Consider the following 57433-nt stretch of genomic DNA (forward strand, 5'->3'; position numbering starts at 1 on the left):
CGCGTGCCCTTGGGCATTTTATCGGCCACGAACAGCAGAAAGCCCGTGAGGATGAGCATGAGGCCGATGAAGAAGGTGTGGTAGTACAGCTGCTCGACCAGATCGTTGACCGGCAGGATCAAAAACAGCGGCAGCGTCGCCAGGATGATCATGAGCACCATGCGCGCGGCGGGAAGCTGCTGCCGGCGCTGCTCGGCCGGCAGCCGTGCGCTGCGGAAAAACGCGATCGTCTCGCGCACCATGGCCACGATGTCCCGCCAGTAGACGATGCAGATGGAAATGAGCGTGCCCAAATGCAGCAGAACATCGAAAAACAGATGGCCGTTTTCCGCCGTCGACATATGAAACAGGTTTTGCAGGATCGACAGATGGCCGGAGCTGGAGATCGGCAGAAACTCTGCGATGCCCTGCACCAGACCGAGCAGGATCGCGTTCCAGATGGTCACGGATGCACCTCCCAATACGCAGATAGGAATGTTGATTATACCACGGTTTTCTTTGCGTCACAAGGGAAAACGGTCACTGTCCCCGTTTTCCCCTGCCGCATCCGGTCACGCCTGCGTGTCGCAGTAGGCAGCCAGCACGCCGCGGTACGTCATCCAGCAGTCGAACTTTGCCACGAGCTCAAACGGTGCGTGCATGCTCAGCACCGGCACGCCGGCGTCAATGGTGTCAATATTCCGGTCGGCCATGAACTTGGCGATCGTGCCGCCGCCGCCCTGATCGACCTTGCCCATCTCGGACAGCTGCCAGACGACGCCGTTGTCGGCAAACAGACGGCGCAGATAGGCCACGAGCTCGGCCGAGGCATCGCTCGTGCCGGACTTGCCGCGTGCACCCGTGAACTTGCAGATGCCCATGCCGTAATTGAGCTTGGCCTCCGTGCGCTTGGCGCTCACCTCGGGGAAGCTGGGGTCAAAGGCCGCGCAGACGTCCGCCGAGAGGCAAAAGCTCCTGGCAAAGCAGTGGCGCAGCGCGACGTCCTGCTGCTCGCAGAGGTCGGCCATGAAGGCCTCGAACGCCTGCGACTGCATGCCGGACACGCCGTCGGAGCCGATCTCCTCCTTGTCGGCGAGGATGCACACGGCCGTGCGCTCCGGCGCGCCGTCGAGGTCAAGGATGGCGCGCAGCTCGGCATAGGCGCACACGCGGTCGTCCTGACCGTAGGCGCCGATCATGCTGCGGTCAAAGCCGATGTCGCGCGCCGGGAACGCCGGCACGGCGGCCAGCTCCGCCGACAGGAAGTCCTCTTCCGTGATGCCGTATTCATCATAGAGCAGCGACAGCACGGCGAGCTTCACGCGGTCGCGCCCCTCGCCGGCATACGGCATGCTGCCGATGACGATGTTGAGCGCCTCGCCCGTGATGCCCTCTTCCATGGTCTTGCGCATCTGATCCTTGCCGAGATGCGGCAGCAGATCGGTGATGACAAACTGCGGCTCATCCGGCTCGCGGCCAATGGCTATATCGACCGTGCTGCCGTCTTTGAGCGCGACCGTGCCGTGCAGCTCCAGCGGGATCGTGACCCACTGGTACTTCTTGATGCCGCCGTAATAGTGCGTCTTGAAATACGCCAGCTCCGAGTCCTCATACATCGGCGTCTGCTTGAGATCGAGACGCGGGGAGTCGATGTGCGCGCCCGCGATCACGCAGCCGTGGTCAAGCGGCTGCTGCCCGAGCACGGCCAGCATGAGCGCCTTGCCGCGGTTGTTGACATACACCTTCGAGCCCGGCTGCAGCTCCATGCCGAACGTATACGGCACAAAGCCCTCGGCCTCCGCCATGCGGATGGCCTCCTTGACGGCCTCGCGCTCTGTGCGCGCGGCGTCGAGAAACTGCTTATATCCCTCGGCGTAGGCAAAGATCTCCCCGGCCTGCTCGGCGTCGATCCGATCATAGCCGTTTTTCGGCTGATAAAACAGCTTTTCCTTCCACTGCTTGAGTTCCTTATCTTCGCTCATGAGAGCACCTCCTGTATCAGTTGATGGCAGCGGCGCTGAAAATCGGCGAGCGTGCCGCCGTTATCCAGCACGTAGCTGCAATGTTGGGCAAACCATTCGTTGGGCTTCTGCGCGTCGATGCGCGCCTCGGCATAATCGCGCGTCACGCCCTCGCGCGCGATGAGCCGCTCGATGCGCACCTCACGCGGCGCCGTCACGCCGATGGTGACAGTGCACAGCTCCGCCAGCCCGCTCTCGATGAGCGCGATGGCGTCGATCGCCGCGACCGTGCCGCCCCGCCGCGCCCACGCGCGCAGGCGAGCGCGCACCTCGGCACGGACATACCGGTGCGTGATGGCGTTGAGGTCGTCGAGCGCCGCCGCGTCCGCGAACACGACCGCGCCGAGCCGCTTTCGCTGCAGCGTCCCATTTTCTATTGTACCCGGAAAACGGGCATTGATCTCCGCGAGCATGGCGGTATTGGACGCCAGCAGCTCGTGATACACCGCGTCGCAGTCGATGACGAGCGCGCCCTGACGCTCCAGCTCCATGAGCGCGGTCGTTTTCCCGCAGCCCGTGCCGCCCGTGATGCCGACAATGTGCATTTTCCGCACGAGCGCGTCCCAGACGGCATCGTCCGGCACGGCGGCGGAGCGCAGAATGCGGTACGGCGTGTGCGAGAGATCGACGAGCGTGGACTCCCGGCCGATGCCGCAGGGCCCGCCGTCGATGACGGCCGCGATCTGCCCATTGAAATACGCCAGCACATCGTCTGCCGTTTTCGGGCTCGGCGCGCCGGAGGGATTGGCCGACGGCGCGGCCAGCGGCAGCTGCGCGGCCTCGATGAGCGCCAGCGTGGCCGGGTGATCCGGGCAGCGCAGGCCGACGGTCTGCCCACCCGCGCGCACGATCTCGGGCACGCAGTCCTGTGCCCGCAGCACGATCGTGAGCGGGCCGGGCCAGAACGCCTCGGCCAGCGTGTATGCCGCCGGCGGCACATCGGCGCAGTAGCGCGCCATGGCGGATGCGTCGTGCACCATCAGCGACAGCGGCTTGACGCTCGGTCGGCCTTTGACTTCATAGATCTGCGCGACGGCGGCGGGATCCAGTCCGTTGCCGGCAAGGCCGTAGACCGTCTCCGTCGGGACGGCGACGAGCTGCCCGGCGCGGATGGCATCCGCTGCCTGCGCGATCTCGGTTGTGATTCGTTTCGTGTTCATGTTTCCTCCGCGGATGCGCGCAGCTTTTCGGCCTGATCGGCCAGTGTGAGCGCATCAATGATCTCATCCAGATCGCCGTCGAGCACCTGATCGAGCTTATAGAGCGTCAGCCCGATGCGGTGATCCGTCACCCGCCCCTGCGGGAAGTTGTAGGTGCGGATGCGCTCGTTGCGCATCCCTGTGCCGACCTGGCTGCGCCGCTCGGCCGAGCGCGCGGCATTCTGCCGGGCACTTTCCGCGGCATACAGGCGTGAGGCCAGGATCTTCATCGCGCGATCCTTGTTTTTATACTGGCTGCGCTCATCCTGACACTCGACGACCGTGCCGGTCGGCAGGTGCGTGATGCGGATGGCGCTCTCGGTCTTGTTGACGTGCTGGCCGCCGGCGCCGGAGCTGCGGTAGGTGTCGATCTGCAGATCCTTCGGGTCGATGTGCACCTCCACGGCGTCCATCTCCGGCAGCACGGCCACGGTGGCGGTGCTGGTGTGGATGCGGCCGCCGGTCTCCGTCTCCGGCACGCGCTGGACGCGGTGCACCCCGCTTTCAAACTTCAGGCGGGAGTACGCCCCCTGTCCGCTGATGAGCAGACTCGCCTCGCGCACGCCGCCGAGCTCCGTCTCGTTGAGGTTGGCGATCTCGGTCTTCCACCCGTGCGCGTCGGCGTACATATTGTACATTCGATAAAGACTATGCGCAAAGAGCGCCGATTCTTCCCCGCCGACGCCGGTGCGGATCTCCAGAATGACGTTGCGGTCATCGTTCGGGTCGCGCGGCAGCAGCAGCACACGCAGCTGCTGCTCGAGCTCCGCGCAGCGGGCACGGCCGAGATCGATCTCCTCGCGCGCGATCTCGTGCAGCTCGGGGTCGCTCAGCAGCGCCTCCGCCTGCGCGATCTGCGCCTGACAGGCGGTATACGCCCGGTAGGTCTCCACGACCGGCTGCAGCTCGCGCTGCTCGCGGCAGAGCTTTGTGAACACCGCGGGGTCGGAATAATACGCGGGGTCGGCCAGCTTGCTCTCCAGCTCGCTGTACCGGTTTTCAATTTGTCGCAGCTTTTCGAGCACGGTGCCGCCTCCCTTGTTGCGATATTCGCTCAATGTATCAGTTTACCACAGCGGCGCAAAAATGTAAACAGGCGGTGCGTCTGCGCGCACCGCCTGTCAGAAGATCTTCGGTTGTTTACCCGCGCGGGATGATCGCCTGCGCCACATTCTCAAGCGTGCCCAGGTCGAGCACGTTCACCTGATCGGAACCGACGACATAGAAGTAGTCGCCGATATACAGGCCGCGGTTGTTCTCGTCCCACTGCGAGACGGGGATCTCCTTACGCAGCGTGAAGCCGTCGTCCGCCGAATAGCCGTAGACGAGGTAGCTGTTCTCGGCCGGGAAAGCGATCAGGTCCTTGTCGCTGTCCACCAGAATTGCCTTGTGATTATTCAGTGCCTCGCTATAGTCGGCATCAAGGGTCTGCGTGTGCAGATCGTGCAGCTTGGCAGGATCGGACGTGTCGATCATGACGAGCTTCATGCCGTCCACGGTCGCGCCGCCATCCACGGCCGTCGTCTCCATGCCGAGGCCGAAGAGCATCCCGTCTGACCAGACGTGCAGATAGTCGGAATAGCCGCTGAGCTTGAGCTCACCGACGACCTTCGGATCGGTCGGGGCGGTCAGATCGACGGCAAAGACCGGATCCGTCTGGCGGTAGGTGCACAGATAGCCGTAATCCCCGTCGAAGCGCGCGGAGAACACCGTCTCCCCTTCGGCGATCCCGGCCACGCTGCCGACGGTGTTCAGGTCACGGTCGAGCACGTACACATCATTGCTCGTCTGCGTGGCGTCGTCATTGGTTTTCGTGTTTTCAAAGTCATGCTTTTCATCGCGGTAGACGCTGTAGGAATACGTCTGCTCGGTCGTGGCCAGGCGCAGATAGCCGTCGCGCTCGTCGAGCGAGAACTGGTTGTTGAGCGCACCGGGAACAGTGCCATTGGCGGCAAAGGTGAGCTTGCCGTCGGCGATCGCAAAGCGGTTGACCGCCGTGTTGACGCTGGAGGTATAGTCCGTGACCGTGTAGCTGCCGTCCTTATGGGTCTTGCCCGCGCCGTCGTCATAGACGCTCGCGCACAGGTAGAGATTCTCCGCCGTCATGTACACCGTTTCCCCGCCGCCGAGCACGGACTGGCTGGAGAGCCGCGTGCCGGCCGCAATGTCATACGACGCCGCGACCGCGTAGGTCATGGAGTTGTTGTACGGCATGAGGCCGATGCTGTCGCACGGCACGACCGACGCCGTGTCCCCGTCATACAGCCGGGGAGCAAACGTAGTCTCGTCGCCCTTTTCCGGCGCGCCGGGATAATACGACGTGCACAGGTAAAGCACGCCGCCGACCATGCGCGAGGCAATCTCGTAGCCGTCCTGCCCGAACGACTGGACCAGCGTCGGGTCTGCCGGGTCGGAGACGTCATAAATATCGACTGTGACATAATTATTGCCGCTGCCGGAAAGCTCATCCGAGGACGTGTCGCTGCCCGTCCAGTCGGTATACGACGAGAGGACGACCGCGCGGCCGTCGGCCAGATACAGCTCCAGCGGCAGTTTTTCCTGCGTGTGGGTCTGACCGTCCTCGGTCGTCGTCTGCTCCCAATCCTGACCGACAAAGACATTGGACACGTCCGTGACGTCCGCGCCGTCCGCCTGCATGACGATCAGTTCGCTGCCGCGCAGGATGTAGATATACGTGCCGTCGGTCTTGACGATATCGCCCTCGTCGACGCCCGCGACCTGCACGTTCGTGCCGGAGTAGAATGTGCCCTCGCCTTCACCGTCGCCTTTGCCGCCGGACTCCGGGTCGTCGGAAGCGCCGTCGGTCATATTGAGGGACTTGTCGCGGTCCGCAATCGCTTTCTGCGCATCGGTCAGCGCGGAGTAGACCTCGCTATAGCTCTTGGCAAAGGTCAGGCCGCCGGCCGCCACCGTCTTGCCAGTCTGCCCATCCTTTCCGCAGGCGGTCAGCAGTGCGAGCGACAGGCACAGCACCAGAAATCCTGAAAAAAACTTTTTCATAGCACACCTCTATGGTTCGATGGTTTTCAACTGCATTGTACAGGATTGGACGCGCGCGGTCAAGAAATGTTCCGAAAAAAACGGAAGGGCGCCTGCGGGCGTCCTTCCGTCTGGGTCATCCATACCGTTATGCGCCGAGGTACGCCGCGCGCACCGCGTCGTTCGTCAGCAGTTCCTCACCGCTGCCGGTGAGCGTGATGCGGCCGGTCTCGAGCACGTAGCCGATATCGGCGATCTTGAGGGCCATGTTTGCGTTCTGCTCAATGAGCAGGATCGTCACGCCCTGCTTGTTGATCTCCTGAATGATGGAGAAGATATCGCGCACGACCAGCGGCGCGAGACCGAGCGACGGCTCGTCCATCATGAGCAGCTTCGGGCGGCTCATGAGCGCGCGGCCGACCGCAAGCATCTGCTGCTCGCCGCCGGAGAGCGTGCCGCCGGCCTGCCAGCTGCGCTCTTTCAGGCGCGGGAACAGGCTGTAGACCCACTCGAGGTCCTCTGACAGATCGTCCTTGCGCAGGTAAGCGCCGATCTTCAGGTTTTCCAGCACGGTCATGTCCGGGAAAATGCGGCGTCCCTCCGGCACGAGCGTCACGCCCTGCGTGACGATCTGGGTCGGGTCCTTGCCGGTGATGTCTTCCCCCTGGAAGGTGATCTTGCCGCCGCTCGGCTTGACAAGACCAGAGATCGTGCGCAGCGTGGAGCTCTTGCCCGCGCCGTTGGAGCCGATCAGCGTAACGATCTGCCCCTGCTGCACATCGAATGAAATGCCCTTGACAGCCTCAATGCCGCCATAGCGCACCTGCAGATCTTCAATTTTCAGAATCGTTTCACTCATCTTCCACAACCCCCAGATAGGCGTCAATGACGTGCTGATTGTTCTGGACTTCCTGCGGGATGCCCTCGGCGATCTTGCTGCCGAAGTCAATGACATAAATGTAATCGGAGATCCGCATGACCAGATCCATATGGTGCTCGATCAGGAAGATCGTCAGGCCGTATTTCTCGCGTAGCTCGTGGATGAACGCCGCGAGCTCGAGCGTCTCCTGCGGGTTCATGCCGGCCGCCGGCTCGTCGAGCAGCAGCAGCTTCGGATCCGTCGCCAGCGCGCGGGCGATCTCCAGCCGGCGCTGAATGCCGTAGGGCAGACTCGTCGCAATGTCGTCGCTGTATTTCTCCAGCCCCTGCTCGACGAGCAGAGCCATGGTCTCGTCGCGCATGCGCTTTTCTTCCTTGGCGTTGCCGCGGAAGGTCGCGGAAAACACGTTCTGCCTGGCGCGCATATGCTTCGCCACGAGCACGTTTTCAAACACCGTCATGCTCTTCCACAAGCGGATGTTCTGGAACGTGCGGGCAATACCGAGCTTCGTGATCCTGTCCGGCGTCGGCGAGACGATCTTGCCCGTCCCGGCCAGCGGGTCGCGCGCGAGCATCTGCTCTTTCGTCTCATCCTCCGGATGATACTCCGCCGTGTAGAGCAGTGGATTTTCGCCCTTGTAGAGCTTTTTCATCTTGCCGGTCGGATGGTTGCGGACCATCGGCTCGTCGAGGAATTTGACGAGGCCGTTCGTCGGCTCATACACGCCGGTGATGCAGTTGAAGGCCGTGGTCTTGCCGGCGCCGTTCGGGCCGATGAGCGCCACGATCTGCCCCTCGGGGATGTGCAGCGACAGGTTGTTGACTGCCACGACGCCGCCGAACTGCATCGTGATATTTTCCACGCTGAGGATGTCTTTACTCATCTGCTTTGCCCTCCTCAACTACGTTCTTCTTTGCCTTTTTCGGGCGCTTACGGAACAGATCCGGCAGCTCGCGCTCGCCCATGATACCCTTGCGGAAGAAGAGCACGACGATCATGATGATGATCGAGAACACGACCATACGGAAACCGTTGCGCAGCAGCGGCACCTTGAACGAGCCGATGTACGCCTCGTTGTCGAGGAAGCGCAGCCACCACTCGGAGCACGCGATGTACAGGAAGGAGGCGATGCAGCTGCCGGAAACGGAGCCGATGCCGCCGATGACAACGATGAGCAGGATCTCATAGGTCATGGCCGAGGTGAACACCTTGGCCTGCACGGTCGTGGCAAACATGGCAAAGAGCGCGCCCGACACGCCCGCGAAAAACGAGCTGATGACAAACGACAGGCTCTTGTGCTTGGCGAGGTTCACGCCCATGGCCTCCGCCGCGATCTCATCGTCGCGGATGGCCTTGAAGGCGCGGCCGTAGGACGAATTGATGAGCAGGACAATAAGGAAAATGCAGATACCGGCAAGCAAAATCGGCACGACCGCACTCAGGCGGAAGAGTACCTTGCCAGAAGCATTCGTGATGTTGAAATCCGCAAACGTCGGATAGCCCTTGAGGATGTTGGCGCCGTTGGTAACCTTGCCGAGCGTCTGCCACTGGAAAATGGCACGCAGGATCTCAGCAAAGCCGAGCGTGGCAATGGCCAGATAGTCGCTCTTGAGGCGCAGGACCGGCAGGCCGATCAGATACGCGAAGAACGCGGCGATCAGGCCCGCGAAAATGATGGCCACGAGCACGCCGAGCACCAGACTCACGCCGCCGCCGAAGCCGGTGGCGCCGAACAGGTGCTGGAACATCTCCTGGAAGGAGAAGTGGATGCTCGAACCCTCGAAGAGGTAATACACGCCATCGCGCGCGGCGTCCGGGATCATGAAGATCGCGTAGGCATACGCGCCGAGGAGCATGAAGCCCGCCTGACCGAGCGAGAACAGGCCGGTAAAGCCGTTGAGCAGGTTCATGGACACGGCGACGAGCGAGTACACCGCACCCTTTTTGATGACCGTAAAGAGCAGGGAGCCGGGAGACATCACATTCTCCAGTACCATCGTCACGAGCGTGAGCGCGAGCACGATGGCAAAGGTGATCAGGTTGCCGCGGCGTGCTTCTTTGTCTTTCGCTTTCAGCACAGTGATCCCCCCCCTCTCAGACTTTGTCCGTGGCCTTTTCACCGAACAGGCCGGTGGGCTTGACCACGAGGACGACGATCAGCAGCGCGAACGTGAACGCATCGGAGAACACCGTCATGCTGGTGCCCTTGATGAGTGTCTCGCAGATGCCGATGATGAACGCGCCGATGACGGCGCCGGGGATCGAACCGATGCCGCCGAACACCGCCGCGACGAACGCCTTCAGGCCGGGCATGGCGCCGGAGGTCGGAATGACGGTCGGGTAGTTCGTAAAGTACAGCAGCGAGCCGACGGCCGCCAGGAACGAGCCGATGATAAACGTCACGGAGATGACCTTGTTGATCTTGATGCCCATGAGCTGGCTGGTCTCGAAGTCCTTCGCAACCGCGCGCATGGCCATGCCGATCTTCGTGTGGTTGATGAGCCACTGCAGCAGCAGCACGAGCACGATCACGAGCACGGGCGTAATGACCGTGACCCAGTGCGTGGACGCGCCGAGGATCGTGACCGTGCCGGACACGAACGGCAGCGACGGATACGTCTGTGGCTGGCCGCCGGTGGCATACAGCGCCACGTTCTGCAGCAGATAGCTCACGCCGATGGCCGAGATCATGACGGACATACGCGGTGCGCTGCGCAGGGGCTTATAGGCCGCGCGCTCGATGATGAAGCCGAGCAGGACCGTCAGCACGAGCATGAGCGGAATGGATACGTACACCGGCAGGGACGCACACATGAAGACCATCATGAGGCCTGCACACATGAACACGTCGCCGTGGGCGAAGTTAATGAGACGCAGGATGCCGTAGACCATCGTATAACCGATGGCGATCAGGGCATACTGGCCGCCCAGCGAAACGCCGGATAAAATTTGTGCGACTAGAAATTCCATCTGTTTCCCTCTCTATCGTTTACGAATGCGGACATTCAGCCGCCGCGAAAACCGCGGAGCTTCCGCAGCTTTCGCAGCGGCTCAAAATCCCAAAGGGGGAGCCGAAGCTCCCCCCGGATTTTTGGATCTCAGACCGAGGCAGAAGCTCAGGAAGCCTTCTGCTGCGTCACGAACTTCCAGACGTTGGCGGCCGTGTCGATGGTCTTGATATAAGCGGTGTCGCGGATCGCGTCGCCGGTCTCGTCAAAGGCGATGTGGCCGGACACGCCGTCATAGGTCACGCCGGGCAGCGCTTCCATGACCTTGGCCGGATCGGTGGAACCGGCAGCCTTCAGCGCCTCGAGCGCAACATAATAAACGTCATAGCCCATGGCCGTCACTGCGGAGATGGTATCGTCGCCGCCGTTGGTGGTCTTGGCGTCGGCATTGCCGTTGATATAGGCCTTGATGCCGTCGTCGAAGGTCTTGTTGCCGCCTTCTGCGTAGAAGGTGGAAACGAACACCTGAACGTTGATGCCCTTGGCAGCCTGCAGGACCATGTTGTCATCCCACGTATCGGAGCCGAGGAACGGGATGCCGATGTTCAGGGAAGCCGCTTGGGAAACGAGCTGCGTGGAATACGCGATCGACACGGGTGCAAAGAACACGTCGCAGCCCTGATCCTTCGCCTTGTTCAGGTAGGAGCTGAAGTCGGAGTTGTCCTTCGGGAAGGAGTCAGTGACGACGGTGCCGCCGGCCTTCTCAAATGCCTGCTTGAAGAAGGTGACCAGGCCCTGGTCATACTCGTTGCCGTTCTCGCCGAGGCAGTAGGCCTTCTTGGCCTTGAGCTCGGAAGAAGCATAATTGGCAAGGACAGTGCCCTGGAACGGATCCAGGAAGCAGATGCGGAAGTAGTGGCTGTTGCCGGCCGTAACGTTCGGGTTCGTGCACGTCACGCCGATGGCCGGGATGCCGGCCTGCTTGAACGTGTCGGACGCGGCGATGGACACGCCGGAGCCGTAGGAACCGAGCACGAGGGAAACCTTCTCATTGACGAGCTTGGAAGCCGCCGAGACAGCCTTCGCAGAATCGGAACCGTTGTCGGAGTAGACGAGCTCGACCTTGTAGGTCTCGCCGCCGATCTCGACGGTCGGGGTCTCCTGGTTGGCATACTGCATGCCGAGCATTTCCTTCTTGCCGCCGGCGCCGGAGTCGCCGCTGGCGGGCTCGAACACGCCGATCTTAACGACCTTCTCGCCGTTGTCGGCCGTGCCCTTGTCGCCGCCGCCGCAAGCGCACAGCGCGAACACCATGACCAGAGCGAGCAGCAGAGCAATCGCTTTTTTCATTGTATTTCCTCCAATCATTTCTTCTCCGGGCGCTGTCCGCAGCGCGCGGACAAATGTCCTTCAAATGAATATGACGGCATTATACTATCTTTTTGCAAGAAATGCAATATCAATTTCACAAAATATTCATATCAAAATTTCGAATACTTTGCGCACTCTGCCGGTCACAGCACGAACGGGCTCGCACGCCAGTCGCCGCCGCAGCGGCGCTCCTCTCTGGCAGGGCAGCCGAGCACGTAGAGATCGTGCGCATCCGCCGTCAGGGCAAATATTTCTCCGGCTGCGCCCGGCAGGTTCCGTCCGGCGGCCGGCTTCGTGATGACCGGCGCCGCCGTGCGCGCGTCGATCGCGCGCAGCAGCTCCCTGCCCTGCGCGCCGATGGCCAGTACACGCGCATACGGCGGCGTGCCGGCGTCCATGCCGGCAGTGACGCCGAGGGCCGCGCACATCGTCATGCGCCGGATGCGCGAGAGCGCGTAGCGCTTGGACTTTGCAGCCGCGAGCACGCCGTCGAGCGTCGGCTCCTCGTGCGCGGCGCGGTACAGACCGTTGCCCAGCCCCTCGGACGCGCCGGGCAGCGCGTTGTAAGCCGTCTGCGGCAGCATCCGCAGGCGCGAGAGGATTGCGCTCTCCAGCGCCTCCGGCAGCACCGGCCCGCGACCGAGCGTCTTTTCCCGGGCACTGATCTCCGCCGCCGCCCTCGGCAGAAAGGCGGACACGTTCTCCCCTGCGCCGATGCGCGTGCGCAGCTCGCTCGCCGAGCGCACATTGCCCTCCGCCGGACGGTCATGCTGCGCGCCGGTGCGCAGGATCGTCAGCGGATGCAGATCAAGCCGCTGGTCAAAGATCGCCTTGAGATACTCCACGGCGAGGATGTTGTTCGGCGCCTGCAGCAGCTCTGCCAGCGCGCCCACGCGCCGCGCGACCGCCTGCTGCCGCGCCGCCGCAAACGGGATGCCGGCCTGCAGCTCGGCGCGCAGGTCTTCGCCCAGCAGCGGATCGAGCAGCGCCTCGGCCACCCGCTGCAGCGGCTCCAGCTCGCCGCACTCGCTGCCGAAGCCCAGATGCGTCACCACGCCGAGACTGCCCAGCAGCCCCACGGCGCCGCGGGCAAAGCCCTCCGCCGACGACAGCGCCCACGGCAGCGGCAGCTCCAGCACCAGATCCGCCCCGCAGCGGGCAGCGGCCTCCGCGCGCGCAAACTTCGCATACACCGCCGGGCTGCCGCGCTGCACAAAGTCGCCCGACATGACGCACACGACCGGGCAGTCCGCGCCCAGACGCGCGCGCGTCTGCTCGATGAGCCGTGCATGGCCGTTGTGAAACGGGTTATACTCCGCAACGATGCCGATGACATTTCCCATTTTTGCACCTTCTTTCGAAAAATACTTGCGTTTTCCACTGAAATGATTACAATAAGAGTGTTATGGCATCATAATACTGTGGTTTTGCGAAAATTACAATATTTCATATGAGAAAGGAATCTGACTATGAAAATTCTTGTCATCAATGCCGGCAGTTCTTCCCTGAAGTATCAGCTGATCGACATGGAGACCGAACACGTCCTGGCCAAGGGCCTGTGCGAGCGCATCGGCCTCGACGGCCATCTGAAGCACACCCCGCTCGTCGGCGGCAAACCCGTCTTTGACGAGGATCTGCCGATGCCCACGCACTCCGAAGCCATCGCCGCGGTCATCGACAAGCTGACCAGCGCCGAGTATGGTGTGGTCGCCTCCATGAAGGAGATCGACGCCGTCGGCCACCGCGTCGTCCACGGCGGCGAGAAGTTCGCCTGCTCCGTCAAGATCGACGACGCCGTCATGGCTGCCCTCGAGGAGTGCACGCCGTTCGCCCCGCTGCACAACCCCGCCAACATCACCGGCATCAACGCCTGCCGCGCCGTCATGGGCGACGACGTGCCGATGGTCGCCGTGTTTGACACCGCGTTCCACCAGACCATGCCCGGCAAGGCCTATATGTACGCCATTCCTTATGAATACTACCAGAACGACGGCATCCGCCGCTACGGCTTCCACGGCACGAGCCACCGCTACGTGTCCGCCCGCTGCGCCGAGCTCATGGGCAAGCCCATCGAAGAGCTCAAGCTCATCTCCTGCCACATGGGCAACGGCAGCTCCATCTGCGCGATCGACGGCGGCAAGTGCGTTGACACGTCCATGGGCTTCACCCCGCTGGTCGGCCTGCCGATGGGCACCCGCTGCGGCGATCTCGACGCCGGCGTCATCCAGTTCATCATGAACAAGTATGGCATCAGCATCGACGAGATGCTCAACATCCTCAACAAGAAGTCCGGCGTGCTCGGCGTCTCCGGCGTCAGCTCCGACTTCCGCGATCTCGATGCCGCCGCTGCCGAGGGCAACGACCGCGCGCAGCTCGCGCTCGACATGTTCCACTACTGGGTCGCCAAGGTCGTCGGCTCCTATGTCGCGGCCATGAACGGCGTCGACGCCATCATCTTCACCGCCGGCGTCGGCGAGAACAGCAAGTCCTCCCGCGCCGCCATCGCCGAGTACTTCGGCTATCTGGGCGTGAAGATCGACCCGGTCGCCAACAGCAAGCGCGGCGAAGACATCATGATCTCCACCCCCGACTCCAAGGTCAAGGTGTTCGTCATCCCGACGAACGAGGAGCTCGTCATCGCCCGCGACACGAAGGCCATCTGCGGCTGAGTTTCCCGGGACGCAAAACCACGGCGCTGATTTCAGCGCCGTGGTTTTTCTATCCATAGCAGGCCGCGCACATCGGGGGCCGGCGTCCAGGCGCGCAGCACCAGCACCAGCTCTTCCAGTGCGGAAAGCCCGGCGGCGGCCGCCGCAAGCCACGCGGCCGTTCCCTGCCCCAGCAGCACCGCAAGCACCGGATAGCCGACCAGCACGACGCCTGCTGCTCTATTTAATGTTGTATACAGGGACACAAACGTGCGGAATTTATAAAACCCGGCGGCATAGGTCACACTACGGATGAGCAGCACTGCGCCCGCCGCGTACAGCAGCCAGCACGCCAACTGCCGCGCGCGCAGCAGCGCCGCCGTGAGTGCGAGCAGGAACGCAATGTCCGCCGCGCTGTCGAGTCTTGCCCCGCCGTCGCTCTGCACCCCAAAGCGCCGCGCGAGCAGACCGTCCAGCACGTCACTGACCGCGCCGAGACCATACGCCGCCCAGAACCACGCCGAACCCGGCGCCGCAAGCACCAGAATGAGCGCAAATACAAAGCGCGTGCAGGTAATGGCATTGACCAGGCGCTTCATCGCACCGCCCTCTCTCGCTGCCACTTTACCATATCCGCCGCAAAATTGCGATCCCCGCGAAAAACTTCGCCATGTCCCGGGAAAAACCGTTGACAAAACCTGTCCGGAATGATAAACTGTCAAGGCCGCATTGAGTGGGTACCAAGCGGAGGTGCGCCTCCCGCCCACAAGAGCGAGACTCTACAGAGAGGCAGGTGCAACGAGTTTGAAGCACGCTATCATCGTTACCGGCGGTAAGCAGTACCGCGTGGCTGAGGGCGACGTCATCTTCGTCGAGAAGCTGGATGTCGAGGCCGGCGAGACTGTGAAGTTTGACCGCGTTCTGGCTGTCATCGACGAGGACAAGGCTGTTTTCGGCACCCCCGTGGTGGAAAACGCCGTCGTTTCCGGCAATGTCGTCAAAAACGGCAAGAGCAAGAAGATCCGCGTCTACAAGATGAAGCCGAAAAAAGGCTATCGCAGAACACAGGGCCACAGACAGCCCTACACCAAGGTCGAGATCACGAAGATCGAGGCCTGATTTCCGCAACTGATTTTGACACATGGAGGTGTAATTCGAAATGGCACATAAAAAAGGCATGGGTTCCACCAAGAACGGCCGCGACAGTGAGTCGAAGCGCCTTGGCCCCAAGAGAGCCGACGGTCAGTTTGTTCTGGCCGGCAACATCCTCGTCAGACAGCGCGGAACGAAGATCCACCCCGGCATCAACGTCGGCAAGGGTAAGGACGACACGCTCTTCGCCCTCGTGGACGGCGTCGTGAAGTTCGAGCGCAAGGACAAGGATCGCAAGCAGGTCTCTGTTTACGAGGAGATCGCACAGTAATCGCAAACGGGGTGGGCATCGCGCCCGCCCCGTTTTTCTATCCCCCGCCGGGCTGCCCGGCAACGAAAGTGAGGAATGACCATGGCTTCGCCATTTGTTGATAAAGTGACCATCACCGTGCGCGCGGGCGACGGCGGCAACGGCGCAGTGACCTTCCACCGCGAGAAATATGTGGCCGCCGGCGGCCCGGACGGCGGCGACGGCGGGCGCGGCGGCGACATCATCTTTGAAGTGGACGACAACATGTCCACGCTCATGGACTTTCGCTACAAGCGCAAATATGTGGCCGCCAACGGTGCCGACGGTCAGGGCAAGCGCTGCTCCGGCCGCGTGGGCCAGAGTCTGCACATCCGCGTGCCGCGCGGCACCCTGCTGCGCGACGCGGACAGCGGCGCGATCATGCACGACATGTCCTCGGGCGAGCCGTTCGTGGCCGCGCGCGGCGGGCGCGGCGGCTGGGGCAACCAGCACTTTGCCACCCCGACGCGGCAGGTGCCGCGCTTTGCCAAACCCGGCCTACCGGGCGAGAGCCACACGATCCTGCTCGAGCTGAAGCTGCTGGCGGACGTGGGCCTCGTCGGCTTCCCGAATGTGGGCAAGAGCACGCTGCTGTCCGTGGTGTCGAAGGCGCACCCGAAGATCGCAAACTACCACTTCACGACCCTCTTCCCCAAACTGGGCGTCGTGTACGTGTCGGAGGGTTCGTCGTTCGTCATGGCGGACATTCCGGGCATCATCGAGGGCGCGAGCGACGGTGCCGGCCTCGGCCACGACTTCCTGCGCCACATCGACCGCTGCCGCCTGCTCGTGCATCTGGTGGACGTCTCCGGCAGCGAGGGGCGCGACCCGGTCGAGGACTTTGAGGCCATCAACGCCGAGCTGCGCGCCTACAGCGACGTGCTGGCCTCGCGCACGCAGATCGTCGCCGCCAACAAATGCGACCTGCTCGGCGACGACCGCACGAACATCGACCGCCTGCGCGCACACGTCGAGGCGCAGGGCTACGAATTCTTTGAGATGAGCGCTGCCGCCCACACCGGCACGCGCGAGCTCATTCAGGCATGCGCGGCCAAGCTCGCCGAGATCCCGCCGATGCCGCCGTACGAGGCCGACTACGTCCCGCCCGAGCCGGAGGTCGGCACGAGCGACGAGCTGCAGATCCGCCACTTTGACGATCTCTGGGTCGTCGAAGGGCCGTGGCTGCAGCGGCTCATGAGCTCGATCAACTTCGGCGACTACGAATCGCGCATGTACTTTGACCGCGTGCTGCGCCAGTCCGGCCTGTTCGACCGGCTCGAGGCCATGGGCATCGAGGAAGGCGACACGGTGAGCATCTACGATCTCGATTTTGAGTTCCGCTTCTGACCCAAACAAGCAATCCCCGCCGGACGCAGGCTGCGTCCGGCGGGGATTGCTTTTATTTTGTCGCTTCCGGCTTTTGCTCCGGTTCGCGCTCCGCCTTCGGCTCCTCCGGCAGGACCACCGGCACGAACTGCTTGGCGATCTTGTTGTTGCCGGACTTGGCGCTGAAGTAGCCGATAACGCTGAACGTGAGCGCACCGACAAAGTTGACAAACAGGTCCTGCATCGTATCATACAGGCCCACATCCAGATAGCCGCCAAGACCGAGCGATTTGCCATTGATGGCCACGTCCGTGATGTTGTCCACCAGGATGGGAATATTGCTGTTCGTCGGGTCGAGCGTCACGGAGGCGAAGGAGTGGATGATCATGTCCTTCTGCATGTCCATGTGGAACAGGTAGTCCATCGAAAACTCGAAAAACTCCCACAGCACGCCGACCGTCATGGAAAAGCAGAACGCCACCAGCGCCAGAAACACCGGCGAGAGCTTGAAGTGCTGCGGCTTGTTGCGGTTGAGCAGATCCACCATGGCAAAGCCGAACGCCGCGCTGATGAAGCCCGTCGTCGTGTGCAGCATGGAGTCCCAGTGCGGGTAGGTGATGAAATAGCTCTTGAGCTCGCCGAGGATCTCTGCCGCGAAAATGAAGACCAGGATAATGATCTCCAGCGTGCTCGGCAGCTCGATGCGGAAGTTGCGCTCCACGAACCTCGGCAGCATGAACAAAATCAGCACCAGCACGCACACGAACGTGCTCTCATAGTTCTTATGGATGATCGTCATGACCATGACGCCGATAACGATCAGACGCAGGATCCAGTAGACGGCCACGACTGCCGGCTTCGGTTTGTATTTCTGGTTTTCCTGCTCCATCTTTTTCAGGATCTTCGGGTCACTCATATTTCTCCTCTTTATCCTCGTCTATCTGTTTCTCTGTTTGGTTTCTCTCAGGCTGTGGCCGTCGGCTGACGCCGGTCCACGATCCGGCGCGCCGCGACATAGATGATCAGGTACAGCACCAGCGACAGCGCGAGCGCCGCAAACACGTCCAGAATGGAGTGCTGCTTGACAAACACCGTCGCCGCGCAGATCGCAGCGGCGATGATGACCGCCGGGATGCGCACCTTTTTTAAATACTTACTGTCGAACGTCACGGCCAGCACGGCCATACAGCCGACCACGTGCATACTCGGCAGGACGTTCGTCGGCGTGTCGGCCGAATAGATCGCATTGACCAGCCAGCCGCACAGCGTGCTCGTGTCCACCACGGACGGGCGCAGGAGCTGGCAGTTCGGCCAGATCATGCAGATCGTCAGCGAGATGGAAAAGCCCGCAATGATAAACGCCGCATAGCGGATGAACGCGCGGCGATCGTCTTTGAGCAGCGTCACAACGACCGGGACGATCAAAAACGGATACCAGAGCACATACGCCAGAATGAACCCCGGCAGAAAGGGGATCTTGTCGTCCAGCGGCAGATAGGATACAAAGCAGCCCTCCGTCGAAGGCACCATGCGCTCGACCAGCGCAAACCAGATCAGATAAATGGGCAAATACAGCACCAACAGAACATATTTATGTTCCTGAATATATTTCTTCATTAAACTGTCTCCTTATACATCCTGCATCGAAACACCCGCGCACACCGTTCAGGCGCTTGCCTCGATCTCCGTGATGCGCCCCAGCAGGCGGATCAGTTCGCGGGAATCCTGCTCACCCAGCTGCTCGAGAACGCGCTGCACGTGCGCACACAATGTCGTGTGCATCTGTTCCGCCGTCTGGCGGCCAAGCTCCGTCAGGTGCACAACGACGCGGCGCCGGTCATAGCTGTCGGCACAGCGGCGCAGCATCCCCTTTTCCTCCAGCGCGCGCAGCATGGCCGCCGTGCGCGGCGCGCTCACGCCCAGGACCTCCCGCAGCACGCCCGGCGTACTGCACCCGCCGTGCTCATCGAGGTAGCTCAGCAGGAAGTTTTCGCCCTTCAGGTGCTCCTGCACACTCTGCGGTATGCAGGACCGGTTCAAAGAAGTAACCGTCAGCAGCAATTCCTCAGTCAGTCGCTGCAATTGCATGAACCATCCTCCTTTTGTTAACCCCGTTAATCAGCATTTCGTAATGTTAACACTCCGCCCGGCGATTGTCAAACCTAATTTATGGGATTTCTGCGCTTTTGATCCGATGCTTTTTTTCACTCGCTGCACCACTGCCGGACACATGGCGCCGCTCTGTGAAAAAAATGCGCAAACGGGAAAAAATTTGGCACATTTGCAAAATGATGCAACATTTTCCGCGTCTCATGCATTATAGTTATTGACGAGCGTTTATCAATGTGCTATTTTATGAATAGACTGTAAACAATGCAATTTTCACCCACAGCAACCGTTCCCAACGCACTCCCTCGCGATCTCTTTTTATCGATCACCAGCTAATGTGAAAGGCGGATGTAATCAACATGAAAAAAGCAACTCATCGCAAGCAGGCACTCATGATTGCCATCTTCTTGCTGGCATTCACGCTGTCGCTGTTTTCGTTCGGCACGACCCCGGCGGCGGCCGGCGACGTGGCGGGCGTGAGCACGCACCTGTTTTTGACAGTCTTGCGCGACTATGACCACGATGCGTCCTTCTCCGTGACCTACACGGACGCGCTCGGCACGCACACGAAGCCCTATCATGCCGGCATGGAAGTGACGGCGTGGTCCCCCGTGACCATCACCTGCACCAACCACCATGTCCACGACTGGAGCATTGATGCGGATGTGCAGGAGGCCACCATCGTCGGCGTCGGCGGGATCACCTACCCCGGCGGCACGGGCATCCATGTCAAGGGCACGAATACCATCAAGGCGTTTGCCACGAACTTCGGTCTGCACTACATCAATATCGTTGTCATCCTCGGCGAGGGCAATGATAACGGCGGCGACAACGGCGGCGATAACGGCGGCGACAACGGCGGCGACAACGGCGGCAACAACGGCGGCGATAACGGCGGCAACAACGGCGGCGATAACGGCGGCGATAACGGCGGCGGCAACAACGGCGGCGATAACGGCGGCGATAACGGCGGCGGCGATAACGGCGGCGGCAACAACGGCGGCGGCGATAACGGCGGCGGCGATAACGGCAACGGCACCGACCCCAACAATCCGGACGGGAATGGCCCGGATGGCAACAATCCGGACGGCAACAATCCGGACGGCAATAATCCGGACGGCAACAATCCGGACGGCAATAATCCGGATGGCAGCAAGTCGAACACCCCCAAGACCGGCGACACACGTCTGATCTGGCTGGTCATTGCGCTGGCAGTGATCTTCGTGGCGACCTTCGCTGCGACCTACTACAACCGCAGGAAGAGCAAGCACCACGGCGCCTGATCTTCACTCTCATGCAGTTAAAATGGGCAGCGTCAAATGACACTGCCCATTTTCTTATCAGGAGTTTTGTATGAAAAAAACCGTTCTCATCGTGATCCGCGTCGTCTGCATTGTCGGATTCTTGGTCTGCGTTGGCGTGCTCGGCTGGTACTGGCACAGTGACCGCAGCGACCGCGCTGTCGCAGAGGCGCTCGCCGCCGCGCATGACGCAGCCAGTGCGGAGGCCATGGAGCAGGTGCGTGCAGTTGCCGCCGACAATGCGGATACGATCGGCTGGCTGCGGATCGACGGCACCAACATCAACAACGTCGTCATGTTTGCCCCCGACACGCCGGGCAAGTACCTGCACATGGACTTCTACGGCAAGTGGTCGTACCGCGGCACGCTGTATGTCGCCGAAAACTGCGATGTGCGCACGGCGGACAACATCCTCATCTACGGGCACCACATGAAAGACGGCAGCATGTTCGGCTCGCTGATCTCCTACAAGGATGCGGCATTTCGCGCTGCGCACCCGATCGTGCAGTTTGACACGCTCTACGCCTCCCATTCGTATGAGGTCGTGGCCGCGATCGAAACGGAAATCCCCGCTGAGGGCTCTGACGCCTTTCGATATTATGACTGCATCGGCACGGACCCGGAGCAGTTTGCACAGTACTGCACGTTTATCGAACAAAACCGGTGCTATGACACCGGCATCACGATCCAGCCCGGCGACCGGCTGCTCACGCTGTCCACCTGTGCCTACCACACGGCGAACGGCCGCTTTCTGGTCGTGGCGCGGCAGGTCGACTGAAGAACATACAAAAACCCCGCCATCCGGTCGGATGGCGGGGTTTTTAACTTAGAAACTCAGTTCAGGGCAGCCTTCGCCTGCTCGCACAGAGCGGTGAACGCAGCGGAGTCATGAATCGCAGTCTCGGAGAGCATCTTGCGGTTCATGTCGATGCCGGCCAGCTTCAGGCCGTGCATAAAGGTGGAGTAGTTCATGCCGTTGGCTTTGCAGCCGGCGCTGATACGGGTGATCCACAGCTGACGGAAGTCTCTCTTCTTCTGCTTGCGGCCGACGTAAGCGTAGCGGCCGGACTTCATCATCTGCTGGTTGGCCATCTTATAGTGGCGGGACTTGTTGCCCCAGTAGCCCTTGGCCAGGCCGAGGATCTTTTTTCTATGTTTGCGCGTCATCATCGCGCCCTTAACTCTTGCCATTGTTGTTTCCTCCTATTGTGCGGTCAATCCTTATTTATAAGGAATCATTTTTCTGATGGTCGCTTCGGTAGTCGCATCCGCATAAGTGGTGGAACGCAGACGACGGCAGCGCTTGGTATCCTTCTTGGTAAGAATGTGGCTCTTGAACGCATGGGCACGCTTGACCTTGCCGTTCTTGGTGAGATTGAATCTCTTCTTCGCGCCACTGTGAGATTTCAGTTTGGGCATTGTATTTTCTCCTTCCTTGGTTTGCTTACTTCTTATTATTGGTGTTCTGCGGCTTTGGCGACAGGAACATGGACATATTGCGTCCCTCCAGCTTGGGCTGCTTGTCGAGGTTGGCAATGTCCGCGCACTTGGCGGCAAAGTCACGCAGGAGCTGTTCACCGATATTGGTGTGCGCCATTTCACGGCCGCGGAAGCGGATCGTCACCTTCAGGCGGTCGCCGCCCTGCAGGAACTTCTGGCCGTTTTTCAGCTTGGTGTTGAAGTCGTTCTCGCCGATGCCGGGCGACATGCGGATCTCCTTGACTTCGATCACATGCTGATTTTTTCTGGCTTCCTTCTCGCGCTTGGCCTGCTCGAAACGGTACTTGCCGTAGTCCATGATCTTGCAGACCGGTGGGTTGGAACCCGGAGCGATCTTCACGAGGTCGAGGTCCTTCCCCTCGGCGATCTCCAGCGCAGCGGCCGAGGACATGATGCCCAGCTGAGCGCCGTCAGCGCCGATGACGCGGACTTCCTTATCGCGGATCTCTTCGTTGATCTGATAGTTTGCAGTTGCGATACGAACACACCTCCATTGGTTGCATCGGGAGCGATCGCTCCGAGAACAAAAAAGCACGGATGCAAGACACATCCGCGCGCATAAAACACACATATCTCCCGGACGGGAGCGGGTTTTATTGACCGCGGACCGCCTTTGCGGCCGGGTGAGGCTGCCCAGAGGGCGCCCACTTTGTTGTCAGCTTTTATACTATAGCAGTCCCGGCACGGTCTGTCAAGGGTTTTCTGCGCCGGGCGAGCAAAAAATGCGGACTGAATCCCACCTTCCGGGGACATACTCCTCCACGGAGGCGAAGCCATATGAAAGTACTCGAATACGGCGGTGTGTTCACCGCCGGCGGACTGGGCTACGGCGGGCTGGAGCTGCTTTGGCGCGGCCGGACGCACTGGTCGATGCTGCTGTGCGGCGGCGTGTGCGCCGTGCTGATCTATCTGATCGCGGGGCGCGAGCGCACCGTGCTCTGGCGGCGCTGGACGCTGTGCGCGGCCGCCGTCACGACGGTGGAGTATTTCACCGGCGTGCTGGTCAACCTGCGCCTTGGCTGGAACGTCTGGAACTACGCAGACCGGCCGCTCAACGTCCTCGGGCAGATCTGCCCGCTGTATACCCTGTTCTGGTTTGGACTTGCCATCCCCGGCGTGTGGCTGGGGCGAACCGTGCGGCAAAAACTCGCCGCCCGGCAGACTCAGTAAGTGGTGTCCTGCTGTTCCGGCGTCTCTGGCTGTGCAGCCGCTTCCGGCTGCTGCGGCGCGGCCGCTGCCTCGGCAGCCTGCTGCTCCTGCGCCATGGCGATCTTCACGATGCGGCTGGTGCCGAGCCGGTCCGCGCCGAGGCGGATAAACTCCTCCGCGTCGGCAAGGCTTGCGATGCCGCCGGCGGCTTTGACCTTCACGTGCGGCGGGCAGCAGGTGCGCAGCAGGCGCACATCGTCCGCCGTGGCGCCGCCGGTGGAAAAGCCGGTGGAGGTCTTGATATAGTCGGCTCCGCTGTCGGACACGATGCGGCAGAGCATGCGCTTTTCCTCCTCGGTCAGCAGGCAGCACTCAATGATGACCTTGAGGATGCGGCCGCGGCTGACCTCACGCACGGCGCGGATATCGGCCGCGACATCGTCCCAGCAGCCGTCCTTGACCATGGCCAGATTGATGACCATGTCCACCTCATCGGCGCCGTTGCGGATGGCTTCCGCCGCCTCGAACGCCTTGACGGCCGGGGTGTTGTACCCATTCGGGAAGCCGATGACCGTGCAGATGCGCAGGCGGTCGCCGACATATTTCTTCGCCCCGGCGACATGGCACGGCGGGATGCACACGCTGGCGCAACCATAACGCATGCCCTGATCGCAGAGGGCGCGGATCTCCGCCGCGGTGGCATCCACGCGCAGGAGCGTGTGGTCGCAGCGGGAAAGAATCTCTCGAAGTTCCATGATCGTTCGTCCTTTCTGATGAGACACGAAAAATAGGTATTCTTATTATACCGCGTCCGGCCGCATTGCACAAGACGCATATTTTCCGCCGCCGGCACATAGGCTGTGTTACCCAACAAGAGAGGTGCAGCACATGGACGAACTGGAACAAAACAACTATGCCGAGCTCTGCGGCACGCTGGCAGCGCCGCCCGTGCTGTCGCACGAAAACCGGCAGGAGCGCTTTTTCACCTTCCCGCTCGAGACGCAGCGGCTGTCCGGCACGATCGACCGCGTGAACGTCGTCGTGCGCGAGCGGCTGCTGGCCGAGATGCCGCTGGAGGAATCGGCAAGGCTGTGCGTGATCGGCGACGTACGCTCGTTCAACAACCGCCGCGGGCCGGGCGCGAAGCTGGTCATCACGGTGTTCGCGCGCGACATTTCGCTCAGCGACGAGCCGTATGACCGCAACCTGATCCTGCTCAGCGGCACGCTCTGCAAGCCGCCGAACCTGCGCACGACGCCGATGGGCCGCGACATCTGCGACCTGATGCTGGCCGTGAACCGGCACTACGGCCGCAGCGACTACCTGCCGTGCATCACCTGGGGTGCGCGCGCGTGCGAGACCGCGCTCTGGGACGTGGGCACGCGCGTGTCCCTCGAAGGGCGGCTGCAAAGCCGCAGCTACATCAAGGTGCTGGACACCGGCGCCGTCGAGCGTACGGCGTTCGAGGTGTCCGTACTCGACATCTGCCGGCTGTCGCCGCCGGACGACTAAGCGCACATACCGGCCAACAAAGCGCGCCCCGCAGATTTTTCTGTGGGGCGCCGGTCATTGTATAGCGAAAACCACTCGCTAGGCGAGTGGTTTTCGCTATACAAAAAAACACAGGAGACGTTTTCCGTCTCCTGCGTGGGGATTCACTTTTCCGGCACGATCTCGATCCAGTACCCGTCCGGGTCCTCGATGAAGTAGATGCCCATGCCGGGATTTTCAAAGCAGATGCAGCCCATGGCCGCGTGCTTCGCGTGCGCGGCGTCCATGTCCGGCACGGAAAACGCGAGGTGAAACTCCCCCTCCCCGAGGTCATACGGCTGCGTGCGGCCGCGCAGACCGGTCAGCTCGAGCTGAAACGGCGAGTGCCCGTCGCCCAGAAACACAAGTCGGAACGAACCGTCGGCCGCATCCTTCGTGCGCACGGGCTCCAGCCCGAGGGCGTCATGATAAAAGCGCACGCTGCGCTCGAGATCGAGGACATTGAAATTAAAGTGATTGAAAGTAAACATACCGTGCCTCCCAAATACATTCTATCTGTCCCAAGTATAGCGGCTGCGGCGCGCATTGTCAAAGCAAGTCCGCAAAAAACAGTTGGAATTTCATGCCGGGCACGGTATAATGATCGTGCTAGACTGGGATATTGGAGGCGCGCCATGGATAAGACAGGACGCGCGCCCGGCTCTGTCATGGAGCCGGAGCTGCAGGAATTTCATACCGGCGCGGCCGTGCACGCTTACCGCACGTTCGGCTGCCACGCGCTCCCCGGCGCGGCGGGGCACCGCTTCGCTGTCTGGGCGCCGCACGCGCAGCGCGTCGCGCTCGTGGGCGACTTCAACGGCTGGGACACGGCGGCAACGCCGATGGACCGGCTGCCGGACGGCACATGGGTGCAGACCGTAGCCGGTCTGCGCGACGGTGCGCTCTATAAATACGCCGTCACCGCCCCCGACGGGCAGACGGTGCTCAAGGCCGACCCCTTCGCCGCGCACTGCGAGACCGGGCCCGCGACCGCATCCAAGGTCTGGGCGCTCGAGGGCTACGTCTGGCACGACCGGAGCTATCTGCGCCGCCGCGCAGCGCGCGATGTGTACCGCGCGCCGATGAGCATTTACGAGGTGCACCTCGGCTCCTGGCGCCGGCCGGAGACCGGCCTGCCGTGGTACCGCTCGGTCGCAGACGAGCTGGCGGACTACTGCCGAGAGATGCACTACACGCACGTGGAGCTGCTGCCCGTGACGGAATACCCCTACGAGGGCTCCTGGGGCTATCAGGTGACCGGGTACTACGCCCCCACCAGCCGCTATGGTACGCCGCAGGACTTCATGTACTTTGTCGATACGCTCCACCGCGCCGGCATCGGCGTGCTCATGGACTGGGTCCCGGCGCACTTTCCGAAGGACGCGCACGGGCTCGCGCGCTTTGACGGCACGCGGCTCTACGAGTGCAAGGATGCGCGCATGGCCGAGCATCCGGAGTGGGGCACGCTCATTTTCGACTACGAAATGCCGGAGGTGCAGAGCTTTCTCATTTCGTCGGCCATGTCGTTTTTCGACCGCTATCACATCGACGGCATCCGCGTGGACGCAGTGTCCTCGATGCTGTATCTCAACTACGCCCGGCGCGACGGCGAATGGACGCCGAACCGCGACGGCGGCAACATCAACCTCGGCGCGGTCGCCTTTCTGCAAAAGCTCAACACGACCGTGCTCACGGCGTGGCCCGGCTGCGTGACGGTTGCGGAGGAGTCCTCCGCCTACCCCGGTGTGACGAAGCCGCCCTATGACGGCGGCCTCGGCTTCTGCTTCAAGTGGGATATGGGCTTCATGCACGATACGCTCGACTATCTGGAGCTCGACCCCTACTTCCGCAAATACCATCACGACAAGCTGACGTTCTCGATGATGTACGCCTTCTCCGAGAACTTCATCCTCGCGTTTTCGCACGACGAGGTCGTGCACGGCAAGAAGTCGATGCTCGACAAGATGTACGGCACCTATGAGCAGAAGTTTGCCACCCTGCGCGCGCTCTACGGCTATCAGTTCGCGCACCCGGGCAAGAAGCTCACGTTCATGGGTTCGGAATTCGGCCAGTTCATCGAGTGGAACTACAAGCAGGGACTTGACTGGCTGCTGCTCGACTACCCAATGCACAAGGCCATGCAGCGCTGGTGCAGCGCGCTCAACGCCTGCTACCGCAGCACCCGCGCACTCTGGGACATCGACGACGGCTGGGACGGCTTCACGTGGCTGAACGTGGACGACGCCGAGCGCAGCGCCATCGCCTTCCTGCGTACGGCGCGCAACGGCCGCCGGCTCGTGTGCGTGTGCAACTTCACGCCCGTGCGCTATGAAGATTTTGTCATCGGCCTGCCCAGGCGCGGCGTGCTGCGCGAGCTGCTGTCGAGCGACAGCGAGGAATTCGGCGGCTCCGGCGTGCACAACGCGCCCGAGATCCGCAGCGAGAACGTGCCGTTCGGCGCGCTCCCCTACTCCGCGCGCGTGACGCTGCCGGAGCTTGCCGCTGTATACTTCACCTTCACGACCCGGTAAAGGAGGGAACGCCATGAAACCTGAACTGCGCGCAGCGCTGGCCGAAAAGGGCCGCTGCGACCTGCCCGGCGTGCTGCTGGCGGCCGCCGAGTGCGCACCGCTGGCCAAGACCGGCGGCCTTGCAGACGTCGTCGGCACACTGCCGAAAAGTCTGGCCGCGCTCGGCTTTGACGCACGCATCATCACGCCGTACCACCGCGTGATCAAGGAAAAATACGCATCCCAGGTCACGCACCTGACAGATTTTTATATCGATCTCGGCTGGCGGCATCAGTACGTCGGCATCGAGCGGCTGCTGCTCGACGGCATCGTCATCTACCTCGTGGACAACGAGTTTTATTTCGGCGACCGCATTTACCTCGGCGGCGAGGCCGAGGGCGAGCAGTATGCGTTTTTCGCCCGCGCGATCCTGGAGGCGCTGCCCCGGCTGGACTTCACGCCCGAGATCCTGCACTGCAACGACTGGCACACGGCCGTGCTGCCCATGCTGATGAAAACACAGTACGCCGGCAGGATGCAGTCGCGCATGCAGACGCTGCTGACGATCCACAACATCGCCTATCAGGGCAAGTTCTCGTTCGAATTCGTGCAGGACCTGCTCGGCATCGACGCGCGCTATTACACGCCGGAATTCATGGAGCTCAACGGCTGCGCGAACCTGCTCAAGGCCGGCTGCGTCTTTGCCGACCACATCAACACCGTCAGCCCGAGCTACGCCGGTGAGATCCGCACGGCGGCCTACGGCGAGGGGCTCGAGGGCATTCTCAACGCCCGGCAGCACCAGCTGTCCGGCATCCTCAACGGCATCGACACCGCCGTCTTTGACCCCGCACACGACGGCGGCATCGCCGCGCCCTACTCCGCCGACGACCTGAGCGGCAAGGCCGCCTGCCGCGCCGCGCTGTGCCGGGAGCTCGGTCTCGAGATCGGCGCGCACACGCCCATCGTCGCCATGGTCACGCGCATGACGCCGCAAAAGGGCTTCGACCTGGTGCAGTGCGTGCTCGACGAGCTCATGGACAGCGAGGACATGGCGTTCGTGCTCCTCGGCACGGGCAACGCCGAATATGAGGACTTTATGCGCGGCGCCGAGTGGCGGCACAAGGGCCGCCTGTGCGCCTACATCGGCTACGACGAGGCGCTGTCGCACCGCGTGTACGCGGGCAGCGATTTTCTGCTCATGCCGTCGAGCTTCGAGCCATGCGGCCTGTCGCAGATGATCGCCATGCGTTACGGCACGCTGCCGATTGTGCGCGAGACCGGCGGCCTGCGCGACAGCGTGCAGCCGTATAACCGGTTCACCGGCGAGGGCACCGGCTTCTCGTTTGCCAACTTCAACGCCTACGAGCTGGCGGACACGATCCGCCGTGCGCTCGCGCTCTATCACGACGATCATGACGCCTACTGCCGCGTGCAGCGGCAGGCCATGTCGCAGGACTTCAGCTTCACGCGCTCGGCCGAGGACTACGCGCACCTGTATCTGCTCCTGCTGCCGGAGGACACCACGCCGAAGCACGACGCGGCCGACGAGGCCTTCCGCAGCCCGATCGGCGCGCTCGAGACCGGTGCGGCCGTGCGCCTCGCTTTCGCGGACACGGAGGCGCTCGTGTTCGACGCCGCCGTGGAACTCTACGGCGATGCGTACAGCGACACCGTCGCCATGACGCAGACGGCCGCCGGCTTTGAAGCGGCCGTGACCATGCCCGCCGCGCCGCAGGCGCTGCGCTACCGCTTCCGGCTCGCGTGCAACGACGGCGGCATCCGCTGGCTGTGCGCCGCGCCGGACGGCCGGCACGCCCGGCTGTGCGACGCACCGGGTGACGGCTGGCGTCTGACGGTCTATCGCGCCGGATTCACGACCCCGGCATGGTTTCGCACCGGCGTGATGTATCAGATCTTCCCCGACCGCTTCGCGCGCGACAGCTCTGCCACCGCGCAGCGCGGCATGGAGCACCACCGCCGCATGGGCCAGACCGTGCACTGCCACGCCGGCTGGGACGAACCCGTCGAGTGGCAGGCCAACACGCCGGAGGGCGAATACGCACCGGTGGATTTCTACGGCGGCACTCTGCGCGGCATCGCCGACCGGCTGCACTACCTGCAGAAGCTCGGCGTGACGGTGCTGTACCTCAACCCGATCTTCGAGAGCGCTTCCAACCACCGGTACGACACCGGCGATTACCGGAAGGTCGACCCCATCCTCGGCACGAACGCGGACTTCAAGAAGCTCTGCGCGGCCGCGGCGGACTGCGGCATCCGCATCGTGCTCGACGGCGTGTTCGCTCACACGGGCGCTGACAGCCGGTACTTCAACCGCTTCCGGCATTACCCCGGCTGCGGCGCGTACAACAGCCGCAGTTCCGTCTATGCGCGCTGGTACAGCTTCGCGCACTACCCCGACGACTACAAGTGCTGGTGGGATTTCAAAGACCTGCCCGCCGTCAATGCCGCCAATCCCGACTGGCGCAAATATATGATCACCGGCGAGCGCAGCATCGTCAAGACCTGGCTGCGCGACGGCGCGTCCGGCTGGCGGCTGGACGTGGCCGACGAACTGCCGGACGATGTGCTGCGCGGCATGCGCAGCGCTGCCAAAGAAACCGACCCCGACAGCGTGCTCCTCGGTGAGGTCTGGGAGGACGCCGTGACGAAGGTCAGCTACGGCGAGCGGCGGCAGTACGCGCTCGGCGACGCGCTCGACAGCGTCATGAACTATCCCCTGCGCGACGGACTGGTGACGTTCCTGACCGGGCGCAGCACGGCGCGCGCGCTTGCCGACCTGCTGCTGAGCCAGCGGCTGAACTATCCGCGGCCGCTGTACTACGCGCTCATGAACCTGACGGCAAGCCATGACGTGGCGCGCACGCGCTCGGCGCTGGCGCTGGACTTTGACCCCCGCAGCCGCACGCGCGCGGAGCTTGCGGCGCTCGAGATCACGGACGCCATGGCCGCACGCGGCGCGCAGCTGCAGGTTCTGGCGGCAGCCGTGCAGTTCTGGCTGCCGGGCATCCCGTCGATCTACTACGGCGACGAGGCCGGTATGCAGGGCCTGTGCGACCCGTTCAACCGCGCGCCGCTGCAGATGTGCGACACGCAGATGCTGCAGTGGTACGCACAGCTGACAGCCCTGCGCCATGCGCACCCGGCGCTCACGCGCGGCGAGGTCGCCGTGTTCGCCCCGGCGGGCGACGTGCTGTGTGTTCTGCGCGTCATCGCGGGCACGCGAGACGCCTTCGGCGAGGAAGCAGAGGACGAGGCGCTGCTGCTGATCGTCAACCGCGCGGCGCACCCGGTGCGCTGCCACGTGGAGCTCACCTGCCCCGGCGCCGGCCTGTGCGAAGAGACAAGGCTGGCCTTCGTGCGCAGCGAATACGACTGCGCCGCCGACTGCACCGACGATACCCACATTGCCATCCACGACGGCGTGGGCGCATTTGACCTGCCGCCCCATGCCGCAAAAATCTACAGATTGGAGAACCGACATGGAACTGAAACTGGATCGTAACAAAACCTATGGTCTGGCGCTTGAGGGCGGCGGCGCGAAGGGCGCTTACCAGATCGGCGCGTGGAAAGCCCTGCGCGAGGCGGGCATCCGCTTTTCCGCCGTGTCCGGCACGTCCGTCGGTGCGCTCAACGGCGCCATGATCGTCATGGACGACCTGGAAAAGGCCGAAAACGTCTGGAACAATATCCACTTTTCCCAGGTCATGGACGTGGACGACGAGGAAATGCGCCGGCTCATGAACCGCGACATCCCGCTCTCCGAGCTCAAGAGCACGCTGCGCAGCGTGGCCGACATCGTGCGCAACCGCGGCTTTGACGTGACGCCGCTGCGCAACTGGGTCGCTGAGGTCGTGGACGCGGACAAAATCTGCCATTCCGACACGGACTTTTTCATCGTCACCTACTCGCTGTCCGACCATCAGGAGCTGGAGCTCAAAGCCTCCGACCTTGACGAGGACGAACTGTGCGATATGCTGCTCGCAAGCGCGTACCTGCCGGCATTCCGGTTGGAAAAGCTTGGCGGCAAATATTACGCCGACGGCGGCGTACAGGACGTGGTACCAATCCACGCGCTGGTGGAAAACGGCTGCAAGGACATCATTGCCCTGCGCATCTTCGGCTTCGGCATCGAAAAGCGCTTCCGCATTCCGGACGACGTGCATGTGACGACGATCGGGCCGACGGTCGATCTCGGCAACATTCTGAACTTCGACGCCGAGCAGAGCCGCAAGAACATGCGCCTCGGCTACTTTGACGCCCAGCGCGTGCTCTACGGTCTCTACGGCAGCACGTATTATATCGACCGCACCATGTCCGAGGACGCGGCGCGCCAGCAGCTGCTCGAATACCTCGGGACGGATGATGGCTCGCTGCGCACGTTCCACGAAAAGACGCTGCCGCAGATCGCCAAGGCGCTCAAATGCGATGGTGATTACTACGACCTGCTCATCGCCGTGCTCGAGCACGACGCAAAGGAGCTTGGCATCGCGTCCGAGCGCATCATGACGGACATGGAGCTGCTACAGGCGATCCTCAGCCAGCCGGAACCGCCGGAGGCCATTCTGCCCGCGCAGGGATCTGACACCCCGGCGGAAACGGAGCCGGAGGCCGCCGATGACACGCAGGCCGCCGCGCCCAAAGCCGCCGAAGAAGTCGCGGCCAAGGCCGCCGAGCTGTCGCAGGACATTGAAAAGCACATCAACCGTCTCCTCGGCAAGATACGGCCGCGCCGCAACCGGCCCGGCACGGCGGAAAACGCTGCGCCGGAAGCCGACGCAGACGTGCCGGAAAAAGAATGAACGCACCGGGGCGGCCGCACGGCCGCCCCATTTTTGAGCTGCGGAGCGCCCGAAACCGGTTGGAAATCATGGATTTTCACGGGCCGCGGGTTTCCGCTTGCAAATGTTGATGATCTCTGGTATGATGCTTATTAGTTAGAGCTATCTAACTTACGAAAACAACCTAATCCATAGCAAAAAGGAAGCTGTCTTATGCAAACATTTTGGGGGATCCTGATCCCGTTTCTCGGCACCGCGCTGGGCGCGGCGTGCGTGTTCTTTATGAAGAAAGCGCTCAGTGACGCCGTGCAGCGCTCGCTGACCGGTTTCGCCGCCGGTGTGATGGTGGCGGCTTCGGTCTGGAGCTTGCTGATCCCGGCGATCGAGCAGTCGGCAGGTATGGGGAAGCTCTCGTTCCTCCCCGCCTTTCTGGGCTTCTGGCTCGGCATCCTGTTTCTGCTCGCGCTGGATCACATCATCCCGCACCTGCACGCGAACAGCGCCCAGGCCGAAGGGCCGAAGAGCCGCCTGCAGCGCACGACGATGATGGTGCTGGCCGTGACGCTGCACAACATCCCGGAGGGCATGGCCGTCGGCGTGGTATACGCCGGGTACCGCTCCGGCAGCGCGCAGATCACGGCGGCCGGTGCGCTGGCCCTGTCGCTGGGCATCGCCATTCAGAACTTCCCGGAAGGGGCGATCATCTCCATGCCGCTGCGGGCGGAGGGCATGAAAAAAGGCAGAGCCTTCTGCGGCGGCGTGCTTTCCGGCGTGGTAGAGCCCATCGGCGCCGTGCTGACGATTCTGGCGGCACAGCTCGTTGTCCCTGCGCTGCCGTATCTGCTCAGTTTTGCTGCCGGAGCCATGCTCTATGTCGTGGTGGAAGAGCTGATCCCGGAGATGTCGCAGGGCGATCACTCCAATATCGGCACGGTGTTTTTCGCCGTGGGCTTCAGCATCATGATGATGCTGGACGTGGCGCTCGGATAAACAACAAAAACCACATCCGCCGGTCCGAATGGACCGGCGGATGTGGTTTTGCTTTCGGTATCTCTTACTTCGATTCCGGCAGGTTTTCCGTCGCAAAGAGCGTGATCACGTTCTTCAGCGTCTCCTGATCGTAATCCTCGGCGATCGCAGATGCGTTCCAGTAAGCATAATCGCCCTCGAACCAGCTCTGCAGGTCATCGAGATCCTCCGCATAGCGGAACTCCAGGTGATAGGTGGTCGCCATCGTGTCCGGAGAGAAGGCAAAGTAGGTGAATTCACCGGAGTTTTCGTCCTCGCTCTGATAGAAAATGAAGCCGTTTTCATTTTCCTTGTCCAGCTTTCGATAAGTGTGGGAGAAAACTTCCTTGCCCTGCGCGTCCAGACCGGTGATCTTGTGGCCGTCCATCACGAACTTCGAAACCCCGCCCAGGAAATAGCAGTCGAAGGCCATGCTGTCCGGATCGGCCGCATATTTTTCGGCAGCGTCTGCGCCGTAGATCTTTGCCGTGCACATCCCGAGCAGCTTGTCCGTGGCGGCGTCCGCATTGTCCTCGCCCACCAGCGGCGCGGTGGCATCATGCCAGATGCTCCGGTAATCCGCCTTCGACAGCTCCGGGAACAGCTCCACATACGTCCCGCTGATGGTCGTCAGGTAGTCATCCGTGACCGTCTGCTGATTGGCCGCCGAGGGGGTGTTCGTGTCCGCTTTGGTCTGTCCGCAGCCGACGACCGACAGCAGGCAGATCACGCACATCAAAAATGCAGCAATTCTCTGTTTCATTGTATACCTCCTGTTATTAGTTAGTCTCGTCTAACCAGCAGGAAGTCTACCATATTGTGCCGCCCCGGGCTACTCCGTTTTGGTTTCACTGCTCCGTTTTGACGCATGCTTTGCATGGGCGCGGTACTGCGACGGCGTCGCGCCATAGCGTGCCTTGAAGCACGCGGAAAACTTACTGGCATTGTCATACCCCGCAGCCTGCGCGATCTGTGTCACCGGCTTTGCGCTGCGCACCAACTCCACTGCGGCCTGTTCCAGCCGGTACTCCTTGATATAGTGATACACCGGAACGCCATAGACCCGCTTGAAAATTTTTTGCAGGTGGGACACCGAGATCTCGTGCTCCGCCGCCAGCTGCGACAGCGAGACATACCCCTCCCGGTCGGTCAGCAGATGATCCCGGAGATGCCGGGCCAGCTCTGCCTGCCTGACTGAGCAGTACGGGTCGGCTGCGGATTCGCGGGGAACACGGCCGAGCAGCATCAGCAGCTCCAGCACCTTGAGCTGCAGGAAGCCGGGATCCAGATAGGCAATGCTTTCATACAATTCCCGAAACACGTGCTCACAGCGCGGCCCGGCCGGGCCGTATGTATACCACTTACTGCCCAGGAGGTTGCGATTGAGCGCGGAAAAGTCCACGGAAAGCGCCGGCGCGTTCCGCGCGATCCAGCGCCGGGCGGCATCCGGAGCTACCTCCAGGCAGATGCCTTCGTAATAGCCCAGCGGAAAGTGCGACTCCGACATCGTGCCGTGCACGCCGTCGTAACAGCTGATGGCCATATCTCCCGGCTTGAGCAGAACATGATCCCGCAGAGAAAACCGGGTCTCAAAGCGCCCGTTGGCGCAGAAATTGATCTCCAGCATCCCGATCTGCGTGCGGATCTCCGTATAGGAGCCCATCTCCAGCCGCAGGCACATGGCGCTCACACCGTCCAGCAGCGGATAGAGGTGGATCTCTCCGTTTCCGTCCGCGTTTTCAAAGCCGCCGGCCTGCCCGTCCGGGCCGAAAGCGGCGGCCGCCTCGCCATGATACACGATCTCGATCACGCGCGCTCCTCCTTTCCTTGCGTACTCTGTCATGAGGCCGTCGGGCGGCCCGCCGGGTCATCTCAGCGTACAGGATCTTCACATTCCCCGCGCAGCGTCCGGATCAGCACGGTATAGGAGATGCCAAGGCAGGTGCACATCGCCGCATAAATGCAGACCAAAACGGCCGGAATGCAAAACCACGCGCTGACTCTGACTGCTAGCGCCACAAGCGCCGCAAATACGACCCAACTGAGCACGCTGCCCACGAGCATGGGGCGGCAGATGGTCTCGCTGATCGCCAACTCCTCCGCCGGCGTGTAGAGCCGGAAGGCGTGCTCGCTACGGATGAGCGCCCAGGCATAGGCGTCGTGCATGGCGCTGTCGATGTCCAGGCCCTCATAGAGCAGGTGGTTGAGCACGACGTTCGTGCGCGCCTCATAACAGGCCGCGCGCGCCCGCCCGGCCTCCGTCAGGCAGGGGCGGCGCGGGTCGCTCCGGTCGAGCAGGCCCTCGCGCTCGAGCGCCATGAAGATGCGGCTGACCTTCTGCTTCCCCTCGCCGAGCACACCGGCAAGGCCCGTGACCGTGCAGGTTTTGGGATCTTCATTGAGGAAGCTGAGTAGGACGCGAAGTTTCAGAATATCAGTGATTCCGGCATAAAAGGCTTGACTCCTTTTCAGATTTGCCCCGGAACAGGGCGTTTTGTGCCCCCAAAACGCAGTTAGATACAACTAATCATGCATAATGTGCCACATCGGCCCCGGTTTGTCAAGCCAGTGCGCGCAAAAATCCGATCGCCCGCTCCCGCGCGGACAAAGAAAAGCCCGGGATCCAGCGGATCTCGGGCTTTGGAAACGATATTCGGATAGATCAGCGCTTGCTGAACTGCGGAGCGCGACGAGCGGCTTTGAGGCCGTACTTCTTACGCTCTTTCATTCTCGGGTCACGGGTCAGCAGGCCGGCAGCCTTCAGGGGCGCACGGTAGCTGTCCTCGACCTGCAGCAGCGCACGGGCGATGCCGTGGCGGATCGCGCCGGCCTGGCCGGTCACACCGCCGCCGGTCACGGTGGCTTCGACGTCGAACTTGCCCATGGTGTCGGTCGCCGCGAAGGGCTGACGCACGATGAGCTTCAGGGTCTCGAGACCGAAGTACTCATCCAGCGGACGGCCGTTGATGGTGATGCTGCCGGTGCCGTTCGGGAACAGGTGCACACGCGCGACGGAGGACTTTCTGCGGCCGGTGCCATACATATAGGCTTTCTTGCTCGTATAAGTTGCCATGTTCTATTTCCTCCTTCTCAGCGATCCCAGACTTCGGGCTTCTGTGCCGCATGGGGATGCTCGGCGCCGCGATAGATCTTCAGGCGCTTGAGCTGCCACTGGGCGATGGTGTTCTTCTGCAGCATGCCGCGCACAGCCAGACGCATAGCCAGCTCGGGCTTGTCCTTCATGAGCTTCTTGTACTGCGTCTCGTGCAGGCCGCCGGGATAACCGGAGTGCGTGCGGTAGTACTTCTGCTCGAGCTTCTTGCCGGTGAGCACTGCCTGCTCGGCGTTGATGATGATGACAAAGTCGCCGCAGTCAACGTGCGGGGTGTAGTCGGTCTTGAGCTTGCCGCGCAGCAGATCGGCAGCGAGCGCTGCGGTCTTGCCCATCGGCTTGCCGGCTGCATCCAGAACGTACCACTTGCGGGTGACGGTGTCCTTGTTCAGCAAAGTAGTGGACATATTCGTGCCTCCAATTTGAATGTGTTGAAAAACATTTTGACATTTTTCAGGCGCGAACGTAGAATAGGTCTCACATTCGCGCTTATCTTTTATACCACAATCGGTGGTACCTGTCAACGGAATTTTGATTTAGATATTACTTTTCTCTCAAAATCTCCGTTTTTCTCCGTTTTACGCTCGAATTCACAGTTTCTATTTTCATTTTGGAGGTCCCGCTATGAATGACCTGAACGCGTTCACCGGTCTGGTGCGCCGGTGCGTGGAGGATTATGACATGATCGCGCCGGGCGACACCGTCGCCGTCGGCGTCTCGGGCGGCAAGGATTCGCTCGTGCTGCTCATGGCGCTCAACGAGCTGCGCCGGTACTATCCGAAGCCGTTTGCGCTCGAGGCCATCACGGTCGAGCTCGGGTTCGACGGCATGGATTTCACGCCGGTGGCAGAGCTGTGCGAAACGCTTGGCGTGCCGTACACCCGCCTGAAAACGGACATCAAAGAGGTCGTGTTCGACGTGCGCAAGGAGGACAATCCCTGCTCCCTGTGCGCCAAGATGCGCCGCGGCGCGCTGTGTACCGCGCTCAGCGCGCGTGGCATCACAAAGCTCGCGCTCGGCCATCACTTTGACGACGCGGTCGAGACGTTCCTGCTCTCGCTCGTGTACGAGGGGCGCATCAGCTGCTTTCAGCCGGTGACACACATGACGCGCACGGGCGTGGATCAGATCCGTCCGATGCTCTACGCCGGCGAGGGGCGCATCGCCAATCTGGCGAAGGCGCTGGCGCTGCCGATCGTCGAAAACCCCTGCCCCGAGGACCGCGGCAGCAAGCGCTACGAGATCAAGCAGTTCATCCGCACCATGAGCCAGACCTACCCCGATCTGCGCAGCAAGGTGTTCGGCGCCATCCAGCGCGCACCGCTCGACGGCTGGGAAAAGGCGCGCTGATTTTTAGGAAAAGCGAAAACAGGACAAGCCCGATGGGAAGATCCCATCGGGCTTGTGTTGTTGAAGTGAAGTCTCAGAGGACGTTCTGGCAGAAGCGCATGATGATCGTAGCGGTCTGCGCACGGGTGGCATCACCCTTCGGCTGAAGGGTGTCCACGCCGTTGGAATTGCCGACGCCGAGGATCACGCCCTGTGCGACCGCCCAGGACAGCGGCGTGCGGGCATAATCGGAAATGGAGCTGTAGTCCGGATAACCGGTCAGGTCAGCGGTATCGTACACGTCCAGATCCAGAACATTCCTGGTGTAGTTATAGAGGATGGTCGCCATATCCTGGCGCGTAATGGCATCATTCGGGGAAAACGTGGTGGGGCTCGTGCCGTTCACGACACCCTTCTCGAAGGCCCAGTTGACCGCATCGACAGACCAGCTGTCGGTCACATCGGTGAAGGGGCTGGACTTGGCAGCCTTCGGAGAACCGGCCTGACGGTAGAGCATCGTCACGAGCTGTGCGCGCGTGGTCGTGCCGTTCGGCGCAATGGTCGTCGCGCTCGTGCCGTTCAGGATGCCGTTCTGGATGCAGTAATCCAGACCCTTATGCGCCCAGTTGGTGTAGGCGGGCATATCGGTGAAGTGAGCGCCCGGGCAGACATGTGCACCGGTCGAGCTGCTCACCGGGATGCTGTTGAGCATCTTGGCCAGCTCGAAGAACTTTTCCTGCAGCATGGCGTGCGTGGACTTCTGCATCTGGCCGACCATGTTGATGTGGTCGGTGTTGTCGATCTTCTCGATGTAGTTCCAGACGCCCATCTTGGTGCCGGCCTTGAAGGTCATCTTGCCGTCAGCGCCGACGCCGTAGTTTTCATTGTACTTATCCGTGGAATTCTCGTGCGGACGGATCGCGGAGCGGACGGAGACGATGCCGTCATTCTCCCACCAGTCCGGCGTGATGTTCACATGGCCGACCGCGTAGTTGACGTGTCTGCCCATGTAGGTGCTGCTCTTGACCATCATCGGGTTCATGCTGGCATTCGGCAGATAGTGGCCGGTCAGCGGTTCACGATGGGTGTTCGAGCAGGCGACGGAGAAGTAATAGATATCATCCTGCGCCTTGGCATAGCCGTTGAGCACGGCTGCGCCGTCGACGTAAAGGTCATAGACGCTCAGGTCGTTGGTGTGCTGCGTCCAGATCTTGCTGTTGATCACACGGTTGAAGTAGCTGGAGTAAGACTCGTTGGGCTGGCGCACCAGACCCCACTGATCGAGCTTGAAGTCCAGGCCGAAGTTGTTCTCATTGACATTGGTGCCGGTAACCGCGCCGATGATGCCCATGGCATACTGGGCCAGATCGCCGATGTTCTGATAGACCTTCGTGTCATACTGGCTGCCGTCGTGCGGCGTGCAGAGCGTCGTGATGCTCTCGATCCAGTGGCGGCACTCGCCGGTGAACAGCGGGCTGATATCACCGCCGCGGCTGGCATTGCGCTCATCGGCATCGCCGTTTTCCAGCAGCTGTGCGAGCATACGGATCGTCTCGCCGCCCATGCTGTGGCCGACCAGATGCACTTTCAGCTCACTGTCGGGGTTATTCAGCTCCGGCAGAACGCCCGGGAACGTGCGGCCATAGCGCGCATGGCCGTTGGTGGCGGAGTGGTATGCGCCGTAGTCGACCGTGCCGCCGACGAGGTAGGCATACAGCTCACAGGCGCGGTCCCAGTTGCTGGCGACGGGGCCGATGGACGGGGTGTAGACCTTGTAGCCGGCATTGTTGAGAATGTCGCGCAGGCTGCTGAAGCCGCCCCAGTAGTTCAGGCCGAGCACTTCCGTGCCGCCCCAACCGAACAGGCCGTGCACCAGCACGATCGGATAGTGGTTGCCGCTCGCCGACAGGAGCTCCGGCAGATCCGCGTCCGTCAGTTCGTCAGCAGAGGTCGCACGATCGGACTCGAAGTCCGTCGTATCGGCAACGCTTGCTGCGAAACCGGGCATGCAAAGCACCATCGCCAGAACCAGAACGGTGGCGAGCACTCTGCTCCACGTTTTCTTCATGAAAAATCCCTCCAATAGATTTGGGACAGCATCGAAATCTGTCCCCCTTTTTATGGTTACACTATATTGCCGCTGCGAGAAAAGCACAATCCCCACTGCGGTACAAATGTAACACTTTTGCGCATTTTCCAGCGCTTGACGAAACACACGTCACCATTATGTGCGCCCCGATACAGAATGCGTATGGACAAAAAAAGCCTGCCGTCCGTGGGATGCGGACAGCAGGCTTTGCACTGCGGGATCAGATCATAATGCCGCGCTTTTTGGCCTCGAAGGTCAGCTCGTCGCGGAAATCGGGGTGCGCGATGGCGATCAGCTGGCGGGCACGCTCGCCAAGGCTGCGGCCGCGCAGATGCGCCACGCCGTACTCGGTGACGATGTAGTCGACATCGTTCTTGCTCGTCGTAACGACGGCGCCCGGGGTGAGGATGGACTTGATCTTGCTGATCGTGCCGCCCTTGGCCGTGGACGTGAAGGCGATGAAGCTCTTGCCGCCGCGGGACTGGCAGGCGCCGCGGACATAGTCGATCTGGCCGCCGGAGCCGGACATGTGCTTCGTGCCGACCGACTCGGCGCAGACCTGGCCGAAGAGGTCAACCTCGACCGCTGCGTTGATGGAGATCATGTTGTCGTTCTGGCAGATGACGTCCGGATCGTTGACGTATTCGACCGGCAGGATCTCGACGGCCGGGTTATCGTCGATATAGTCATAAATGCGCTGCGAACCGAAGGCAAACGTCGTGACGGTCTTGCCGCGGTGGATCTGCTTTTTGCTGTTGTTGACCGCGCCGCACTCGATGAGCTCGACCATGGAGTCGGTGAACATCTCGGTGTGGATGCCGAGGTCGTGCTTGGCCTTGAGCGCCATGCCGGTCGCGTCCGGGATCGCGCCGATGCCGAGCTGCAGGCACGCGCCGTCCGGAATGCGCTCGGCGATGAGGCCGCCGATCGTCTTGCTCACCTCGTCGAGCTGGACCGGGGGCAGGACCGGCAGATCGTGGTTATACTCCACGATGGCGTCGACCTGCGAAATGTGGATCAGCGAGCCGCACAGGCCGCGGGGCTGGCGGTCGTTGACCTCGAGGAAGATCCGCTTGGTCTTGTCGAGCATGGCGTCGATATACGAGCCGTTGAGCGCCAGGCTGAAGTAGCCGTGGCGGTCCATCGGCGCGACCTCGACGCACACGGCGTCATAGTCGTACTCCGTGCGGATGCGGGTCGGAAAATCGCGGTAATATGCCGGGATGATATCGGCATAGCCGGCGTTGACCGCCTTGCGCGCCGCGCTGCTGGAAAACCAGCTGTAGCCGGTCATCTTGCCGGCCAGCGTGGGGTCGGTATAAAACTCGAACGGGTACGCATCGAGCAGGGCCTGCACCTTCACGCCCGTAATATCGCTGTTGCGGATGCGCTCCGCGATTGCGGTCATGATGGCCGGCGTCTGCGAGGTCGCCGTATCCATGCCGAGCAGCCAGCCGGACTGCACCTGCTGGGCAATCTTATCCGGCGTCGTCAGCTTTTCCTGATACATCTTCTGATAGTCTGTCATAATTTGCTCTCCTAAAACAAAAAATATGAACACATGGGTACAAATAATATACACGATTCGAAAACGTAATTCAAGAGGGCGCAGGGGCGTTTTACGATCATCGCAAAAAATCCGTCACATTTTCAGGAAAATGAGAGGTTTTCTCACGTGAGAAAGTATGATATGATATTGTGAGATTTGTTTGAATTCTTGAATGAATGGATCTTTATCCTCTATTTTTCATGCGGCTCTCATTTTTTCCGGTTACAATGAGCAATGTCGCATCATGCGGCGGGACGCTCCTGCCAATTCAAAAAACAAGGAATGATACGACAACATGACGATCACGATTGTCTGTGATATTCTGGGCGAAGAAAACAATGGCACCACGATCGCCTGCATGAACCTCATCCGCTTCCTGCGCGCGCAGGGGCACACGGTGCGCGTGGTCTGCGCCGATCAGGACAAGGCCGGCAACGAGTGCTTTTACGTCGTGCCGGAGCTGAACCTCTACCTGCTCAACCCGATCGTGGAGCGCAACGGCGTGACGCTGCCGCGCCCGGACCGCTCCCTGCTCGAGGATGCGATCCGCGACTGCGACGTCGTGCACACGACGTTCGTGCTGCAGCTGTCGCACACGGCGGTGAAGATCGCCAAGGCGTACAACAAGCCCATCACCTCCAGCTTCCACTGCCAGGCCGAGAACGTCACGGCGCACTTTCTGTGCAAGGATCTCGATGCGATCAACCGCGGCGTCTACCGCGCCTGCTACCAGATGGTGTATCAGTATTCGGACATCATCCATTACCCGACGCAGTTCATCCGCGACACGTTTGAGGCCGTCGTCGGCCCGACGAACGGCCGCGTGATCTCCAACGGCGTCAACAGCATGTTCACGCCCGGCCCGGCCAAGCGCCCGGCGGGACTGGAAGGCAAGTTCCTCATCGTCTCGACCGGCCGCCTGTCGAGCGAAAAGAATCAGGAGATCCTCATCAAGGCCATCGGCCGCTCGGCCCACCGCGAGCAGATCCACCTGATCCTCGCCGGTGAAGGGCCGCGTGAAGAGCATTACCGTCATCTGGCCGAAAAATACGGCGTCGACATGGAGATCGCGTTTTTCTCACGGCAGGACCTGCTGAATCTGCTGCGCTGCGCCGACCTCTACTGTCACCCCGCCGAGGTGGAGATCGAGTCCATCGCCTGTCTGGAGGCCATCGCCTGCGGGCTGGTGCCGGTCATCGCCAACTCCCCGAAGAGTGCGGCCAAGGCATTCGCGCTCGACGAGAAATCTCTATTTAAAAATAAGGACTCCGAGGATATGGCCGCCAAGATCGACTACTGGGTCGAGCACCCGGCCGAGCGCGCGGACTACAGCCGGAAATATCTCGAGAGCGGCACGCAGTTTGAACAGCAGAGCTGCATGCGCCAGATGGAGCAGATGCTCTTTGACGCCGTCGCCCTGCGCGGTGAGCCGACATGAGCCGCAAGACCATCTATTATCACGACCCGCTGCACGACGACTTCGCGCCGACGAACGGGCACATCCGGCCGAAGCCGATCGGCGCCGACTTTCCTTATGAGCACCCCAGCCCGGTCTGGCAGGCGCTCGCGTTCGTCGTCTACCGGCTGATCATGACGCCGTTTCTGTTTTTGTACTGCAAGCTCGTTTTCGACCTGCGGATCGAAAACCGCAAAGTGCTGCGTGAGCTGCCCGGCGGCTATTTTCTCTACGGCAACCACACGAACACGCTGGCGGATGCCTTCATCCCGACGCTGCTGGCGTTCCCGCGCCGCGCAAACATCGTCACCGCGGCGGACACAGTCTCCATTCCGGGCGTGCGCAACATCGTGCAGATGCTCGGGGCCGTCCCGCTGGCCGACACGATCGACGGCACGCGGCAGTTTCTGGCCGCGATCCACCGGCGGCTCGAGCGCCGCCAGGCCGTCATGATCTACCCGGAGGCGCACATCTGGCCATATTATAATGGTATCCGCCCGTTCCCGGACACAGCGTTTGCCTATCCGGTGCGCGAGCAGGTGCCCGCCGTCGGCGTGGTGGTCGTCTACCGGCAGCGGAAGCTGCTGCGGTTTCTGCCGCCGTGCATCACCGTCGTTGTCGGCGAGCCGGTCTACCCGGACGCATCCCTGCCGCCGCGCAGCGCCCGCCGGGCCCTGCATCAAAAAGTCTATACATTCATGTGCGATACTGTCGCCCGGCGGCACAGCTATGCGCACATCGAATATCTCCCCGCACAGGACACACAACCGGCCGCGCAATGACCGCGCCGCACGACCAGAAAGGTGGGATCCCGCTTGGCACATTTGACTGAAGCCGCCATCCAGGATGCGTTCCTGAAGCTGCTGTCCGAGCAGCCGTTTGACAAGATCACCGTAACGCAGCTCGTGGAAGAATGCCAGATCACACGCCGGACGTTTTATTATCATTACTCCGACCTGTATGAGCTGCTCGATACCATCCTGCGCCGCGAGACCGAGCGCGCGCTCGATGAATTTGAGACGACCGGCAGTTGGGAAGAGTGCATGATCACCGCCTCCCGCTTCGCGCGTGAGCACAAGCGCGCCGTGTACCACATCTACACCTCCTCGCACCGTCTGGAGCTGGAAAAGCATGTGGACCGCATTTCCGGGGAAATGATGCACAGCTATGTGGAGGCGCAGGCCCACGGCCTGCGCGTGAGCGAGGCGGACAAAAAGCTCGTGTGCGACCTCTACCGCTTCGGCATCACGGACATTTTCTACGAATGGCTCGAAAACGGGATGAAAGAGGATCTCGAGGCGCAGATCCGCCGCCTGAGCCTGCTGTTCACCGGCAACATCCGCGCCTCCCTGTCCCGGGTGCAGATCCCGGCCGAATCGTAACCATCCCCGGCGGGCACAGCAGCGTGTCCGCCGGGTCCATTTCACCAACAAAGGAGATTTGTCATGCCGATTCTCGATCATCTGGAGCCGCGCGCTGTCTTTTCCTGTTTTGAGCAGCTGTGCGCCATCCCACACGGCTCCGGCAACACGAAAGCCATCAGCGATTACCTTGTTCGCTTCGCAGCCGAACATCAGCTGCGCTGCATTCAGGACGCGCACAACAATGTCATCATCTTCGCACCCGGCACGCCGGGGTACGAGACCGCCGCCCCGGTCATCCTGCAGGGGCACATGGACATGGTCTGCGAGACTGCGCCGGACTGCACGAAGGACATGGCCCGCGAGGGGCTCGACCTCTTCGTGGACGGCGATACGATCGGCGCACGCGGCACAACGCTCGGCGGGGACGACGGCATCGCCGTGGCCATGGCGCTGGCGATCCTGGCTGCGGACGACATCCCCCATCCCCCGCTCGAGGTCGTCATCACCGTCGATGAGGAGACCGGCATGCTCGGCGCGGCCGCACTGGACGCCTCCGTGCTGAAGGGGCGCACGATGCTCAACCTCGACTCCGAGGACGAGGGCGTGCTCACCGTCAGCTGCGCCGGCGGCAACGTGTCCGTGTGCACGCTGCCGGTCACGCGCGCGCCGTTTTCCGGCACAGCGCTGACCGTGACGGTCGGCGGTCTGCTCGGCGGCCACTCGGGCGCAGAGATCGACAAGGGTCGCGGCAACGCAAACCTCCTCATGGGCCGCGTGCTGTACGCCGTCGGCGCGCGCACGCCGCTGCGGCTCGTCTCCGTCGCCGGCGGCCTGAAGGATAACGCCATTCCGCGCGAGAGCCGGGCCGTCATCGCCGTGGACGATGCAGCCGCCGCGCAGGCGGCGATCGCGGACATGGACGCCGCGCTCCGGCACGAATACGCGGCCGCCGACCCGGATGTGTCCGTGCGCGTTGACGCAGCCCAGGCGCAGCAGCCGCCGATGGACGAGGCGTCCACGCAGCGCGCCGTGTGCATGCTCTGCTGCCTGCCGAACGGCATTCAGGCCATGAGCCGGGACATTCCGGGTCTCGTGCAGACGTCGCTGAATCTCGGCATCCTGACGACGGATGCGGACACCGTGCAGGCGTCGTTCTGCGTGCGCAGCAGCGTGTCCACGCAAAAGGAGATGCTCGTCGCGCGCCTGCGCTGCCTGATGGCGCAGCTCGGCGGCACGGTGGCCGTCTCGGGCGACTACCCCGCGTGGGAATACCGCAAGGACTCGCCTCTGCGCGAGCGCATGGTCGCGGTCTTCCGCGAACAGTACGGCCGCGATCCGAAGGTGGAAGCCATCCACGCCGGCGTCGAGTGCGGACTGTTTGCCGGGAAGCTGCCGGGGCTCGACTGCGTGTCCTTCGGCCCGGACCTGACGGAGATCCACACCTGCCGCGAGCGGATGCACATTGCCTCCGTGCAGCGCGTCTGGCGCTACACGCTCGAGGTGCTGCGCCGCTGCAAATAAGCGAACATGCAAAAACCGCCCTGCACCGATCGGTGCAGGGCGGTTTTTCTGTTGGGATGTTACTTGCGCAGTTCGTGCTCGTCGCTGCGCTTGCGTGCGGCCACGGCCACGATGCCGGACAGCGCGACGAGTGCGATCATGTTCGGCAGCACCATGAGCTGGTTGAACATATCCGTCAGTTCCCAGACCAGATCATTGGACAGGCAGGAACCGAGGAAGATGAAGATAATAGCGATGATGGAGTAGGCAAGGTTTGCCTTCTTGCCGAAGAGATAATTGACATTGATGCGGCCGAAGAGGTTCCAGCCGACGATCGTCGAGAACGCGAAAAACAGCAGGCAGATAGCCACGAACGCATTGCCGAGCGTATCACCGAACACGCTCGAGAACGCGAGCTGCGCCATGTTCGTCTTGGAGATGCCGTCGACCGCGCCGTGGGCCAGCGGGCCGTTGCCGGCGTAGAGCGTGGAGATGACGACGAGCGCCGTCATGGTCAGGACGACGAACGTGTCGATGAACACGCCGATCATTGCGACCGTGCCCTGCTCGTGCGGGCTCTTGACGTTGGCCAGCGCATGCGCGTGCGGCGTGGAGCCCATACCGGCCTCGTTCGAGAACAGGCCGCGCTTGGCGCCCTGGCTGATGGCCGTCTTGAGCGCATAGCCAATGCCGCCGCCGATGATGGACTGCGGCACGAAGGCGTACTTGAAGATCATGCCGAAGGTCTCCGGCACGTAGCGGATGCGGGCAAAGAGCACGATCAGGCCGCCGACCAGATACAGGCAGGCCATGACCGGCACGATCTTCTCCGTGACGGAGGCGATGCGCTGCACGCCGCCGATGAAGATGAACGCCGCGATGGCGGAAACGATCAGGCCCATGACCCAGCTCGGGATGTGGAACGCGTTCTGGCACGCCTCGCCGATGGAGTTGGACTGCACCATGGAGCCCATGAAGCCGAGCGCCAGAATGATCGCGACCGCGAAGAAACCGGCCAGGAACTTGCCGAAGCCGTTCGGGAACGCGCGCTTGATGTAGTACACCGGGCCGCCGAGGACCGTGCCGTCCGACTCGACCACACGCGTCTCCTGCGCGAGCACCGCCTCGGCATAGATCGTCGCCATGCCGAAAAACGCGATGATCCACATCCAGAAGATCGCGCCGGGGCCGCCGATGAGGATCGCGCCGCAGGCGCCGACGATGTTGCCGGTGCCGACCTGCGCCGCGACGGCCGTCGCCAGTGCCTGGAACGAGCTCATGCCGGATTTGTGCTTCTCGCCGTTGAGACTGAACTCGCCGAAGAAGCGCCGCCAGCCCTCGCCGAAGCAGCGCACCTGCACGAACCGCGTGCGGATGGTGAAATACAGACCCGCGCCGAGCAGCAGGATGATCAGCACATAGTCTGACAGGTACATGTTGATGGTCTGCACGGTTTTGAGTAAGGTATCCATGTTGTTTCTCCCTCTGCATTGAATTTTTGCAAAGCAAAAAGCTGCCGGTCGTTTTGACCAGCAGCTCCAGAGAACAAACAGCGCTTGAACGCCCGCACACATCGGGCACTCGCTCTGTCCTTTTGCCTGAGAGATTCGGCTTTCGCCTTGCACCTTCGGCACCCGCTTGGCGCGGGATTCTCCAGAGTTCCTCCGCCTCCAGTCTCAGCCGAGCCGATCCTTGAGGTTTCGACGGATATTTATTTGATTGCGTCGAGTATTATTACATACACACGCAGGGCTTGTCAAGCCCCAACTTCAAAAAAAGTTTACAAATTGCCGGTGCCGTACATCAGCGCCGTGAGCGCGACGACCGGAGCCGTCTCGCACCGCAGGATGCGCTCGCCCATGGAGCAGATGTGCATACCGAGCTTGCGGGCCATGTCGGCCTCGAACTCGGCAAAGCCGCCCTCCGGCCCCGTGATGATGGCCGCCGATGCGATCGGGGACGCCGTGTGCTCGATCGCGTCGCGGATCGTCTCGCGCTCGCCGGTCTCGTACATGAACAGCGGCAGATCGGTGTGCAGCGCGTCGTTGAGCACAGCGACGAAGTCCGCCTCATAGCGCACCTGCGGGATGATGCCGCGGCCGGACTGCTTGGCCGCCTCCTCAGCGATGCGCTGCCAGCGCTCGAGCTTCTTTTCCATATTGACGGCCTTGGCCACGCAGCGCGTGCAGGAGAAAAACACGATCTCGGACGCGCCCGCCTCCGTGCACTTCTGCACGAGAAAGTCGCTGCGCTCCCCCTTCGGCAGGCCGGCAAACACCGTCGAGCGCACAGTGGGCTCTGCCTTGCACGGCACGACCTCGATGACCTCGGCCTCGGCCTCGTGCTCCAGCGTCTGTACCAGGCGGCACTTATAGTCGCGCCCCGCGCCGTCGCAGATGACAATGTCGTCGCCCGCGCGCAGACGCAGCACGCGGATATGGTCGGCGTCGCGGCCGCGGATGATCGCCCGGCCATTCGGGAAATTCGTACCTGCTATGAAAAATCGAGCCATAATGGTCGCCTCCGATGCCTGATCTCTGCCGTGATTATGGCACACTTTGCACGTTTTTGCAAGCCGGGCCATAGCATGATGTGGGGGTATGGACGATGCAGGATTCCGTTTTTCTTGACAACCGCACATTTCAGCGCGTCTGGCAGCGTGTAGCGGGCAGCATGGACGCGCCCGTGACCACGCCGCCGGAAGCCGACACGCTGACCGATCTGCTCGCCGAGTGCATCCGCGCCAAGGCGGCCGGGGCTGCGTTTTACACAGCGCTCTCGCAGCGCATCCGCACCGGGCGGCAGCAGCTGCTCGGCATCGCGGCGCAGGAGCGGGCACACCAAAAAGAACTGCAGGTGGAGTACTTCCTGCGAACGGGCGAGCGCTGCGTCCCGCCCGCCGCCTGTCCGCGTCTGGGCACGGCCGCGCAGGATCTGCGCTGCGTCTATACGCAGGAGCTTAAGCTGGCGGAGCGGCTCGACGCGGCGGCGAACACCGCGCCGTCCCCGCTGCGCGAAACACTGAGCGCCATGGCGCAGCAGGACCGCTGCCACGCCCAAGCCGTGCGAAACCTGCTCGCCTGTCTGCTGGGCTGAGACAAATCCGCACAAAAAATGCGTTTCTTTCAAAATGGTACTTGACTTTATGACAAATCTTGATTATAATATGCAAGCTGACAACTTAAAATGTAAGCAACCCGAACAGAACGTGGAGAAGTCGCGTAGCCTGGTCGAGCGCGCACGATTGGAAATCGTGTATACCCCACAAGGGTATCGAGGGTTCGAATCCCTCCTTCTCCGCCAAATAAGAACCGTAATTTTGATACAAAGCGTATCGGGGTTACGGTTCTTACTTTTTGGCAAAAACGGCGTGTTTGCGGCACTTTTGCACCCAGCGGCCCCAAAAGAAAACCCGGCCAGGTTGTTTTCATGGTCGGGTTTTTGCCTTTGCGTGGGCTTCGTGGTCCTCGTAATCGTTGAAAGAGCGTAAATCGTTGAATTACAAGGGCAATCGTTGTTTTAGTGGGGTATTCGTTGAATTACAGAGATAATCGTTGATTTACAGCATTCCCTATTGATAAAAGGTGTGGGAATTTATAATGTGGTCTCGCTCAAGTCGCTGCCTTTTTCAGAATCTCAAAGGCTGCCTTGATTTTTGCCGCCATCAATTTCCTGCGCTCAATCAGGAAGTCCTCGTAGGCCATATTTTCCCAACCGTGAGGCAGAGCGTTCTCCTCTTCCATAACACGGATCTGCTCGTCAGACAATCCGGCGCAGACAATCGGATAATACACAGACGGAGCATCATCCAGGATGTCCATGTTGTCCTTCCAGTCAATGAATGCGTAGTTTGCCATCTGGTTAATCTTCGCATCAGAGTATCCTTGGGACTTCAAGTAAGCCTTTGGGAAAAGATGATGCTTTTCCAGAGACTTGCGGTTACCGTCTGTTCCGGGCTCGAACAGCTTTGACACAAGCAGATTGCTCTTGGAGAAGAGGATTTTTGCGTTCATAATGTTCAGCGATGCCACATAGGCATTCCATGCATTATTACCTCGTCCCGAAACAGCCAAGCCCTCCGAACCAACCAGGGTGATGTCAAAGTAGTCATTCGTCAAACGCTCGTTTACTCTGGACAGGATGAACTCCTTGTACTCATCCAGAGTTTTGAGGCTTTTGATGGTATTCAGATGGTTTTCCACCGTAGACTCAAAGGAGCCCGTGTACAGCGAAATGAGCGAAGCATAGAAGAACCACAGCGAGGTAAGGTGCATATTCTCATTATACGATGCATTGAAGCGGTGCTTCGCAATCAAATACAAGGCATAGGTGTAGAATATTGCGTTGCCAGACAGAATCAAATCCCCGGACAAATATCCTGCGTTCATGATGGCTTTGATAAACTCATGCCAGCTGTGTACATCGAGGACATCCGGTAGTTTCTCCTTGAGAGTATTGAAACGCTGAACACGAAGATTATCATCCACGGCACCCTTTTTATCAAAGTCGGCACCTCTGAGCAGTTTATAGCCATACTTCAAACGGGCTCTGTCAAATGCATATGCCATAACAACGCGGATGACATCCTGCGCTGACACGGTGGTCAGCTGATTGTAAGAGGTCGTTTTACCTTTTGCCGGAGCGGTGGAATCCTTGCTGAATTGCTCAATCTCACGACGTCCATCATCCCAATACAAGGACAACAAGATGAGGATGAAGTCGTTCTGTTTCAGAGAAACACCACCAGAGTTTACACGGACGAATATTTCAGAGACATCCTCTTCCTCTGCGGTGGACTTTATGTCGAACACAGGAAGCGTATGGCTTTTCAGATTGACCACACTGTTGATGCGATCCGCAATTAAGCCCTGTTCTTCATCTGTAAGCTCGGACCCTTTGGTGGATCTATAGTCACCCAGTTTCTTGATGAAATCACCGATGAACTTAAAGGTGTTCGTGGAAGTGAACAGGTCACTAATATTATAAATCCATTCTGGGGCGTTCTTCGTGGCTTGGTAACCAACCTCAAATTTGTTTTGCAGCGGGCAATAGGAGATAACAATACTCTTCTCATCTCTCATCGAACTTTGAGTTGATAACCTTCTTGCCCTTCATAACGGCATAGAGCGAAGTCAAACGCTGCTGACCGTCAATGATGACTTCCTTGGGTGAGTCGTAGCTGTGGGCATCGACACCGATGGATTTTTTCTTATCAAGAGACGGACACTCCCACAGCATAAGGTAGCCAATGGGGTAGCCTCTCATCATGGAATCGAATAAGTCACGCACCTTTGAATCTTTCCAGATGAAGGGGCGCTGTAATTCCGGCAGTCCGAGTTCGCCTGTGTCGATCTTTTCTATAAGCTGATTGACCGTCAGCGTTGTATTACTGAATATTTCCGGCATGGATTACTCTCCCTTCATTTTCAGGAATCCCTGCTTGAAAGCATCCGGGAAGATGAATGTCTTTTCGCCAATACCAAAGGTGACACGGATGTGTTTCTGCGCTTTGTCAATCTTGGTGACCGCACCTTCTCCGAATGCTTTGTGCAGAACAATGGAGCCATCCTTAACATCGGGTGCGACAAACTCCTCTTGCTTGGCTGCCATTTTCGCTGCAGCAGAGGCAGCAGGCTTGACACCATACTGCGCGGTAACGGAGGGTTTTTCAACAGCATGATGATTCATAGATTTTTTGAAAGCCTCCCTGCTATTCGACGCGGAGCATCCGATAGCCGATTCCGATGTGCGTTTGTATGTATTGCGGCCCGTCTTTTCCGCGTTCCAGCTTTTTGCGCAGGGTCGCCATGAACACCCGCAGAGAAGCAATATCGTTTTCCCAACTGCTGCCCCAAATCTGCTGTGTGATGTAGGTGTGGGTCAGAACCTTGCCCACATTTTTTGAGAGCAGACACAACAGCTTGTATTCGATGGGCGTCAAGTGCAGTTCTGCACCGTCAAGATATGCGCAACCTGCCGCATAGTCGATTTTCAGCGCACCGTTCGTAAAAATCGGAGATTCCTGCGCTGCGTCTGTTTTCATCAGCGACAGTCTCCGCTGCGTCACTCGCAGCCGCGCCAGCAGTTCATCCACGGAAAAGGGCTTGGTGAGATAATCGTCCGCCCCGGCATCCAGCGCCACGATTTTATCAGAATCCTCTGTTCTGGCGCTGATCACAATGATCGGCATATTTGACCACGAACGAATTTTTCGGATGATCTCCACGCCGTCCATATCTGGCAGTCCCAAATCAAGCAGCACAATGTCCGGGTTGTGAGACAGCGCCTCCATCACGGCGCTTGCGCCGTTTTGCGCAGAAAGATACCTGTATTCATGGGTTTTCAGCGTTGTTGTGATCAGATTGCGCACCGGCGTATCATCTTCTACAACGAGGACAAGCGGCTTATTCATTTAAGTTCACCTCACTGAGCGGTACTGTAAAGGAAAAGATGCAGCCATGCGGCGAATTTTCTTTCAATGTCATTTCGCCATTATGGGCATGAATGATGGCTTGGCAGAGCGTAAGCCCAAGCCCAAGACTTCGGCGGCTGTCGCCAATCGGATTGCCCCCGGTAAAAAACATTTCAAAAACACGTTCCTTCAGTTCATCTGGAATACCGGGACCGTTATCGCTGACGCATATTTCAGCCATATTGTCTCGCGGGATTGCCGTGATCCGGATGTTCGAGCCAGCCGGAGTATATTTGACTGCATTGTTCACCAAGTTGATAAGCACCTGCATGATGAGTCCTGCATCTACCCGCACCAGCAGCGGCTCATCTCCGCAATCTACTGTAATGTGATGCTCCACCGACCTTCGGTCAATATGTCGGAGCGATTCCGATACGATATCGTCCACGACCTGATCAGAAAGGTGCAGTTTTACGCTGCCGTCCGCAATTTTTGTAATGGAAAGCAAGTTCTCAACCAGTCCCGTCAGCCATTGCGCATCGTCATAAATGTCCGTAAAAATCTGTTTCCGCGTTTGTTCATCCAGCACGTTATAGCTGTGCAGCAGCGTATCCGCGTTGCCGGAAATGGAGGTCAGCGGGGTCCTAAGGTCATGGGAAATTGAACGCAGAAGGTTTGCACGAAGCTGTTCGTTCTTTGCAAGGACGGCGGCTTTTTCCTTTTCTTCGGCGTTGCGTAGGCTTTCCAGCGCCAGAGCGCACTCGCCGAGAATGGAAAACAGCACGCTGGATGTAAATGCGTCAGGCTGCGTTTGCTTCTCCATCGGAATCCCGACAACGCCGAAAACCCGCTGCCCGGTACGAATGGCAAGATACAGCCGTTTTGCCTTTGGAAAGTTTTGCGTCGTTGCGCCAGCACGCTTTCGGTTTTGCCAGACCCATTGAATCACGTTCTGTTCCTGATCAGTATCCGGAATGCAATATGGGCTGCTTCCGTCTGCCGGATAAACATTCCCATCCAGCAGCGCATCGCCTTGTGCCGGATAAATCAAAACGTCCCGCTGCATGAGCTTCTGTATCTGCGTCGCGGTCATCTGATAGACCTCATCCGGTGTTTCCGCCTTTTGAAGCTGCCTGTTCATATCAAAAAGGAGTTTTGTCCGATAGGCATCCCGCGCGGATAGCTGCGCATGGGCTTTGAGCTTTGCGGCAAGCGTACCGGTCAAAAGCGCCGCTGCAAACATGACGGCAAAGGTTATTGGGTATTTGCTGCCATAGGCTGCCAAAGACAGCCGGGGTTCCGTTAGAAAATAATTGAACAGGATGACACTCAAAAAAGCGGACAGCACACCGCAGGTATATCCGCTGGTAAAAGCGGAAGTCAGAAGCACCCCCAGCAGGTAAACCATAATGATATTGGCATTTGCAAAGCCGAGCCGCAGAAAGACCCATCCGATGACCGTCGCAGCTGCCAGAATCCCGATGGTCAGAAGCAGTTCCCATGCGGTCGGAAACGCCGGACGGATGGGAAGCAGCCGTTTCCTGCGGTAGCTCTTATAGGCTTCCACATCCGGAATGATATGAATGTCCACCTCTGGTGCAAGCGTAATGAGCCGTTCTGTCAGCGTCGGTTCACTCCAAAAATGCCGCCGCTGTACGCCACTTCGCCCAATCACAATTTTGGTCACATCAGAGAGACGCACATATTCCGCGATCTGTGTTGCCACATCTTCACCATGCGTTGTGACGATCTCTGCGCCAAGCTGCTGAGCCAGACGCATATTCACCTGCAAGCGAACGGTATCTTCCGCATTCATATCAGCGTCTTCGGGTGTCTGCACGTAAAGCGCGGTAAGGCTGCCACTAAATGCCTGTGCCATTTTCCCTGCCATTCGTACAATGCGTTCATTGGATGGAGACGAGGACAGGCACACAAGAATATGCTCTTTTGGCAGTTTGCTTCCTTTGTTCTGCACATTTTCACCACCCCTCTTAAATGATATTATAGCACCAAAATGTGATGGTTTCTACTGCGCCCAACCGGATTCGTTGTTTGGAAATAAAATTTGCTCTGAATCATAGATCACGATTTCTACATGGGCATGACTGCTGCGAAACCGGGAAAGCGTTTCCTCAAGTTCGTCAGGAGAAATATTTCCGACCAGATGCACGCACGGCTCAGGCTGCTGTTGTTCGGGCGCTTCCTCGATTCGCTTCTGATTTTCATCCAGAAAGCGATCCAGCCGCTTCATCAAAAACCAGCTGAGCAGGAACATTAACGCTGTCCCAGCGATCAAAACGACATCTTCCACATACCCTCACCGTCCGTTCAGATTCGGAAACACTTTTGCAGCGCTTTGTATTCGCCCAACGCTAAAATCGTCATTTCCCCGGACAGCACCGTATCCGGTGTAATTGATACGTCGGTTTTTCCCGAATGCTTGATGCCAAGAATGTTGATTCCAAACTTGCTGCGGATATTCAGTTCGCCAATGCTTTTCCCGACCCAGCCTTCTGGTACTTCCACCTCAAAAATGGCGTGCTGCTCGTCGAACTCTATGTAGTCGAAGATATGGTCGGCAGTGTATCGGATCGCTGCCCATTTTGCCACCTGTTTTTCCGGGTAGACTACATGGTCTGCACCGTTGCGAAGCAGAAACTTTGCCTGCACATCACGCTCGGCACGCGATACCACGCGCTTTGCACCCAGCTCCTTCAGCAGCGAGGTGGTTTCCAGCGAGTTCTGAAAATTACCGCTGATGGTCACGATGCAGACGTCAAAATTTCCGATGCCAAGAGAGCGAAGAAACTCCGCGTTTGTACTGTCGCCAATTTGTGCGTTGGTGACATATGGTAGCACATCACTGATTCGCTCCTCGTTTGTATCGACTGCCATGACCTGATGCCCCAGCTGATAAAGCTGTACTGCGATATGCCGTCCGAAGCGGCCTGTGCCAATCAATAGAATGTTTTTCATGTGAAAAGGCTCCTTATCCAATTGTAATTTTTTCCTGCGGCAGCCTTGCATTCCCCGCTTTTTTGCTGGAAAGTGCCGCATAAATGAGGGTAAGACCGCCGACTCTGCCCAGATACATGAGCAAGATCAGCACCATTTGCGATGGAATGCGCAGCTGCGGTGTAATACCAAGTGTCAATCCCACAGTCCCGACCGCCGATGCCGTTTCATACAGGCAGGCAGACAGCGGAAGATGCTCGTATGCGCTGATAAAGACCGCACCGCCAAAGAACAGCACCAGATACATCGTCAGAATGGTCGCGGCGGTTTTGACAGCGCTGCAATCGACTCTGCGTCCGAAAAATTGGGCACTATCGCGCTGGCGGAAGGTCGCAGTGGCATTGGCAATCAAGACCGCCAGCGTCGTTGTTTTCATGCCGCCTGCTGTAGAACCCGGAGAACCGCCGATGAGCATCAAAAGGATCATCACGCCCTGCGACGCACCGGACATCGCGGATAGATTTACCGTGTTGAAGCCCGCTGTCCTCGGCGTGACGGACTGAAAAAAGGATGCCAGCAGCCGGTTTCCGGAGGGAAGCGCGGAAAAGTCTGAAAAGAAGAAAAACACAGCAGGCAGAAAAATCAAAAGACCTGTCGTGACGAGAATCACCTTGCTCTGCATTCGGTAGCGATGAAACCGCCACTTGTTTTCAAAGATATCATCCCACGTCAGAAATCCAATGCCGCCAATCACGATCAACAGCATAATCGTGATATTGATTACCGGGCTGTCCGCGTAGCCGGTAAGAGATGGATAGCGGTTGCTTTCTGTCCCAAGAATATCAAACCCGGCGTTGCAAAAAGCAGATATGGAATGAAATATCGCCATCCAGACGCCGCGCCCTCCATAGTCACGGCAGAACACCGGCAGCACGGCAAGCGCCCCCAGCAGCTCAATCAGAAACGTCCCTCGCAGGATGAAGCGTGTCAGGCGGACGATTCCGCCGACCTTTGGTGCTGAAATTGCATCCTGCATGGTGCTGCGCTGCATCAGAGAGATTCTTCGCCCGGACAACAGTGCAAACGACGCTGCTACGGTTACGACACCAAGACCACCAATTTGGATCAGCGCCAGAATAACCGCCTGCCCAAAGGTTGACCAGTAGCTGCCTGTATCCTGCACCACAAGCCCTGTCACGCAGACGGCAGAGGTCGCTGTAAACAGCGTTTCATTGAATGGAGTTACATTCCCTCCAGTCGTGGAGATCGGCAGCATCAGCAGCAGTGCTCCGAGCAGAATGACCGCGGCAAAACCTAATATGATAATTTGAAAAGACGAAAGGCGGCGCTTTCGACGAATGATCTCTTCCGGCATAAAGGCAGCTCCTTATTTCTGTGATGGTTATATTATACAGCCGGAGATTTTAAGAGCGGATAAGGGACATTTGCGACGTATTAAGATTGAATAAAGATGAGGAGATTGCTTGTCCATTTTTTGTGTCTGGCTTTGCCAACTGCCCAAGTCAGGCCGTAGTAGTGGTGAAGAGAGGGTAAGACGGTTTATTTCAATCGTTTTTTGCAGAACTGGCCAAAAAGCGCTTTTGAAATTGTAGTAAGGTTAGGGAGAAAGAAAAACACTCTGGTCGAATGTTGCTAATGGTAACGCCAATGTTGCCGTTGGCATGTCGCAATCCCATCGCTGCCGCGATACCGTAAAAGCAGAAAGAGTTGCAGCGACGAACGGCGGGCGACGGCGGCTTGTTCACAAAATGTTTACAAATTCGCGCCCTGCTTTTTGCTGAAAAAATGTCCGTTGTAAAGTGAAAGGAGGTTTGAAGCAGCAGAGAGCAAGATTCTACCGAGGTGCCAGTTTTCGCATGCCATTTCTTGCGGATTCCCCATTTGATGCTATAATGAATGAAATAATCGAGAATTTGCGCATCGAAAAAGGAGCGTTCGCATGAGAAGATTTTGGAGCTTTTATCAAAACGAGTCTTATCAGGTGGGCTGCAGCGGCAGAACGGTTTATATATATGATAAAGCAGGAAATGAGCTTGCGAAATTCCGCGATATTCCCTATGCGTATACAGCCGCTTTTATGCCGGGAAAGAATATCATCGCCGTGAAGTCCACAGAAGGGCGCCTGGGGTTTTATGATCTGGACTCCCTCTGTCTGCTAAAACGGATCACGATCACCAGGATTGGCGCACAGGATGAAGGATTTTGCTTTTCGCCCGACGGTAGCTTTTTTTACAATATCGAGAAGCCCATCACTTCTTTAAGAACTCAGCTTGGGGTTTATGAGACAAACACCTTTACAAAAGTAAGCACACTGTTTGCTGAAGATGTGCGAACCGTACTAAGACATCTGGAGTTTGACGAGAAAACCGGCACGTGCTATCTGTTGGGCTATGTGCGTAATGATATGGGGGTGCGTGATCGTGACTTCATTGCGATTTTTAATACAGAGAGCCAGACCCTTCAAGACATCCATTTCATCAGCCAAAAGCAATATGATTATCTGGCAATATACAAACATTGGGAATTGAGCGGGTTCACAGAAAAAACTCTCGAATGGTGTTTCTGTGACCTTGATGAAAAGTTAAGCCTAAAAGAGGTATATGAAGCGGCTGGCAGCTGATTCCCCTCCCGGAGAGGAACGAGAATTCCGCTTCCATCGTTGTGAAACTGTGAATGGAAGTGAGCCTTCGCAGCCACCGGCAGGCATCCGAAGATGCCTGCCGGTGTTCTTTTGCGCTTCCCTTTTAGATGCCGACATTGCGGGATTGCAGGCAAAACACTTGTATGCTATAATGAAAAAACCGTTGATTTTTGTCCGCGCGGCGCGTCCGCCGGCTACGGCAAACGAAATGATACTTAGAAAGGACCTTTGATGATGAAACCGAAATTTGACGGCTATGCGGCGCAGTATGATGCCTGGTTTA

At 60.0% G+C, this 57433-nt stretch carries 57 protein-coding genes, 1 tRNA gene and 1 riboswitch (2 of these 59 cut by a window edge); of the genes, 21 read left to right on the plus strand and 37 right to left on the minus strand.

The annotated features are described in order from the left end of the window. From OGM61_08800 to OGM61_08850, 11 genes are all read right to left on the minus strand, one after another. Window positions 1-446 carry the 5' portion of an undecaprenyl-diphosphate phosphatase gene (locus OGM61_08800; protein UYI83950.1) on the minus strand. 391 nt of this gene lie to the left of the window's left edge, so 446 of the gene's 837 nt are visible here — the first part of the coding sequence; the start codon lies at window positions 444-446; its stop codon lies off the left edge, out of view. Between the two features lie 105 nt (window positions 447-551). Continuing rightward, complete coding sequence (locus OGM61_08805) at window positions 552-1961, minus strand: aminopeptidase (protein ID UYI83951.1); 1410 nt, start codon at window positions 1959-1961, stop codon at window positions 552-554. Next, a complete protein-coding gene (locus OGM61_08810; protein ID UYI83952.1) occupies window positions 1958-3160 on the minus strand; it encodes an L-threonylcarbamoyladenylate synthase in 1203 nt (400 codons plus the stop codon). Before OGM61_08810 ends, OGM61_08805 begins: the two co-directional genes overlap by 4 nt. Then, a complete protein-coding gene (gene prfA / locus OGM61_08815; GenBank protein ID UYI83953.1) occupies window positions 3157-4224 on the minus strand; it encodes a peptide chain release factor 1 in 1068 nt (355 codons plus the stop codon). Before prfA ends, OGM61_08810 begins: the two co-directional genes overlap by 4 nt. A gap of 115 nt (window positions 4225-4339) precedes the next feature. Then, window positions 4340-6220, minus strand: a complete 1881-nt coding sequence (locus OGM61_08820) for a beta-propeller domain-containing protein (GenBank protein UYI83954.1) — start codon at window positions 6218-6220, stop codon at window positions 4340-4342. A gap of 127 nt (window positions 6221-6347) precedes the next feature. Beyond that, a complete protein-coding gene (locus OGM61_08825) occupies window positions 6348-7046 on the minus strand; it encodes an ABC transporter ATP-binding protein (protein UYI85581.1) in 699 nt (232 codons plus the stop codon). 4 nt (window positions 7047-7050) lie between these two features. Continuing rightward, on the minus strand, window positions 7051-7962 hold the full coding sequence (locus OGM61_08830; GenBank protein UYI83955.1) for an ABC transporter ATP-binding protein: 912 nt from the start codon (window positions 7960-7962) through the stop codon (window positions 7051-7053). Beyond that, window positions 7955-9157: a branched-chain amino acid ABC transporter permease gene (locus OGM61_08835; GenBank protein ID UYI83956.1), complete on the minus strand. Its 1203-nt coding sequence runs from the start codon at window positions 9155-9157 to the stop codon at window positions 7955-7957. Before OGM61_08835 ends, OGM61_08830 begins: the two co-directional genes overlap by 8 nt. Window positions 9158-9173: 16 nt before the next feature. Beyond that, the gene (locus OGM61_08840) at window positions 9174-10049 is read right to left on the minus strand and encodes a branched-chain amino acid ABC transporter permease (protein ID UYI83957.1); all 876 of its coding nucleotides are present in this window, start codon (window positions 10047-10049) and stop codon (window positions 9174-9176) included. A 146-nt stretch (window positions 10050-10195) separates the two neighbouring features. Continuing rightward, entirely contained in the window at window positions 10196-11377 is a 1182-nt protein-coding gene (locus OGM61_08845) for an ABC transporter substrate-binding protein (GenBank protein UYI83958.1), read from the minus strand. Between the two features lie 164 nt (window positions 11378-11541). After that, complete coding sequence (locus tag OGM61_08850) at window positions 11542-12741, minus strand: nucleotidyltransferase family protein (GenBank protein ID UYI83959.1); 1200 nt, start codon at window positions 12739-12741, stop codon at window positions 11542-11544. Between the two features lie 126 nt (window positions 12742-12867). Here OGM61_08850 and OGM61_08855 point away from each other — a divergent pair, with 126 nt between their 5' ends. Beyond that, window positions 12868-14067: an acetate kinase gene (locus OGM61_08855; GenBank protein ID UYI83960.1), complete on the plus strand. Its 1200-nt coding sequence runs from the start codon at window positions 12868-12870 to the stop codon at window positions 14065-14067. Window positions 14068-14099: 32 nt separating this feature from the next. Here the strand turns inward: OGM61_08855 and OGM61_08860 are convergent, their stop codons facing one another. Further along, complete coding sequence (locus OGM61_08860; GenBank protein UYI83961.1) at window positions 14100-14645, minus strand: CDP-alcohol phosphatidyltransferase family protein; 546 nt, start codon at window positions 14643-14645, stop codon at window positions 14100-14102. A 205-nt stretch (window positions 14646-14850) separates the two neighbouring features. Between OGM61_08860 and rplU the strand changes: the two genes are divergently transcribed. The 3 genes from rplU to obgE all read left to right on the plus strand — a co-directional run bounded on the left by rplU (window position 14851) and on the right by obgE (window position 16834). Beyond that, entirely contained in the window at window positions 14851-15165 is a 315-nt protein-coding gene (gene rplU, locus OGM61_08865; protein UYI83962.1) for a 50S ribosomal protein L21, read from the plus strand. 40 nt (window positions 15166-15205) lie between these two features. After that, the gene (rpmA, locus tag OGM61_08870) at window positions 15206-15469 is read left to right on the plus strand and encodes a 50S ribosomal protein L27 (protein UYI83963.1); all 264 of its coding nucleotides are present in this window, start codon (window positions 15206-15208) and stop codon (window positions 15467-15469) included. An 81-nt stretch (window positions 15470-15550) separates the two neighbouring features. Beyond that, complete coding sequence (gene obgE / locus OGM61_08875; GenBank protein UYI83964.1) at window positions 15551-16834, plus strand: GTPase ObgE; 1284 nt, start codon at window positions 15551-15553, stop codon at window positions 16832-16834. A gap of 52 nt (window positions 16835-16886) precedes the next feature. On the opposite strand, the gene OGM61_08880 is transcribed toward obgE, so the two are convergent. From OGM61_08880 to OGM61_08890, 3 genes are read right to left on the minus strand one after another with little or no spacing between them, the layout of a single operon-like run. After that, window positions 16887-17729, minus strand: coding sequence for a hypothetical protein (locus tag OGM61_08880; GenBank protein UYI83965.1), 843 nt, complete (start codon window positions 17727-17729; stop codon window positions 16887-16889). Window positions 17730-17776: 47 nt separating this feature from the next. Next, entirely contained in the window at window positions 17777-18430 is a 654-nt protein-coding gene (locus OGM61_08885; GenBank protein ID UYI83966.1) for a phosphoesterase, read from the minus strand. A gap of 48 nt (window positions 18431-18478) precedes the next feature. After that, entirely contained in the window at window positions 18479-18901 is a 423-nt protein-coding gene (locus OGM61_08890) for a MarR family winged helix-turn-helix transcriptional regulator (protein ID UYI83967.1), read from the minus strand. Between the two features lie 380 nt (window positions 18902-19281). Here OGM61_08890 and OGM61_08895 point away from each other — a divergent pair, with 380 nt between their 5' ends. Together OGM61_08895 and OGM61_08900 are read left to right on the plus strand one after the other, a co-directional pair. Continuing rightward, the gene (locus OGM61_08895; protein ID UYI83968.1) at window positions 19282-20205 is read left to right on the plus strand and encodes a hypothetical protein; all 924 of its coding nucleotides are present in this window, start codon (window positions 19282-19284) and stop codon (window positions 20203-20205) included. A 70-nt stretch (window positions 20206-20275) separates the two neighbouring features. Further along, window positions 20276-21001: a class B sortase gene (locus tag OGM61_08900; GenBank protein ID UYI83969.1), complete on the plus strand. Its 726-nt coding sequence runs from the start codon at window positions 20276-20278 to the stop codon at window positions 20999-21001. Window positions 21002-21057: 56 nt separating this feature from the next. Here OGM61_08900 and rplT read toward each other — a convergent pair whose 3' ends face one another. Genes rplT through infC form a run of 3 tightly spaced genes read right to left on the minus strand, consistent with a single transcriptional unit; the run spans window position 21058 to window position 22201 of the window. After that, window positions 21058-21414, minus strand: a complete 357-nt coding sequence (gene rplT / locus OGM61_08905) for a 50S ribosomal protein L20 (GenBank protein UYI83970.1) — start codon at window positions 21412-21414, stop codon at window positions 21058-21060. Window positions 21415-21444: 30 nt separating this feature from the next. After that, on the minus strand, window positions 21445-21642 hold the full coding sequence (rpmI, locus tag OGM61_08910) for a 50S ribosomal protein L35 (protein UYI83971.1): 198 nt from the start codon (window positions 21640-21642) through the stop codon (window positions 21445-21447). Between the two features lie 25 nt (window positions 21643-21667). Further along, window positions 21668-22201, minus strand: coding sequence for a translation initiation factor IF-3 (gene infC / locus OGM61_08915; GenBank protein ID UYI85582.1), 534 nt, complete (start codon window positions 22199-22201; stop codon window positions 21668-21670). 299 nt (window positions 22202-22500) lie between these two features. Here infC and OGM61_08920 point away from each other — a divergent pair, with 299 nt between their 5' ends. Further along, on the plus strand, window positions 22501-22893 hold the full coding sequence (locus tag OGM61_08920) for a putative ABC transporter permease (protein UYI83972.1): 393 nt from the start codon (window positions 22501-22503) through the stop codon (window positions 22891-22893). Here the strand turns inward: OGM61_08920 and deoC are convergent. Then, on the minus strand, window positions 22887-23627 hold the full coding sequence (gene deoC / locus OGM61_08925) for a deoxyribose-phosphate aldolase (protein ID UYI83973.1): 741 nt from the start codon (window positions 23625-23627) through the stop codon (window positions 22887-22889). The two genes, OGM61_08920 and deoC, sit on opposite strands and share 7 nt — an antisense overlap. A 133-nt stretch (window positions 23628-23760) precedes the next feature. Between deoC and OGM61_08930 the strand changes: the two genes are divergently transcribed. Continuing rightward, entirely contained in the window at window positions 23761-24384 is a 624-nt protein-coding gene (locus OGM61_08930) for a single-stranded DNA-binding protein (GenBank protein UYI83974.1), read from the plus strand. 143 nt (window positions 24385-24527) lie between these two features. Here the strand turns inward: OGM61_08930 and OGM61_08935 are convergent, their stop codons facing one another. Further along, the gene (locus tag OGM61_08935) at window positions 24528-24893 is read right to left on the minus strand and encodes a VOC family protein (protein UYI83975.1); all 366 of its coding nucleotides are present in this window, start codon (window positions 24891-24893) and stop codon (window positions 24528-24530) included. Window positions 24894-25037: 144 nt separating this feature from the next. Here OGM61_08935 and glgB point away from each other — a divergent pair, with 144 nt between their 5' ends. The 4 genes from glgB to OGM61_08955 all read left to right on the plus strand — a co-directional run bounded on the left by glgB (window position 25038) and on the right by OGM61_08955 (window position 32704). Further along, the gene (gene glgB / locus OGM61_08940) at window positions 25038-26933 is read left to right on the plus strand and encodes a 1,4-alpha-glucan branching protein GlgB (protein UYI83976.1); all 1896 of its coding nucleotides are present in this window, start codon (window positions 25038-25040) and stop codon (window positions 26931-26933) included. Between the two features lie 13 nt (window positions 26934-26946). Then, window positions 26947-30438: a glycogen synthase GlgA gene (glgA, locus tag OGM61_08945; GenBank protein UYI83977.1), complete on the plus strand. Its 3492-nt coding sequence runs from the start codon at window positions 26947-26949 to the stop codon at window positions 30436-30438. After that, the gene (locus tag OGM61_08950; protein UYI83978.1) at window positions 30416-31735 is read left to right on the plus strand and encodes a patatin-like phospholipase family protein; all 1320 of its coding nucleotides are present in this window, start codon (window positions 30416-30418) and stop codon (window positions 31733-31735) included. The genes glgA and OGM61_08950 overlap by 23 nt, the downstream gene beginning before the upstream one ends. A 192-nt stretch (window positions 31736-31927) precedes the next feature. Then, window positions 31928-32704, plus strand: coding sequence for a ZIP family metal transporter (locus OGM61_08955; GenBank protein ID UYI83979.1), 777 nt, complete (start codon window positions 31928-31930; stop codon window positions 32702-32704). A 64-nt stretch (window positions 32705-32768) separates the two neighbouring features. On the opposite strand, the gene OGM61_08960 is transcribed toward OGM61_08955, so the two are convergent. From OGM61_08960 to rplM, 5 genes are all read right to left on the minus strand, one after another. Further along, complete coding sequence (locus OGM61_08960) at window positions 32769-33485, minus strand: hypothetical protein (protein UYI83980.1); 717 nt, start codon at window positions 33483-33485, stop codon at window positions 32769-32771. 69 nt (window positions 33486-33554) lie between these two features. Beyond that, on the minus strand, window positions 33555-34532 hold the full coding sequence (locus OGM61_08965; GenBank protein ID UYI83981.1) for a helix-turn-helix transcriptional regulator: 978 nt from the start codon (window positions 34530-34532) through the stop codon (window positions 33555-33557). A 62-nt stretch (window positions 34533-34594) separates the two neighbouring features. Then, window positions 34595-35080 (minus strand): hypothetical protein, encoded by a 486-nt coding sequence (locus OGM61_08970; protein ID UYI83982.1) that lies wholly within the window; start codon window positions 35078-35080, stop codon window positions 34595-34597. A 304-nt stretch (window positions 35081-35384) separates the two neighbouring features. Then, entirely contained in the window at window positions 35385-35765 is a 381-nt protein-coding gene (rpsI, locus tag OGM61_08975; protein UYI85583.1) for a 30S ribosomal protein S9, read from the minus strand. Window positions 35766-35812: 47 nt separating this feature from the next. Then, window positions 35813-36241, minus strand: coding sequence for a 50S ribosomal protein L13 (rplM, locus tag OGM61_08980; GenBank protein ID UYI83983.1), 429 nt, complete (start codon window positions 36239-36241; stop codon window positions 35813-35815). A 217-nt stretch (window positions 36242-36458) separates the two neighbouring features. On the opposite strand from rplM, the gene OGM61_08985 reads away from it, so the two are divergent. After that, window positions 36459-37184 (plus strand): tRNA 2-thiocytidine biosynthesis TtcA family protein, encoded by a 726-nt coding sequence (locus tag OGM61_08985; GenBank protein UYI83984.1) that lies wholly within the window; start codon window positions 36459-36461, stop codon window positions 37182-37184. A gap of 73 nt (window positions 37185-37257) precedes the next feature. On the opposite strand, the gene OGM61_08990 is transcribed toward OGM61_08985, so the two are convergent. After that, on the minus strand, window positions 37258-39231 hold the full coding sequence (locus OGM61_08990; GenBank protein UYI83985.1) for an S-layer homology domain-containing protein: 1974 nt from the start codon (window positions 39229-39231) through the stop codon (window positions 37258-37260). A gap of 241 nt (window positions 39232-39472) precedes the next feature. After that, the gene (locus OGM61_08995; protein UYI83986.1) at window positions 39473-40780 is read right to left on the minus strand and encodes a 4-hydroxybutyrate--acetyl-CoA CoA transferase; all 1308 of its coding nucleotides are present in this window, start codon (window positions 40778-40780) and stop codon (window positions 39473-39475) included. A 316-nt stretch (window positions 40781-41096) separates the two neighbouring features. Here OGM61_08995 and OGM61_09000 point away from each other — a divergent pair, with 316 nt between their 5' ends. From OGM61_09000 to OGM61_09015, 4 genes are all read left to right on the plus strand, one after another. Next, complete coding sequence (locus tag OGM61_09000) at window positions 41097-42239, plus strand: glycosyltransferase (GenBank protein UYI83987.1); 1143 nt, start codon at window positions 41097-41099, stop codon at window positions 42237-42239. Continuing rightward, complete coding sequence (locus OGM61_09005) at window positions 42236-43039, plus strand: 1-acyl-sn-glycerol-3-phosphate acyltransferase (GenBank protein ID UYI83988.1); 804 nt, start codon at window positions 42236-42238, stop codon at window positions 43037-43039. The genes OGM61_09000 and OGM61_09005 overlap by 4 nt, the downstream gene beginning before the upstream one ends. Before the next feature lie 33 nt (window positions 43040-43072). Then, window positions 43073-43639 (plus strand): TetR/AcrR family transcriptional regulator, encoded by a 567-nt coding sequence (locus tag OGM61_09010; protein ID UYI83989.1) that lies wholly within the window; start codon window positions 43073-43075, stop codon window positions 43637-43639. Between the two features lie 63 nt (window positions 43640-43702). After that, complete coding sequence (locus OGM61_09015) at window positions 43703-45142, plus strand: aminoacyl-histidine dipeptidase (GenBank protein UYI83990.1); 1440 nt, start codon at window positions 43703-43705, stop codon at window positions 45140-45142. A gap of 59 nt (window positions 45143-45201) precedes the next feature. On the opposite strand, the gene OGM61_09020 is transcribed toward OGM61_09015, so the two are convergent. Continuing rightward, window positions 45202-46593, minus strand: coding sequence for an alanine:cation symporter family protein (locus OGM61_09020; protein UYI83991.1), 1392 nt, complete (start codon window positions 46591-46593; stop codon window positions 45202-45204). 104 nt (window positions 46594-46697) lie between these two features. Next, a riboswitch (glycine riboswitch) is annotated at window positions 46698-46788 on the minus strand. 113 nt (window positions 46789-46901) lie between these two features. Then, window positions 46902-47633 carry a 16S rRNA (uracil(1498)-N(3))-methyltransferase gene (locus OGM61_09025; protein ID UYI83992.1) on the minus strand — a complete coding sequence of 244 codons (732 nt, stop codon included), beginning with the start codon at window positions 47631-47633 and terminating at the stop codon, window positions 46902-46904. Between the two features lie 95 nt (window positions 47634-47728). Here OGM61_09025 and OGM61_09030 point away from each other — a divergent pair, with 95 nt between their 5' ends. Continuing rightward, window positions 47729-48217, plus strand: coding sequence for a hypothetical protein (locus OGM61_09030; protein UYI83993.1), 489 nt, complete (start codon window positions 47729-47731; stop codon window positions 48215-48217). Between the two features lie 114 nt (window positions 48218-48331). Further along, a tRNA-Ser gene (locus tag OGM61_09035) sits at window positions 48332-48424 on the plus strand. A 308-nt stretch (window positions 48425-48732) separates the two neighbouring features. On the opposite strand, the gene OGM61_09040 is transcribed toward OGM61_09035, so the two are convergent. Genes OGM61_09040 through OGM61_09075 form a run of 8 tightly spaced genes read right to left on the minus strand, consistent with a single transcriptional unit; the run spans window position 48733 to window position 55863 of the window. Then, window positions 48733-50202 (minus strand): hypothetical protein, encoded by a 1470-nt coding sequence (locus tag OGM61_09040; protein ID UYI83994.1) that lies wholly within the window; start codon window positions 50200-50202, stop codon window positions 48733-48735. Next, window positions 50192-50527 carry a DUF262 domain-containing protein gene (locus OGM61_09045; GenBank protein ID UYI83995.1) on the minus strand — a complete coding sequence of 112 codons (336 nt, stop codon included), beginning with the start codon at window positions 50525-50527 and terminating at the stop codon, window positions 50192-50194. The genes OGM61_09040 and OGM61_09045 overlap by 11 nt, the downstream gene beginning before the upstream one ends. Window positions 50528-50530: 3 nt before the next feature. Next, a complete protein-coding gene (locus OGM61_09050) occupies window positions 50531-50809 on the minus strand; it encodes a hypothetical protein (protein ID UYI83996.1) in 279 nt (92 codons plus the stop codon). A gap of 22 nt (window positions 50810-50831) precedes the next feature. After that, the gene (locus tag OGM61_09055; protein UYI83997.1) at window positions 50832-51533 is read right to left on the minus strand and encodes a response regulator transcription factor; all 702 of its coding nucleotides are present in this window, start codon (window positions 51531-51533) and stop codon (window positions 50832-50834) included. Then, window positions 51526-53508 carry a DUF4118 domain-containing protein gene (locus tag OGM61_09060; GenBank protein ID UYI83998.1) on the minus strand — a complete coding sequence of 661 codons (1983 nt, stop codon included), beginning with the start codon at window positions 53506-53508 and terminating at the stop codon, window positions 51526-51528. The genes OGM61_09055 and OGM61_09060 overlap by 8 nt, the downstream gene beginning before the upstream one ends. A 51-nt stretch (window positions 53509-53559) precedes the next feature. Further along, a complete protein-coding gene (locus OGM61_09065) occupies window positions 53560-53844 on the minus strand; it encodes a hypothetical protein (protein UYI83999.1) in 285 nt (94 codons plus the stop codon). A gap of 17 nt (window positions 53845-53861) precedes the next feature. After that, window positions 53862-54509 (minus strand): TrkA family potassium uptake protein, encoded by a 648-nt coding sequence (locus tag OGM61_09070; GenBank protein ID UYI84000.1) that lies wholly within the window; start codon window positions 54507-54509, stop codon window positions 53862-53864. A 13-nt stretch (window positions 54510-54522) separates the two neighbouring features. Further along, entirely contained in the window at window positions 54523-55863 is a 1341-nt protein-coding gene (locus tag OGM61_09075) for a Trk family potassium uptake protein (GenBank protein UYI84001.1), read from the minus strand. Between the two features lie 585 nt (window positions 55864-56448). Between OGM61_09075 and OGM61_09080 the strand changes: the two genes are divergently transcribed. Together OGM61_09080 and OGM61_09085 are read left to right on the plus strand one after the other, a co-directional pair. Then, window positions 56449-57129 carry a hypothetical protein gene (locus tag OGM61_09080; protein ID UYI84002.1) on the plus strand — a complete coding sequence of 227 codons (681 nt, stop codon included), beginning with the start codon at window positions 56449-56451 and terminating at the stop codon, window positions 57127-57129. A gap of 252 nt (window positions 57130-57381) precedes the next feature. Continuing rightward, window positions 57382-57433, plus strand: the beginning of a protein-coding gene (locus OGM61_09085) for a class I SAM-dependent methyltransferase (protein UYI84003.1). The gene runs 647 nt beyond the window's last position; only the first 52 of its 699 coding nucleotides appear in the window; its start codon is at window positions 57382-57384; its stop codon lies beyond the right edge, outside the window.

Source organism: Clostridiales bacterium, assembly GCA_025757645.1.
Classification (GTDB): Bacteria; Bacillota; Clostridia; order Oscillospirales; family Oscillospiraceae; genus CAG-103.

Coding starts and splice junctions, on each gene's coding strand:
- OGM61_08805 (UYI83951.1), bottom strand. CDS start 1,961: ATGAGCGAAGATAAGGAACTCAAGCAGTGGAAGGAAAAGCTGTTTTAT.
- OGM61_08810 (UYI83952.1), bottom strand. CDS start 3,160: ATGAACACGAAACGAATCACAACCGAGATCGCGCAGGCAGCGGATGCC.
- OGM61_08820 (UYI83954.1), bottom strand. CDS start 6,220: ATGAAAAAGTTTTTTTCAGGATTTCTGGTGCTGTGCCTGTCGCTCGCA.
- OGM61_08830 (UYI83955.1), bottom strand. CDS start 7,962: ATGAGTAAAGACATCCTCAGCGTGGAAAATATCACGATGCAGTTCGGC.
- OGM61_08840 (UYI83957.1), bottom strand. CDS start 10,049: ATGGAATTTCTAGTCGCACAAATTTTATCCGGCGTTTCGCTGGGCGGC.
- OGM61_08845 (UYI83958.1), bottom strand. CDS start 11,377: ATGAAAAAAGCGATTGCTCTGCTGCTCGCTCTGGTCATGGTGTTCGCG.
- OGM61_08850 (UYI83959.1), bottom strand. CDS start 12,741: ATGGGAAATGTCATCGGCATCGTTGCGGAGTATAACCCGTTTCACAAC.
- OGM61_08855 (UYI83960.1), top strand. CDS start 12,868: ATGAAAATTCTTGTCATCAATGCCGGCAGTTCTTCCCTGAAGTATCAG.
- OGM61_08860 (UYI83961.1), bottom strand. CDS start 14,645: ATGAAGCGCCTGGTCAATGCCATTACCTGCACGCGCTTTGTATTTGCG.
- rpmA (UYI83963.1), top strand. CDS start 15,206: ATGGCACATAAAAAAGGCATGGGTTCCACCAAGAACGGCCGCGACAGT.
- obgE (UYI83964.1), top strand. CDS start 15,551: ATGGCTTCGCCATTTGTTGATAAAGTGACCATCACCGTGCGCGCGGGC.
- OGM61_08880 (UYI83965.1), bottom strand. CDS start 17,729: ATGAGTGACCCGAAGATCCTGAAAAAGATGGAGCAGGAAAACCAGAAA.
- OGM61_08885 (UYI83966.1), bottom strand. CDS start 18,430: ATGAAGAAATATATTCAGGAACATAAATATGTTCTGTTGGTGCTGTAT.
- OGM61_08890 (UYI83967.1), bottom strand. CDS start 18,901: ATGCAATTGCAGCGACTGACTGAGGAATTGCTGCTGACGGTTACTTCT.
- OGM61_08895 (UYI83968.1), top strand. CDS start 19,282: ATGAAAAAAGCAACTCATCGCAAGCAGGCACTCATGATTGCCATCTTC.
- OGM61_08900 (UYI83969.1), top strand. CDS start 20,276: ATGAAAAAAACCGTTCTCATCGTGATCCGCGTCGTCTGCATTGTCGGA.
- rplT (UYI83970.1), bottom strand. CDS start 21,414: ATGGCAAGAGTTAAGGGCGCGATGATGACGCGCAAACATAGAAAAAAG.
- rpmI (UYI83971.1), bottom strand. CDS start 21,642: ATGCCCAAACTGAAATCTCACAGTGGCGCGAAGAAGAGATTCAATCTC.
- OGM61_08920 (UYI83972.1), top strand. CDS start 22,501: ATGAAAGTACTCGAATACGGCGGTGTGTTCACCGCCGGCGGACTGGGC.
- deoC (UYI83973.1), bottom strand. CDS start 23,627: ATGGAACTTCGAGAGATTCTTTCCCGCTGCGACCACACGCTCCTGCGC.
- OGM61_08930 (UYI83974.1), top strand. CDS start 23,761: ATGGACGAACTGGAACAAAACAACTATGCCGAGCTCTGCGGCACGCTG.
- OGM61_08935 (UYI83975.1), bottom strand. CDS start 24,893: ATGTTTACTTTCAATCACTTTAATTTCAATGTCCTCGATCTCGAGCGC.
- glgB (UYI83976.1), top strand. CDS start 25,038: ATGGATAAGACAGGACGCGCGCCCGGCTCTGTCATGGAGCCGGAGCTG.
- glgA (UYI83977.1), top strand. CDS start 26,947: ATGAAACCTGAACTGCGCGCAGCGCTGGCCGAAAAGGGCCGCTGCGAC.
- OGM61_08950 (UYI83978.1), top strand. CDS start 30,416: ATGGAACTGAAACTGGATCGTAACAAAACCTATGGTCTGGCGCTTGAG.
- OGM61_08955 (UYI83979.1), top strand. CDS start 31,928: ATGCAAACATTTTGGGGGATCCTGATCCCGTTTCTCGGCACCGCGCTG.
- OGM61_08960 (UYI83980.1), bottom strand. CDS start 33,485: ATGAAACAGAGAATTGCTGCATTTTTGATGTGCGTGATCTGCCTGCTG.
- rpsI (UYI85583.1), bottom strand. CDS start 35,765: ATGTATGGCACCGGCCGCAGAAAGTCCTCCGTCGCGCGTGTGCACCTG.
- rplM (UYI83983.1), bottom strand. CDS start 36,241: ATGTCCACTACTTTGCTGAACAAGGACACCGTCACCCGCAAGTGGTAC.
- OGM61_08985 (UYI83984.1), top strand. CDS start 36,459: ATGAATGACCTGAACGCGTTCACCGGTCTGGTGCGCCGGTGCGTGGAG.
- OGM61_08990 (UYI83985.1), bottom strand. CDS start 39,231: ATGAAGAAAACGTGGAGCAGAGTGCTCGCCACCGTTCTGGTTCTGGCG.
- OGM61_08995 (UYI83986.1), bottom strand. CDS start 40,780: ATGACAGACTATCAGAAGATGTATCAGGAAAAGCTGACGACGCCGGAT.
- OGM61_09000 (UYI83987.1), top strand. CDS start 41,097: ATGACGATCACGATTGTCTGTGATATTCTGGGCGAAGAAAACAATGGC.
- OGM61_09005 (UYI83988.1), top strand. CDS start 42,236: ATGAGCCGCAAGACCATCTATTATCACGACCCGCTGCACGACGACTTC.
- OGM61_09015 (UYI83990.1), top strand. CDS start 43,703: ATGCCGATTCTCGATCATCTGGAGCCGCGCGCTGTCTTTTCCTGTTTT.
- OGM61_09020 (UYI83991.1), bottom strand. CDS start 46,593: ATGGATACCTTACTCAAAACCGTGCAGACCATCAACATGTACCTGTCA.
- OGM61_09025 (UYI83992.1), bottom strand. CDS start 47,633: ATGGCTCGATTTTTCATAGCAGGTACGAATTTCCCGAATGGCCGGGCG.
- OGM61_09030 (UYI83993.1), top strand. CDS start 47,729: ATGCAGGATTCCGTTTTTCTTGACAACCGCACATTTCAGCGCGTCTGG.
- OGM61_09040 (UYI83994.1), bottom strand. CDS start 50,202: ATGAGAGATGAGAAGAGTATTGTTATCTCCTATTGCCCGCTGCAAAAC.
- OGM61_09045 (UYI83995.1), bottom strand. CDS start 50,527: ATGCCGGAAATATTCAGTAATACAACGCTGACGGTCAATCAGCTTATA.
- OGM61_09050 (UYI83996.1), bottom strand. CDS start 50,809: ATGAATCATCATGCTGTTGAAAAACCCTCCGTTACCGCGCAGTATGGT.
- OGM61_09055 (UYI83997.1), bottom strand. CDS start 51,533: ATGAATAAGCCGCTTGTCCTCGTTGTAGAAGATGATACGCCGGTGCGC.
- OGM61_09070 (UYI84000.1), bottom strand. CDS start 54,509: ATGAAAAACATTCTATTGATTGGCACAGGCCGCTTCGGACGGCATATC.
- OGM61_09075 (UYI84001.1), bottom strand. CDS start 55,863: ATGCCGGAAGAGATCATTCGTCGAAAGCGCCGCCTTTCGTCTTTTCAA.
- OGM61_09080 (UYI84002.1), top strand. CDS start 56,449: ATGAGAAGATTTTGGAGCTTTTATCAAAACGAGTCTTATCAGGTGGGC.